Source organism: Streptomyces sp. NPDC001194, from assembly GCF_042896985.1.
Classification (GTDB): Bacteria; Actinomycetota; Actinomycetes; order Streptomycetales; family Streptomycetaceae; genus Streptomyces.
In genome coordinates this window covers 1-49,662 of sequence record NZ_JBIAXU010000028.1, presented here as the reverse complement: position 1 = coordinate 49,662, position 49,662 = coordinate 1, and the positions used below count along the sequence as shown (strand labels likewise).

The window sequence follows — 49,662 nt, the reverse complement described above, 5'->3', positions numbered from 1 at the left end:
GTGAACGTCTCCACCCACACCGGCTCAGCCCGCAACACCCCACCCATACAGGCAAAATGCCCAAGGCTGAGCCTTCTGCAACACCCTTTAGGGGGCGTCTTGCCGGTCACGCCGGGCTCGCGTGAGCGCCGGGCTCGGTGCCTACGGGGCGGTGCGGGCCGGGAACGTGAAGGCGTAGCCCTTCGCGGCGAGCCAGGGCAGGTACTCCTTGAGCGCCGCGACCGTCTCGCTGCGGTCGCCGCCGCCGTCGTGGAACAGGACGGTCGGCTGCCGGGGCAGCTTGCCCTCCAGGGCGGCGACGATCGCGGGCAGGCCCGGACGGCTCCAGTCCTTGGGGTCGACGCTCCAGCCCAGCGGGCGCATCCCGCTCGCGGCGGCTATCGCACGGCTGTCGGGGGTGAAGGCACCGCCCGGGGCGCGGTAGTAGGTGACGGCGACGCCCGGAACGGCCTTCTCGATCATGGCTTTGCCGTCGAGTATCTGCTGCCGCTGGTAGGCGACGGGCTTGTGGTCCATCGTCACGTCGTGGTCGACGGAGTGGTCGCACAGCTGGTGGCCGTCGGCCGCGATCGCGCGCACCAGGTCCGGGTACTTCTGCGCCCTGGTTCCGATCATGCAGAAGGTGGCTTTGACGTGGTTCTGCCTCAGCACCTTGAGCACCTGGGGCGTCCACCGGGGGTCCGGGCCGTCGTCGATGGTGATGGCGACGTCACGGCCCGGCCCCTGGGCCAGCCGGGAGATCCCGAGCGGGATCCCGGTGGCCCCGTGGGCCGGCTCGGAGCCGATCGCGGACCGGCCCGCCGAGCCGATCGCGGACCGGCCTGCCGAGCCGTCCGCGGCGGCGAAGGCCGGGGTGGCCATGGTCGCCAGAAGGGCGAGGACGGCCCCCGCCACGGCGGGAACCGCCCGTCGACGACGCGCGGAACTGGTGGTGATGCCCATGGACGCGCTCTACCTTTGCGCTCGGCCCCCGGAATTGGCGATTCCGATCCAGGGTAGGTCACGTGCAGGGGCATCCATCTCCCCCTATCGGCCCATTTGTCCGCCTCTCAGGCCTTCGAGCAGGGCCGCAGGCCCGGCCTGGTCCCACGGGCCGGGGCCGGGCGTGATATCCGCCACGCCCGGGCCGGAAGGGCCTGCCCGTCGCGGGGTGCGGACGGGCTACGGGCGGGTGGCGGTGACCAGGTAGTAGTCCAGGATCTTCTGCTCCCAGGCGGCCAGGAAGTTCCTGGGCCAGGTGCCCGGCGCCCAGAGCCGGGCGAGCCAGCGGTCCCAGCCGGGCCAGACCTGCGGGCCGATCGAGGTGATCCGTACATCGGTGAAGCCGGCGTCCGCCAACGCTTCGCCGAGCCGCGAGACCGGCCGGGCGATGTCCAGGCCGCTGGCGAACGAGTCGAGCAGCCCCGCGAGCCGCTCCGCCGGCGCGGGCGCACCCTCGACGCTGAAGAAGCTGGTGACCGCCACCCGCCCGCCGGGGCGCAGGACCCGGGCCGCCTCCCGGGCGAACGCGGGCAGGTCGGGGAAGTGCTGGGCCGCCTCGACGCTGTACAGGCAGTCGAACTCGGCGTCGCCGAGCGGCAGGCTCTCCGCCGCCCCGAGCACGAAGCGCAGCCGGGGCGGCCGGGCTTCTAGGAGGAGGGAGTTCGCCTCGCGGGCCCGCCGGAGCTGTTGGGGGTGGATGTCCACCCCGGTCATCTCCGCGGGCCCGTACTCCTCCAGGGCGAGGGCGCAACCGAGGCCGAGACCGCAGCCGACCTCCACGGTCCGGGCGCCCGCGGGGCCGACCGCGTCGAGTACGTGCCGGTAGAGGTCCTGCTCGCTGCGGATCCGGTCGCCCTGGGACAGCGGCCGTTCGAGATCGACGGCCTGCCAGTAGCCGAAGTTGATGAACCCTCCGGCGAACACCGGCACGGAGCTGAGATCGGCCGGCCCGTACGTCTCCCAGACCTCGGGACGCACGACCGGCGCGGGCTGCTCTGCAGAGGTCCCCGACACCGCCCACCACCTCCTCGTGACGGGGCGCTCCGCCCCGAACCCCCCAGTGTGGCGCGTGGGCTCCCGCCGCGACAGAGGACCCGCCCGTCCGCGGGCCGGGAGTGGCGCGTGATGCGTGCGGGACCGGCCCCCGGAGTGCGTGCGGGCCGGGCGGCGGCAGCCGGCTCAACCCGCGTCGGCCGCCCGGGCGAGCATCGGGGGCTGGACGGCGCGGTGCCACGGGGTGGGCAGCCGGTCACCGGCGGGCTCGGGGCGGGCAGCCGGGAGCGTCGTGACGATGTGCAGGTCGGCGTCGAGGCCGAGGGCCGCCGCGACGGTCGTGCCGGCCCGGTCGGTCACGCCGGCCGGTGCGCCCGTGTACAGCATCTGGGACTCCTGCCAGGACCGCGGGCCGTCCGCACCCGCCACGCCGACCGTGCCCGAGCCCGTACGGCCCGCGAGCAGCGGGCCCGCGATGCCCACGCCGCCGTAGCCGCCCGGACCGCCGGCCTCGGCGACCGGGGAGAGCTCCGGCGCCGCCCCGTCCAGGGTCGCCAGGCTCGTGCCGACGGTGCCCGCGCCGGGCCGGCGGAAGAACAGGCGGACCCCGTCGGCCTCCGGGCGCGCCGAGAGCACGCCCGTCGTCTGCGGCAGTCCGGTCGCGAAGGAACCCGTCATCGGGGCGCCCGGCGCCGGCTGGACCCAGGCCACGACGGATCCGGTCGTCGCCGCGTACACGTACCGCCGCCCCGATCCGTCGGTCGCGGTGACCGGATCGCCCAGGAGGCCGGAGCCGCCCAGGGCCTGCCATGCGCCGAACCCGCCGTCCGGGGCGCTCTGGGTCCGGGCGCGCAGGGTGCGCCGGGAGTCGCGCACGTACACCGTCATCCGGCCCGCCGGGTCGACGGCGACGGCCGGTCCGCTGATCGCGGAGGTGCCGGACCGGTCCACCGTGTCCGGGGTTCCCAGTGACTCCCAGGGGCCGAACGCACCGTCGGGTGCGCCCTGTTCGGCGTACACGATCTCGCGGCCGTAGTCCTGGGGTGTGCTGCCGAGGGTGGTGCGGGTGGCGAACACCGCGATCCTGCCGTCCGGGAGCCGGACCGCGGATGCCCCGGCGTCGATGCCGGCGCCGGGCAGGAACCGGGGGCCTTCCCAGGGGGCCTTCGGGCCGCTGCGCGACCAGTACGCCATCCGCCCGTCCAGTACGGCGAAGGCCCACAGCCGTCCGGAGACGCCCTCGGTCATCCACGAGGTGCCGTCGCCCCGGCTGTAGCGGATGGTCTGGTTCCATCCGGCGCCGGTGGGCCTGGTCGCGGTCTTGCGGTCACCGCAGCCGGCGGGGCTGCCGCACCAGTCGTCGTGGTCCATCCAGGCGTAGGTCTTGAGGTAGCCGAGCTTCTCTTCGGCGGCCTGCGGGTCGAGCGTCGGCGGCAGCGCGCTGTTCGGGTAGCTCACGTAGTTCTGGACGGAGAAGTGCGGCCGGCCCTCGGTCTGCGCGTACCGCGCCGCGGCGGCCTGGACGAAGCGGGCGCCGTACATGTGGTCCTGGTGGTCGAGGAAGACGCCGCTGTCCGACTTGCCGGGGGTCGGGTCCTGCGTCCGTATCGTGGTCGGCTTGTACAGCGCGAACACGTCCGCGATGGCGGCCACGGCCTGGTCCTTCGAGTACGAGAAGGGCCGCTCGACCGGCGTTCCGGAAGTGAGCTGGGAGCCCAGGGCGGATATCCGGCCGTCCCACAGGCCGCGCAGGCTGTCCGGGTTGTCCCCGGAGATGCTTCGGGCCTCGCGCAGCTGCATCCACACCAGGTTGACCTCGGGCCTGGCGACGAGCACGTCCACCTCGGCGCTGCCCCCGCCGGCCGTGGGTATGGACTTCCGCTGCCAGGTGCTGGTGCGGTCACCGGTGGCCATCTGCGCGTAGGCGCCCCGGATGCCGTTCTGCCGGGCCTCCGCGTAGGCGGCGCGGTCGGCGGGGCCCGCGGCGTCGTCCAGGTGCGGGCTGTGGGCCTCGTTGCGGCCGTCGGACTCGCCCGAGGTCAGGTAGACGGTGGTGACCTTGATGCCCGTCGATATGGAGCGGCTCAGGTCGGGGTTCATGAAGAACAGGTCGTCGTCGGGGTGCGCGACGACCTGGAGGGCGGAGCCCTCGGTCACGCTCGGCTTGAAGAACACCTCGGCGGCCGCCGCCGGCCGCTCGCTCGCGTATCCGTAGGCCCACGTCGTGACGCCGGCCACACCGACGGAGACCGCGGCGAGCAGCGCCGCGAGGCGGGTGCGGCTGGCCAGGGACATGAGAGGCGCCTTGGGGATCGGTCCGGTGCGGGAAGCCGACCGGGAGGTCGGCCGGTGTCCCGATGGCTCCATTGCTTCCGGAGACGACCGGGCCCGATTATGCCCCGCCCGTTTGCGACTGACACACCCTCAAACGGCATATGGCAGCGACTGAGTTAAATGACAGAAATGGGCGATTTGCCCATTTTGCCGAATGTCGGACGGGCCGGGCAGGACCGCAGCGCCTCAGCTCCCCTCAGCTCCCCTCAGCTCCCCTTCTTCGGTTCCTCGGCGTTTCGCCAGACCGTGAGGTCGAGCGTGATGTAGGTGCTCGGGTCGTTCGCCCCCGACCTGCCTCGGTACGTCGCCACCGCGATGTGGCCGGCATCACTGAGCACGCAGATCTCCGACCCGTCCGTGAGCTGGTCGAGGCCGACCTTCTCGGTGTAGCGGGTCTCGGCGCGGCAGGTCTCCAGCGAACCCTTCTGCGTGTTGTTCAGCACGACGAGCTTGCCGTTGTCGGTCCCGACCTTCGTGTCCCCGAAGAGGGTGTCCAGGTAGAAGTAGAGGTCCCCGTGGTTGTACAGCACGCCGGCGTTGCCGCCGGTGCCCGGGCGCGGCGGGTTGTCGGCCAGCATGAGCTGGTAGTTGGCCGTCAGGTTGACGCCCTTGTACGAGGCCGGGGTCGGATCGGCGCGCTTGCCGCCCTTGTCCTGGGAGCCGCCGGCGGTCCCGCTGCTCGCGCTTCCGCCGGCGGAGGATGCGCCGCCCTTGGCCTTGTCCCCGGATTTGTCCGGCAGCAGCGAGCCGAGGACGACGAGGCCGATCACCGCTGCCACGACGGCCCCGGCGATGACCGGCGCCTTCGACTTGCGCTGCGGCGCGGGGTGCGGGTAGCCGGGGTGGAATCCGGGCGCCGGCGCCTGGTGGAGGGGGTGGGTCTGGTAGCCGGGGGGAGGCGTCTGGTAGCCGGGAGCCGGCGTCGGGTACCCGGGCGGCGGCGTCTGGTGGCCGGGGTGGGTCTGGTAGCCGGGCGGCGGCGTCTGGTGGCCGGGCGGCATGCCCGGAGCCGCCGGACCCGCCGGTGCGTGCGCCGGTGCGGCGGGCGCGCTCTGCGTCGGCGCGGCCGCCACGCCGAAACCGGTCGGCGGGTACGGGGGCGCGCCCTGCGCCGGAGGCTGCGGGGAGACCTCGGTCGGCGTCGGGGCCGCGGCGGGCTGCGGCGGCGGGGTCTTCGCCGGTTCGGGCAGCTGCAGCCGCTCGGTGATGGAACCGGCGACGGCCCGGGGCAGCCAGTCCTCGCCCTGGCGCAGCGGGACCGGAGAGAGGTCGTGGCACATCCGGATGACCTCGGCCAGGGCGGGCCGGTCCGCCGGGTCACGGCTGAGGCACCGGGTCACCAGGGGCCGCAGCTCGTCCGGCAGCGCGCTGAGGTCGGGGTCCTCGTGCACGATGCGGTAGAGCACGGCGTGCGAGGACCCTTCCCCGTATGCGGGCGCGCCGATCGCCGCGTACGCCACGATCTGGCCGAGGGCGAAGATGTCAGTGCGGTCGGTGACCGTACCGGCGGAGGCCTGCTCGGGCGCCATGAAGGCCGGCGTGCCGACGCTGACGCCGCTGCCGGTGAGGGAAGTGGCGTCCGCCGCGCGGGCGATGCCGAAGTCGATCACGCGGGGGCCGTCGGCGGCGAGGAGTACGTTCGCGGGCTTCAGGTCACGGTGGACGATGCCCGCGCCGTGGATGACGTGCAGCGCCTCGGCGACCCCGACGGTCAGCAGCAGCACGCTGCGCAGCGGCAGCTGCCCGTGCCGGGCCACGGCGTGTGCGAGGGACGGCCCCGGTACGTAGGCCGTGGCGAGCCAGGGCTGGTCGCCCTCGGTGTCGAAGTCGATGACGGGCGCGGTGTAGAGGCCCTGCACGCGCTGCGCGGCCTTCACTTCCTGCTGGAAGCGGCGCCGGAACTCGGGGTCCTCGCTGAACTCGGGCCGGATCACCTTGAGGGCGATGGGCCGGCCGCCCGGGGTGTAGGAGAGGTACACCTTGCCCATGCCGCCCGCGCCCAGCACGGCGCTCAGCCGGTAACCGCCCACCGTGGCCGGGTCTTCGGGCCGGAGCGGCTGGAAAAGGTCGGCGGAAGGTGCACTCATGAAAGATCCATCCCCTGTCACGGCAGTTCAGCTCGCTGAAGCCCCGCTGGAGCCCCGAAGCCAAGCGAGAGGGTACCCAACTTCTCGGGCCCGTCCCCATCGCCGGTGACCGTACCCGCGCCCGGGTGGGGGTCCTTGACGGACCGTACGGAAATTCCGCGCCCGCGCATCGACCGGAACCCGGCGTTCACGCAGGCCTCCGGCACGCGCGTGCGTCACCCCGCTCGTCCGTGCTCGGACCGTCCGGAATCGAGATCGCCTACGAACGGTTCGGCGCACCCCGTCCCGGATTTCGCGGCGGCGCCGGCCGGTGGCCTCTCGACGGCGTCGTACACGCTCTCCGACATGGCGGCCGACGCGGCCGGCCTGCTCGACCCGCCCGGCCTCACCGGCGTCTTCGACCGGGGGTACGACACCCTGGCCATGCAGCGTCAGCGCCCCGCGGTCGTGGCGACGGGCGACCGTATCGAACGGCTGCGGGCTCTGCGCGTGCCCGCGCCGGTGCCGCACGGGGCCTGCGACGTCCTGTGCGATGCCGGCGGCGGCCGCGCCACGGCCGCCGCCGTCCCCGGTACGGCCGGCTGAAGCGCGCCGGGGCCGGGCGACCACCCGAACGGCCGCGCGGAGCGGCCGGCGCCTCCTCGACGGATGCAAGGCTGGTGGAGAGGCCCCAGCCGAGGCCGGATCGGACGAGGAGGTGTGACCGGTGCCCGATCTGAATTCACTGGTGTCGTTCGCCCCGTTCTTCGTCCCCGTCATCACCGGCGTGGTGGGCGGGATCAGCCTCGTCCTCAGGGACCGGCGCGAAGCGCGGAGCGCCGACCACCACTACCGCAGGAGGCTGGAGAAGGCGCAGATGGAGGTCCAGTTCATCACCGGCTGGATCGAGGCCAAGAAACTGGCGCCGACCGGGGCCCCGGACCCGGAGCCGGGCCACTGGCTCGACGAGTGCTACGCGTCGGTGCGCAGCTTCGAGGCCGCGGCGCGCCGGCAGCGGGGAGGGCCGGGGAGACTGCGGCGCCTTCTGCTGCTGCGGACGATGCACAGCTGGCCGGCGAGGGCCGTCCAGACCCTGTACTGGATGGCCCTCATCGCGTTCAACGGGACCCTCGCCTGGTGGGTGAGCATGATCGTCAGCGGTCCGCCCGCCTTCTTCGGGACGGACCAGGAATCCCAGTCCGAGCAGGTCGAATCGGTCCTGGCAACGGCAGTCGGCTTCTTGCTGGCGGCTGTCTTCCTGTGGGCCTGGGCGGTGCATCTGGACGCATCCGAGCCGGCGGAGGGCTACGCCACGCGGATCGACTCGGCCGCGTGGGCGGCCCGGGAGGAAGAGCGCAGACGCGGCAACCGGAAGGCGGACGAGGAACCGGGCGAGACCGCGGACTGACCGGCCCCGCAGTCCCCGCGCGGCCCGGGGTTGAGAGGATCACCCGGTGCGCCCGGACCTGCCACCGCTCCCCCCGTGGCCGGCGACTTCCCACCACGACCGGCCAGGAGGCCACGACGTGACGACCGCGACCGCGACCACACACCCGGCCGAGTCCCGGGCCGCGCGCCTGATCACCGATGGGCTCGACCCGAAGACGTGGATCATCGCCGACACCGTCCTCATCGGCTGGCACACCGGCCGGCTGACCGGGATCGGATGGGGACTCCTCGGCTGCCTGTTCGCCGCCGTCATACCCCTGGCCTTCATCAAGTACGGCATACGCCGCGGTCGCTGGGCCGACCGCCACGTCGGCCCGAGGCGCCAGCGCATCATCGTGATGGGCTTCGTCACCGTGTCGGTCGCCACCGGCATCACGATGCTGTCCGCCCTCGGCGCCCCCCGCATCATGCTCGCGCTGGTCTCGGCCATGCTGGCCACCGTCGTGGCACTCCTCGCCGTGACCCCCGCCTGGAAGATCAGCGTGCATGCCGCCGTCGCCTCCGGGAGCATCGTCCTGCTCGCCATGACGTACGGGCCCCGCATGCTCCTGGCGTACCCCCTGGTCGCCGTCGTCGGCTGGTCCCGGATCGAGCTCGAGGACCACACCCTCGCGCAGGTCCTCGCGGGCGCCGCGGTGGGCGGGGCCGTCGCGGCCGGTACGTTCGCGCTGGTCCGGTAGACGGCCGCGGGCGGCTCCGCCGAACGGGGCATCCGAACGTCCTCCGATTCGTTCACAGGAGCAGGACCGCGAACGGACAGCAGCCGGACGAAGGGGAACCATCGTGGAGAAGAACGCCTGGGCCGTCACGGGAGAGCTTGCCGCCTTCTTCGACGAGGCCACCGCCCATCTCCCCGCCGACCAGCGCCGGGTACTGCAAGTACTCAAGATCGGGGAGGAGTTCGGCGAGGCCGCGCAGGCCGTCATCGGCGCCACCGGAACCAACCCCCGCAAGGGCCTGTCCCACTCGTGGCGGGACGTGGAGGCGGAGGTGTGCGACGTCCTGGTGACGGCGATGGTCGCCCTCCACCGGCTCGGCGTGGCGGACCCGGCCGCGGTGTTCACCGCGCACCTGGCGAAGACGGCCGCCCGCACCCTGGCCGCCCGGGAGGCATGAGCATTGCGGACTCCCGAGAGGAGTGGATCAGGACCTGGCGGCGTCCGCACCCGCGACCGGCCGGTCCGGCTGGGCTCCGAGCACGACCGCCGCGCCTTCAAGCACCTCGACGAGCCGCACGCGATGACGTGGTCCGGGCCGACCCGCCGGACGCGTCCTGTCCGGTGAAGTCCGGCAGGATCAGGGAACCGTCCTCGGCCAGGGTGAAGCCGGGGTTGTGGGCGACTTCCCAGGCGTGGCCGTCGGGGTCCGTGAAGACGCCCGAGTAGAAGCCGATCGCGTTGAGGGCGGCGGGGCGGGTGACGGTGCCGCCGGCCCCGGCGGCCGCCTCGAGGACGGTGTCCACTTCGGCGTCCGTGCGTACGTTGTGCGCCAGCGCGATACCGCCGAACCCGGCCTGCGGGGCGTCGGGAAGACCGCAGTCCGCGGCGAGTCTGCGGCGGTCCCACAGCACCAGGGCGAGGCCGCCCGCCTGGTGGAAGACCGTCTCCTCGACCTCGGTCCCGCGCCATCCGAGCGCCGCGTAGAAGGCCTTGGCGCGGGCGAGGTCCGCGACGCCCAGGGTGACCAGGCTGATCCGCTGTTCCATTGCGCCACCGTAGCGGTCCCGGGAGGGGCCGCGCCCGGAGGCGTACCGCGAGCGGCCCCGCTCCGCGGGGGTTCCGTGGAGCGGGGCCGCTCGCGGTCGATCCGCATCGGCCGGAACCGGCCGGACCGGCAGGACCGGCCCGCCGGCAGGACCGGCCCGTCAGCGGGAACCGGCCCGTCGTCGGCAGGACCGACCGGTCAGGAGCCCTGCTCCGTCAGGATGCCCGGGTCCGAGAGGCCGGCCGCGCCGGTCTCCACCTTGCCCGCGAAGCGGCGGCCGAAGTCCGGGAACTCGGACGCGGTGACCGTCACGTCGTACCAGCGCCGCGTGTTGCGCAGCGGAACGCTGTACGTGACGGTGGCGCCCTTGGCGACCGTGAGGCGCTTCGGTCCGCCGCCGTAGGCATTGGTGACCGTGAGCGTCGCGGTCGACGCTCCGGCGTTGGTGACCGTGAGGTCCAGGTTCCCGGTGGTGGCGTTGTGGCGGGCCGTGGCCTCGGGGCCCGGGGTGGTGCCGGGGTTGCGGAAGCCGCGGAGGAAGCCGTTCGGGCCGTGGACCGTCAGGTCGGTGACGCCCGCGGAGTAGACGGTGTTCCAGGTGTCCGAAATCGACTTGCCCGCCTCGGTGGTGTACGTCCAGGGCGCGTCGGTCCGGTTGGCGGAGGTGACGTAGAACTGCGCACCCAGGTCGGGGCCGCCGCCGAACGTCAGCCGGAACTTGCCCTCGCCGGTGAGCGCGGCGCCGTCCACGTACGGGGCGTACTTCAGCGGACGGGTGTTGCACAGGCCCTTCTCCTGGCGCGGCATCGTCCCCACGGCCGGGGGGGTGGCCAGGAAGTTCGGGTGGCGCTCGCGGTCCTGCGGCTCCCAGAGACCGGTGTCGGGCAGCCTGACCGCGCCGGTGTCCGTACGGGCGAAGTCGAATGCGGAGGTCAGGTCGCCGCAGACGGCGCGGCGCCAGGGCGAGATGTTGGGCTCCCGCACGCCGAAGCGCTTCTCCATGAAGCGGATGACCGAGGTGTGGTCGAAGGTCTCGGAGCAGGAGTAGCCGCCGGTGCTCCACGGCGAGACGACGAGCATCGGCACGCGCGGGCCCAGACCGTACGGGCCGGCGACGTAGCCGGCCTTGCCGGGGAAGACGTCCAGCGTGGTGGAGACGGTCGACAGGCCCTGGTCGGCGTTGGCGGGCGCGTACGGCGGGACGACGTGGTCGAAGAAGCCGTCGTTCTCGTCGTAGGTGATGAACAGCGCGGTACGGGCCCACACGTCGGGGTTGGACGTCAGCGCGTCCAGTACCTGCGCGATGTACCAGGCGCCGAAGTTGGCGGGCCAGTTGGAGTGTTCGCTGAAGGCCTCGGGTGCGGCGATCCAGGAGACCTGGGGCAGGGTGCCGGCGGTGACGTCGGCGCGCAGCTTGTCGAAGTAGCCCTCGCCCGCCTTCGCGTTGGTGCCGGTACGGGCCTTCTCGTACAGCGGGTTGCCGGGCTGGGCGCCCCGGTAGTTGTTGAAGTAGAGGAGCGAGTTGTCGCCGTAGTTGCCCCGGAAGGCGTCGTTGATCCAGCCCCAGGAACCGGCGGCGTCGAGACCGTCGCCGACGTCCTGGTAGACCTTCCAGGAGACGCCGGCCGCCTCCAGGCGCTCCGGGTAGGTGGTCCAGTCGTAGCCGGCCTCGGCGTTGTTGAGGACCGGGCCGCCGCCCTTGCCGTCGTTGCCGGTGTGGCCCGACCAGAGGTAGTAGCGGTTGGGGTCGGTCGAGCCGATGAACGAGCAGTGGTACGCGTCGCAGATCGTGAACGCGTCGGCGAGCGCGTAGTGGAACGGGATGTCCTCGCGCGTCAGGTGGGCCATGGTGGCCGGCGTCTTGGCGGGCACCCAGTTGTCGTACTTGCCCTTGTTGAAGGCGCTCTGGCCGCCCGCCCAGTCGTGGTTGAGGCCCTGGAGGTACTCCATGCCGAGGTCGTCGGAGGGCGGCCGGAACGGCAGCGTCTCCTTGCCGGCGTTGTCGGTCTGGTGCCAGACGGACTTGCCGCTGGGCAGGGTCACCGGGCGCGGGTCTCCGAAGCCACGGATGCCGCGGAGGGCACCGAAGTAGTGGTCGAAGGAACGATTCTCCTGCATCAGGACCACGACGTGCTCGACGTCGGCGATGGTCCCCGTCGTCCCCTGCGCGGGGATGGCGGCGGCGCGCGCGATGCTCTCGTTGAGCAGGGTCAGGGCGGCGGCGCCGCCGGTGAGCTGGAGGAAACGGCGGCGGTTCAGTTCTGCCATGGCGAGAGGGACCTCTGCTTTTGATCGAGGAGTGCTGGAGCGCACCCAGAACAGCGTGCCGGGACTACCGGAGAGGGAGCCTGACGTGACGGTGGCGGATACGCCAGACGAACGGCAGTCGGATTCCGCAGGAGTTCGGCCATTCTCGGTTGGTGTGTACGGCGGGGGCCGGACGGGCCTCCGGCATAGGCTGAAATGCGGACGGGACGGACAGGAGGTCGAGATGACCGGGGTGGCCGAGACGACGGTGGCCGAGGTGATGGCCGAGCTGGCCGCGCTCGAGGACCCGAAGGCACGCGCGGTGAACGAGAAGCACGGCGACGATCACGGCGTGAACCTCGGCAGGCTGCGCGCGCTCGCGAAGCGGCTGAAGACCCAGCAGGAACTGGCGTGCCGGCTCTGGGAGACCGATGACACCGCGGCGAGACTGCTGGCGATCCTGGTCTGCCGCCCGAAGGCGTTCGACCGTGACCGGCTGGACGCCATGCTGCGCGAGGCCCGCACGCCCAAGGTGCACGACTGGCTCGTGAACTACGTGGTGAAGAAGAGCCCGCACGCGCAGGAGTTGCGGTCGGCCTGGTTCGCCGACCCCGATCCGGTGGTCGCGAGCGCGGGCTGGGCGCTGACCACCGAACGCGTGGCGAAGAGGCCCGAGGGGCTCGACCTGGCGGGATTGCTCGATGTCATCGAGACGCGGATGCAGGATGCCCCGGACCGCCTGCAATGGGCGATGAACCACTGCCTGGCACAGATCGGGATCGAGCACGCGGAGTACCGCGCCCGCGCCATCGCCATCGGCGAGCGCCTGGAGGTGCTGAAGGACTACCCGACTCCCCCCGGTTGCACGTCCCCGTTCGCGCCCGTCTGGATCTCCGAGATGGTGCGGCGACGGCAGGACGGGACGGTGGCCTGACCAGCGGAAGCGGGTCGGGCGCGCGACACCGGGCAAGACGCGTCCAGGTCTCGGCGCGTCGACGGCGCCTGCCGGCGGACGAGACGCACCCTGCGTTCGATTCACGCCACCATGGACCTACACTTAGGCCAGCCTTACCTAACGAGTTCGCGGGCTGGTGTGCTCATCGCTGCCGCCGCACCCGCCGTCACGAAGGAACCGAGACCGCATGAGACCCGAGTCCACCGTCCTCTCCACCCCGCGCGCCGACGTCTACACGGAGACCGTCGAAGACTTCGGCACGGTCCGCTTCACTCCCGTCGACCCGGCGACGGACTCCGCCGTGCTGCACGCCTGGGTCATCGAGGAGCGCGCCGAATTCTGGGGAATGAACGGCGCCAGCCGGGAGCTGGTGCAGGAGATCTACGAGGACGTGGACCGCCGGGACACCCATCACGCGTTCATGGTCCGTCTGGACGACGAGCCGGTGGCGCTCTTCCAGACCTACCAGCCGCAGGAGGACCGGGTCAGCGAGTGCTACGAGGTGCGGGAGGGCGACATCGGCGTCCACCTCATGCTCGCGCCGATCGCGGGCCGGCCCCGCCCGGGCTTCAGCAGGACCCTCATCGGCTCGCTCATCCGCTTCGCGTTCCGCGACCCGGCCGTGCGGCGCGCGGTGGGCGAGCCCGACGCGCGCAACGAGAAGGCCGTCGCCCTCCTGGGCCGCATCGGCTTCGTCCGGCAGGGCGAGATCATCCTGCCCGAGATCGACCTTCCGGAGATCCACCTCCCCGAGAAGCGGGCGGTACTGGCCTTCCTCGACCGCCCCGAGTGGCTCCCCGCGACACCGGTCGCCTGACGCACCCCGACCGCCGCGGCCGCCCGCTCCTCCAGGGGGCGCGGCGGCCGTCGGCGTCGTTGCCGACGACGTCGCCGGCACCCCCGTGGCCGACGACGTCCGAGCGTGCCGGGGACGGCACCGCCCCCGGTCAGCGGCGGTCGGATCCGCCTTCCTCCCGGCGCCTGCGGCGGTTTCGGCCGAGGGCCCCCGCGAGACCGATCAAGCCTCCTGAGATCGCGCCGGCCACGAGGATGCGCAGCAGGTCTTCCATCGGGTACTCCTCCTCCAGGCCGGGTTCACCGTTGCCCGTGTTCGGGTGACTGATCCACTACGAACGAGACACTATCGACGCGCACACGGCCTGGCTTGGACAGAATTGACCTCGCCCCTCACAGGGCGAGCGCTCCCTCCGCCACGCGGGCGACGGCCACCCGGCCGGGAGTGGTCTCGGCCAGGGCGCGGAACTCGCGGTTGAGGTGTGCCTGGTCGTAGAAGCCGCAGGCCTCGGTCACTTCGGTCAGGTTCGCGCCCTCGCGGGTGAGCAGTCGCGCCGCCCGGTGGAAGCGCAGCACGCGGGCGGACATCTTGGGCGTCAGGCCCACCTGTTCGGTGAACCGGCGGATCAAGTGGCCCTGGCTCCAGCCGACCTCGGCCGCGATCCGGCCGACCGGGATCGCCCCGCCGGCGCGGGACAGGAGCCGCCAGGCATGGCTCACCTCGGGAGCGGGATCCGGGCCGCGCGCGATCCGGGCCGACAGTGCGATGTCCAGGAGGTCGAACCGGGCTCCCCAGTCGGCGGTGTCCGCGAGCTGTTCGGTCAGCACTGCGGCCCCGGGACCGAGGACGTCGCAGAGCCCGACCACCCTGTTGGTCAACTCGCTCATCGGCAGCGCGAAGAGCCGGTAGGCGCCCAGCGGCGTCAACTCGAGCCGGATCGCCTCCTGTCCACCCGGGTGGTCACACACCCGGGGCCCGTCCTCCAGGCCCGCGACCAGCGAGCCGGTGACCAGGATGTTCGGGCTCGGGTCGCTGCCCAGTCGGCGCACCTGGGTGAACGGCTCCCCCAGATTGATCACCACGACCGCCCGGCCCGTGGGAACCAACCGCACGCGATAGGGCGTGACCGCCGCCTCCCAGTAGCCGGCATAGCTGTGCACGAAGGGGCGCAGCTGGGGAGGCCACGGGCGGGTGACCCGCCACCGGCCACCCACCCGGGTCATATCGACTCCCCGACCGGCCGTGCCCGTGCTCGCGCCCACGCGTGTACCCCTCCCGCCTCCCGTGGGGACGAGGAGCTGGCTGTGACGCCGGCCCAGTGATCTACTGGCTTCGGTCCAAGGAAGGAAGATCCATCATGCCCACCAAGACGTCGACGTTACAGATCCCCACCATGGACGGCCAGGCCGACGCCTTCGCCGCCCTTCCCGACGACGGCGAGCGGCACCCGGGGGTGCTGCTGTACATGGACGCCTTCGGCCTGCGCCCCGAGTTGGAGGAGAAGGCCCGTGAACTGGCCGGGCACGGCTACTACGTGCTCGTCCCCAACGTGTACTACCGGCACGGCCCGGCACCGGTGATCGAACTTCCCGAGTACGTCACGGCGGAGAACCGGCCCGCCCTCTTCGGCCGGCTGATGCCCCTGATCGAGGCGCACACCACCGAACGCGCCCTGCGCGACGCCGACGCGTACCTCCGCTTCCTCACCGCGCAGCCGGAGGTGGGCGACGGACCGGTCGCCGCGATCGGCTACTGCATGGGGGCCGTCCTGGCGATGCGTACGGCGACGGCCCACCCCGACCGGGTGGCCGCCGTCGCCGGATTCCACCCCGCCGCCCTGGTCACGGACGCGCCCGACAGCGCGCACCGCCTCGTCCCGAAGCTCACGGCCGAAGTCCACCTCGGCCTCGCCGAGAACGACATGCTGCCCGAGGCCGTCGACGAGCTGAACCGGGCCCTGGACGCCGCGGGCGTCGCCCACACCATCGAGCTCTACGCCGGTACCGTCCACGGCTTCACCATGTCCGACACCGCCGCCTTCGACGCCTCCGCGCTCCAGCGCCACTGGGACCGGCTGCTCCCCCTCCTGGCCCGCACCCTGACCGGCAGCTGAGGCCCCGGCCCGGGGAACCGGCCGGACCGGGCCGGTCGCACATGCCGCAGGCCCGGCGCTCCGACCGGGAGCACCGGACCTGCGGCCCGCACGGCGTACGCGGGCACCCGGACAGCTCTAGACCTGCGGCGGGCGGTCCTGGGGCCTGTCCGTTCCCAGCTGCTCGTTGATCTTCTGCTGGGCCGTGTCGACCTGACTCTGGTACTTGTTGCCGGTCTTCGCGTCGACGGCGTCGCCGGCCTTCTCGACCCCTTGTCGGGCTACGTCCTCATGGCCCTTGATCAGGCCCTTGAGCTTGTCAAGCATCGACATTACGGCCTCCTTGGAAATACTGGCGCATCCAGCATCCCGAGATACGCCGGGATCCGCATCCCGAGCACAGCTCCGACGGAATGCCCCTCGGGCGGCCGGGCTCCGGCACCACCGCGCCACCCCCGGCGCCGAACGGACCTCCGTCCCCTTCAGGCGAGGGTGACGCCCAGTCCGCCGTCGGCCAGGACGTCGAGGGTCTCGGCGAAGAGGTCGTACGGCTCCCCCCGCGGCCTCAGGACGCGGGACAGGCGGTCGCGGGCGGTCACGGCGTTCCGCCAGAGCAGGGTCGCCGGGGCGGTGTGGCCGAAGGCGCCGCCCAGGCAGTCGTCGAGGGCGTCCAGGCAGCCGCCGAAGTAGCCGCCCGGCCCGTTCACCGCTTCGCCGAGTGCCAGGTAGAGGCCCGGGACGTCCGTGACGTGCCGGCCGTCGAGCTCGTACGAGTGCCCCGGCGGCCGCTCCTCGCGGGCGCGGAGGAAGGCCCTGCCCCGGACGTGGTCCAGCCAGGCCCAGCGCTGCCGGGTGTCCAGCGCGCCCCAGGTGCCGGGTGTCTTCGGCGGCCCCGCGAGCCACCGCTCCCAGAGGGGCCGGGCCTGTTCCGGGACGGGGGTGGAGAGCTTTCCCTCCAACTCCAGGTCGATCAGATCCGCGCCGTGGGCGGACGGGCACCAGGCGCTGACGGTGGCCCACAGCAGCAGCTCCGCGAGCGGCGCGCCCCGGTCGTCCCGTACCTTCAGGACGGCTTCACCCAGGTCCAGCGACCGCCGGGTGCCCGCCGCCAGTGCGCGTCGCAGTTCGTCGCCCGGGGCGAACCCCCGCAGGACGAGCGGGCGTTCCGCCCGTTCGGGCGGCAGGATCCGGGTGAACTCGCGGCAGGCGCCCAGCCACTGGTGCTCGTCGTGCAGCCGGACCGGACCGCGGTGCCCCTCGGGCGGACCGAGGTGGTCGTCCAGGCCCGTGAGTACGAGCCCGTCCCTCCCCGCGCGCCGTCCGGGGCTCTCGGCGTCCTCCAGGAGCCAGGGATCGAGCCCCCCTTCGTCCGGCACCCACCACACCCTGCGGCCGATCCAGCCGCGCGGGCCGGCTCCTTCCGGGACCCAGCCGAACAGTTCGTACGTCTCCCGCCGGCCTTCGCCGAACAGGCCCTCGGCCTGGGCGCAGTCGCCCCAGTCGTGGCCGTACTCCGTGTCGGTCAGCGTGTACCGCGCTCCCCCGCGACGGGTCTCGTCCTCATGCACGGGGGAATCATGCCGGGTCCGGAGAAGACTGCGAAGTCATTCGGCGGTCCGGACCGCCTGCGAGGCCGCCGATTTACGCGTGAGTAACTTCATGTGCCGACTCTAATGATCACCCCGACGCGCGGGAAAGGGATTTTCCGCGGGGCGAGAGGCGCCCCTCCCCGGCGTCCTCACGGCCGGGTCTCGGACCCGGTCGGTCCTGCAGCCCGTTTGCGCAGCAGCCGCTTGTCCGGCTTGCCCCGGTCGGTCAGCGGCAGGGCCGTCTCCCAGAAGACGGTGGTCGGCCGGTGCGCCGGGGCCAGGGCCCGCGCCACCAGCAGGCACGCCTCGGCGGCCGCCGCGGCCGTGGGCACACGACCCGGCGCGGGCACCAGGAAGGCGCACACCTCCTCGCCGGTGCGATCGTCGGCCCTGCCCACCACCGCCGCCTCGGCCACGGCGGGATGCCGGGTCAGGGCCGCCTCGACGGGACCGCAGTAGATGTTCACCCCGTCCACGATCACCACGTCCTTCACCCGGTCGTCGAGATAGAGGTAGCCGTCGGCGTCGAAGTGGCCGAGGTCCCCGGTCCGAAGCCATCCGTCCCGCATCACCTCGGCCGTCAGGCCGGGCTGATTCCAGTAGCCGGCCATCGTCATCGCGGACCGCACCCACACCTCGCCGGTCTCTCCCCGCCCGGTCTCCGCCCCGTCCTGATCGCGCACCCGTACGTCCACACCGGGCGCGGGGCGGCCCACGGACCCCAGGAGGTACGGCCGGTCCGTCACCCCCGCGTCGTGATCGGCCGGCGAGAGCCTGCAGATCACGCCGGCTTCGTTCATCCCGTAGCCCTGCCGCCACCTCGGCCGCGCACCCCAGCGCGTCAGCGCCTGCCGCAGCCGCTCCGGGTGGACCGGAGAGTTTCCGTACGACACCTGGGCGAGACCCGGTACGCCGTCGGCCGTCGCCGGATCGTCCAGCAGCCGGTAGACCATCGAAGGCGTCAGGTACGTGGACACGGGCCCGAGCCGCCGGCAGGCGGCGGCGAACTCCCCCGCGTCGAAGGGGCCGAGGATCTCCACCCGGCCTCCCCCGCGCAGCTGCTCCAGGCACCGGCCCCCGGAGCGCTGCGCGAGCGAGGTCACCGACAGGTAGACCGACGCCGACGCGCGCGGTGCGCCGCCGTCGGCGCCCTCGCCCGCCGGTCCGCCGTCGCCGCCCTCGCCGCCCTTGCCCCGCGTATCCGTCCGGCCCGCCATCGCGGCGAACGTGGAGGCCACGCCCTTGGGCCTGCCGGTCGTACCACCGGTGTACGTCACACGCGCCACGTCCTCCTCGCGCGCCTGCACGGGCACCGGCCGGCCGTCCCGGGTGCGGGCGAGCCGCACCAACTCCTCGAGCCCGACGCCCGGAACCCCGGTGTCCGGGACCGGGGTGTCGTGCACCACCAGAGCGGGTGCGCAGTCGCGCAGCATGAAGTCCAGGCCGTGGGTGGCCGGGCCGACGACCACCTGGGTCAGCCGGGCGCCCAGGACATGGGCGGCCAACCGCACCAGCAGTGCCTCGGGCGGGTTGCCGTCCGTCACGCAGGCCAGACCGGTCCCGCGCGTCACTCCCAGCTCACCGAGAACACCGGCCAGCCGGTACGTGTCGGCCAGGACCTCGGAGAACCCCATGACGACGGGCCCGGCCCCGATCGCGGGCCGCCCCGCGTTCCGCTCGAACGCAGCGATCAGGTCCGTGACGTACCGCGCGCCCATCGTTCCCCCGCCCCCCTCCGCCGCCGCTCGCGGCGGCCCGCCCGGCCAGTCTCCCGCGCCCCCGCGGTCCGTGTCCGCGACTCGCCGAACGGTGCGGCGCGGGCACGCGCGCCGCCGCGGCGCCGGGGCGCGGCCGTTCGGGGTGCCGGGTGGGCGAGCCGCCTGGTTTCGGGCCGTCCGGTGGGATCCGCTGGGTGTCCGGGCCGAATCGGGCGCGAAGGGAGCGGGGCTTGGTGGACCGATGGCTGATGGGCGTGCTCGGTGCCGTTCTGGTGCTGTCGGGCTTCTCCTCCGTCGTGAGCAACCTCGTCGTCCCGCGGCCCAGCCGGTCCCGGTTCACCCGGTTCGTGCACGGCGCCGTCCGGCTGCCCTTCCAGCTCGCCGCCGACGCCCGCTCCACTCCCGAGGGCAAGGACCGGGCGCTGGCGCCGATGGCGCCGCTGACCCTGGTGGCCGTACTGATCGGCTGGCTCCTGCTGTTCCTGCTCGGCTACGGCCTCCTGGAGGCCGCCGTGAGCGGTCTGCCACTGCGCAAGGCGCTGGTGGAGGCCGGGTCCTCGATGCTCACCCTCGGCTTCGCCAGCAGCAACCGCGAGAGCCTGAACGCCATCGACTTCTGCGCGGCGGCCACCGGACCCGTGACCATCGGCCTCCAGGTCGGGTACCTGCCCGCGCTGTACGGGGCGTACCAGAGCCGGGAGATGGAGGTGACCCTGCTGGAGGCTCGGGCCGGTGTCCCGCCGTGGGGGCCGGAGATCCTGGCCCGCTACGCGCAGGCGGAGCTGCTGGACGGGCTCGACGAGCTGTTCCGCAACTGGGAGCGGTGGAGCGCGGCGGTGAGCGAGAGCCACACCACGTATCCGATCCTCATCCAGTTCCGCTCGCCCAAGCCGAACCGGAACTGGCTCGTGGCCCTGGTCGCGGTGATGGACGCCGCGGCGCTGCGGCTGGCGTTCAACCCCTCCCAGCCGCAGTACGCCGTACGGATGGCCCTGCGCGCGGGCTTCGTGTGCCTGCGCGACCTCGCGGACATCCGCGGCATCGGCTACGACCGCGACCCGCGTCCGGACGACCCGCTGCTGCTCACGTACGAGGACTTCCTCCAGGGCGTGGCCCGGATGTCCGGGCAGGGGTACGGCATGGAGCGCACCCCGGAGCAGGCCTGGCCGCACTTCCGCGGCTGGCGGGTCAACTACGAGGCCGTCGCCCACCGCCTGGCCCGGGACATCGACGCCGTCCCCGCTCCCTGGTCCGGCGCCCGCCGCACGAGCACGCCGGTCCGCACGCCGATCACCCCCAACGACCGCCGGCCGGGGCCGGGCGGCCCGCCGGGGGCGGAACCTAGTGCGGGGTCCAGTTGAACTTGCCGCCCCCGACCCACCGGACCTCGTCCAGGTCGTCGAGGTCGTGGATCGGGATCCCGGCCTCCGCGGCGACCAGCAGCACGTCCGTCATCGACATCGCCCTGCCGACGAACTCCCCGTCGACCTCCACGATGCGAAAGGGCGGATTGCCGGGCTGGACGCCCAGTACGGTGATGCGCGCCGGGGAAAGGTGAGGTGTCGATCCTTCGGTCATGCGGAAACGGTTCCACGCCGGGACCCGTGGCGCACGCGGTGACACGTCCCGGGAGGGCCGATCGGCCGCGCGGACCACCGCCCCGAATGGCGATAATCATTTCCGATTCAGAATTATTGGATTCCAATTCTGAAATCTGGAGAATTTCTGGCAAATCGGCGCATTAAGTGGCTTTGCCCGACCCGGAAAGGCGGGAGACGATGGTCGGACGCAGGGAGTTCCTCCTGGCCGGAGCCATGGGGGGTGCGGTCACACTCTCGCGGGGCGTACTGGGGACGCCGGCGCACGCCGACGGTCACGGTCACGGGGCCCCGGCCACCGCGGTGCCGAAAACCCCTCCGCTCACGAAATTCGTGGACCCGCTGCCCACTCCGCCGACGGCCGTCGCGGATCCTTCCGTCTATCCGGGCGCCGACCACTACGAGATCACGATGCGCCAGGGCTCGTGGCGCTTCCACCGGGATCTGGCTCCGGCGACCGTCTGGGGGTACTGGGCCGCGCATCCGCACGATCCCGGCAAGGTCATCGGCATGGGCTACCTCGGGCCGACCATCAGCGTGAACAAGGACCACCCGACGGTCGTCAAGTACCGCAATAAGCTGCCGACGACCCATCTGTTCCAGTTCGTGATCGACGGAATCCGCAACGGGGACCCCCAGCTCACCCCGATCCCTCCGCCCCCGTACAAGCCGCACCTGCCGTTCCCCTCAAACGTGAACGTCTGGAACGTCGTGCACCAGCACGGCGGATTCACGGCCCCGCAGTCCGACGGTATGCCCCTGCATTCGTTCAGCCCGGACGGAATCCACGCCGAGGCCTACACCACCTTGGACCCGAAGCGGGTCAAGCCGAACGAGGCGATCTGCGCCTACACCAACCACGAGAATTCGGCCATGCTCTGGTACCACGACCACGGCATGGGGATGACCAGCGTCAACGTGTACGCGGGCCTCGCAGGTCTCTACCTCGTGCGCGACCCCGCCGACGGGAATGGGTCCTGTACCAGCACAAGCTGTTCGGCACCATGACCTTCAACGCGGTGCCGTTCATGGAGCCGTCCGAGGACTTCGTCAAGGCGGGCTCGACCGAGATCCGGGAGTACGTCAATCCCAACCACGACGCCCACCCGATGCACGTCCACCTCGTCAACTTCCAGGTGCTGAACCGGCAGCCGATCGACGCGGCCGGCTACCAGGAGCAGTACGAGAAGTGGATCGACGGCGGCCGCAAGCCGGAGGACCGGCCTGTTCTGGGAAACTACCTCACCGGACCGCCGATCCCGCCGGACCCGGACGAGGCGAACTCCAACAAGGACACGGTCAAGTCCTATCCGGAGACGGTGACCCGGATCGTCATCCGGGAATTCACCCCGCCGACGGACACGATCGCGTCGATTCCGGGAAGCGGCACCGAATTCCCGGCGCAGTACGTCCACCACTGCCACATCCCCCTGGACGATCGTCCGGGACGCCCCCTAGCCCCACCCGCCCCTCAGCTCCACCCCTTGGGGCAGTGCCGCTCCATGAACGCGAGGAACGCCAGGGACCTGGCGGCCATCGCCCGGGCCGCCTGGACCTCGCCCGATGCCAGCTGCAGGGCGTGGCCGATGCGTTCCGCGTTCCAGCCCATGGCGAACAGGTTGTGCACCACGGCGGGCCGCAGGCCCTGGAGCACCTGCGGCTCGTCACCCGACACCACGGCCCGGGCGAGCTCCGCACCCTGTTCCATGCGTGCCAGCTGCACCCGCATCCGGCGCCGCTCGATCGGTGTGGTGCCGCCCCAGATGCCGTCGCTCTCGTCCGAGCGGACGGCTATCGCCAGGCACTCCTCACGGACCGGGCAGCCGGCGCAGAGCTCCTTGGCCGCCCTGATCTGGAGGTCGCTCAAGGGCACGCCGTACGCGGGGAAGAACAGGGCAGGGTCGGCGTTCCGGCAGGCGGGTGCGGACAGTCCGGGCAGGACCGCCGGGGAACTCGCCTCGATCGCGCTCCGACCGCGCTGGACAACCGGACGTATCACAGTGAATCCCCTATCGGTTCGATCGGTTCAGGGAAGCTCCCTACTGAGCAAACGTCGGATGTCGGGCAGGAGTTCAGATCATTTGGTTTCCTGCCTGTCGGCTCCTGCTCCGCTACTGAGCGTCGACGGCCGGGGTGGGCTGCGGCCCGGCGGCGGCGCCCACCGCGCTGTAGTAGACCGAGCGCCCCTGCTTGGTGCGCTCGGCCTTGCTGGTGGCGACCAGCCGGTCGAGCGTGTTGCGTACGGTCTGGATGGTGGCCGGGCGCACCGCGACCACTTCACCGAGGATCTCGGCGACGGACCGGGGCTCGACCTGCGCCTGCAGCAGCGCGTTGACGGTCTCGATGAGCGACGCCTCCCCCGACAGGCGCCCCTTCCCCGCCCGCCCCTTGCCGCCGCGCCTGCGCGGGACCTGGCGCTCCGCGCGCGGGGGCTTCGGCAGCTCCCCGGCTTCCCCGGTCCCGCCCCTCGCGGAGGCGATGGCCTCCGCGCCCGTGGCGAGCGTCTGCTGGAGCTTGAGGAGTACGTTGTGCTCCTCCTCCAGCTTGCGGAGCTCGCCGCGCAGCTGTTCCTGCCGCAGCAGGTTCGCGTCCACGTCGGTGCGGATGCGTCTGGCGTACTCGTCAAGGACGAGCGGGGATTCGGGCACGGCCGTCACCTTCTCCATCGTGTTACTGAGGGTGGGATGCTACCGATCCTGAGCGCGCTGGTCAGGGCCTGTCCGGTCAAGGGGTGGTCATGGCCCGGCCGGGGGCGGACGGAGGCCCATCGCCCCCGCCGGTTCACAGGCCCGTGAAGCGAGGGTGACGCCGAGGGACACCGCGGCCAGCGCGGCGATCGCGGCGCCGGGGGTGAGGTACTGGGCGACCCCGCCGCCGATCGCGGCTCCGATGCCCTGCCACGTCATCCGGCCGGCGGATTCGACGCCCTGGACCTGGCCGCGGACCGGATCGGGAGTCAGCGCGAGAAGCCGCTCCTGGAGCGGCAGCGTGGCGGCGAACCCGGCTCCCGATACGAACACCGCGGCCGTCAGCACCGGCACGGGCGGGTGGAAACCGAACAGCAGGTACGGGGCTGCGAGCAGCAGCCGCAGGGCGAACACGCAGCGGTGCCGCTGTGGGGCGGTGAGCAGTCTTCCGACCGCGAGGTCCCCGAGGAGCATCCCGGCGGATCCGGCGGCGAGGAGGAACCCGGCGTGCTCGGGCGCGTAGGAGATGAACAGCGCCTCGCAGCCGACGATCAGACCGCCCGGCACCCACAGGTTCAGCAGGAGTGCCCGCGGGCCCTTCCGGGAGAAGAGCTCGGTGTTCGTCGTCCAGGTCTGGCGCAGGCCGGGCCGACGGGACGGACGGATGGACCGTTCCCTGACCGTCGCGGCGACGGCGGCCAGGCCGAGGCCGGTCAGGACGGCGGCGATGACGAAGACTTCCCGCGGGCTCAGCCGGTGCAGCAGTGCGGCGCCGATGGCGTAGCCGAGCACGGCCGTGCCTCCCGCGGTGATGTTCATCAGCGATCGCGCCAGAGCGTACGTGGCGGCCGGCACCACCTCGGCGATCAGCCCCATGCGCGTTCCGGTGCCCAGGGACTGGAAGAAGCCCAGTGCCAGGAGGAGAGCGAACCGGACGGCCAGCGGCAGCCCCGGAACCGCTTGCGCGGCGACGCCCACGAGCGCGGCGCACTGGAGGGTCACCAGGGTCCGGCGCGGCCGGCTCCCGTCGGCGACCGACATGAGCGTCAGGGCGCCGAGCACCGTTGCGAACGTGGCGCCGTACATGCTCACGGCAGTCAGGAACGGTGACGCGGTCTGGTGGTCGACCAGTGTGCCGAGCGCGAACCCCGACAGGGTGCTCGCGGCGACGGTCAGGGTGAAGCCGGCGTACAGGCCGGCGAACTCGCGGTTGCGGAGCAGGGAGCGGTAGCCGGTGGTGGGCGGGTCGGCGGGTGCGGCAGTGGATGTGGGCATGAAAAAAGCCTCCGGACACACCCGCCGGGGTGCCGAAGGCCAACGCGGTGATCATAACAGGCGGCTCCCGGCCTTACGCGGGGCGGAGGGGTGGGCGGAAGTTGACATCCGCGGGGCCCGGGAATTACCTTCACCATTACTTAAGGATGTCAATCATCTACACCCTTAAGCATCCTTGCCGCCGGGGCAGCACCACCAGACGAAGGGCCCACACATGAACCCCGCCCAGCACGGAGCGGCCGTCGCCGCCGAGGCCGCCGGATTCGTCGCCACCGTCAAGGCGGCGGACCTCTCCACCCCCGTGCCGACCTGCCCCGGCTGGACCCTCGCCGACCTCACCCGGCACGTCGGCAGCGTGCACCGCTGGTTCACCGAACTGCTGCGGCAGCGCGTCCAGCAGCCGCCGACCAGCCGCGACGTGGACCTTCGCCTGCCGGAGGACCCCGAAGGCCTCCCGGACTGGCTGACCGCGAGCGCCGCCGAGGCCACCGCGGTGTTCGCCGCCACCGACCTGGACGCGCCGATGTGGGCCTGGGGAGTCGACCAGCACGCCCGGTTCTGGGTCCGGCGCATGCTCTTCGAGACCCTCGTCCACCGTGCCGACGCGGAACTCGCACTCGGGATCCCCCCGCACATCGACCGCGCGCTGGCGGCCGACGGTGTCGACGAGTTCCTCACCAACCTGCCGTTCGCATCCCCCTTCGCGCCGCTGACCGCCCAACTGCGCGCCCCTGACCGCTCCATTCGTTTCAGCTGCACGGACGGCGACGAGACCTGGCTGGTCGGCCTGCGCCCGGACGGCTTCGCGCTGGTGGCCGACCACCCCGGGCCCTCCGCGGCGGACGCCACCGTACGGGGAACCGCCGAGGACCTGCTCCTGCTGCTGTACGGCCGCCGGGACCGCCAGAGCGACGCGTTCCACCTCCTCGGCGACCAGGACCTGCTCACCCACTGGTTCACCCACTCGGCCTTCTAGACGAGTCATTACGAAGTGAGACGAACCGCAGCCACCCGGACTCCGAGGTGAAGTCCGGCATCGGACCGCGAGGCTGCGACAACCTGGCCGACTGCGCGTCCCGGTCCCGGCCCGATACCGCCCGAACCCCGTGCCGTGTTCATGCCATAATCGGACGTTGTGTGGACAACGCTTGCGCCGCTCATCGGCGTCCTGCTCGGCGGGCTCATGTCGATGCTGGCCCAGCGCTCGGCAGGACGTGCCTTGGAACGCGGCGAGGCGCGCCGCAGTGTTCGTGAACTTGCCGAGGCGCGCCGCAACGAGCGTCTCACTCACCTCATCGAATTCCTGTCTGCGGTGCAGGAAGCCGAACGAGTCGCGGTGGATCGGTATCACCACAACCTGGCTGACGAGCAGTGGCAGGCTCGGGCAAGGCAGGTCCTTGACCGGGTGTGGGTGACGCAGAAGACGATCCACGTACTGTGCGCGTCCGAGGTCAGCGAAGCGGCACACAGCCTCGCGTGGGCAGTACAGGAGGTGATCAGGAAGGGCCCCGAAGACCGGGGAGAGCCACAGGACGAGAAGGTCTGGGCGCACATCCGTCCGAGCCGACAGGCATTCCTTGACCTCGTGCGCGATCAACTGAGTTGAAGCCCCGGGGACGGGTTCGGCAGCTGCCGTGAGCGGCCCGGGACAAGCAGCACCTGCTCCGGCCTCCATTGCGCGGCGAGCGTCATCTACTCCGCCGACTTCCCGAGGGACGCAAGCGGTCCGGACCTGCCCTCGGACCGGACCGCTCGCACCGGGTGCTACTCCTCGCTAGGCCTCCGGGCCCGCCGCGTGGAAGTTGATGCGTTCCTTGATGACGGGGAAGCCGGCCTTGGTGAAGTTCGCGGCCATGGGGAAGTTGCCCCGGTCGGTCGATCCGGTGACGAACTCCGCGCCCTGCTCGACGAGGAGGTGGGTGCACTCCGCGAGGAGGTCGTAGGCGTAGCCGTGACCGCGCTGCTCCGGCAGGACTCCGATGAAGCCGATGGTCGGGCCGGAGGGGTTGTGGGCCGGTATGTGGATGCCGGCCAGGTCGCCCTCGGGCGTGTGCGCCATCTGCCACCACTCACGTGGTGAGGGGCACCAGTGGAGGAAGTCGAGTTCCTGCTGGGCAGCCTGGTCGAGACCGCCCTCCTCGATGGCCCTGAGCGCATGGGCGTCCAGGGTGACGGAATGGATGCGGCGGAACGCATCGAAGAACACGGCGTCGTCGGGTTCGGAGCTGAAGCGCAGGCGTCCGGGCCGCTCGGGCAGACCTTGCTCCGGGGTCCAGCGGTACAGGAAGCGTTCCACCAGGAGTTCGTACCCGGCGGCTCGTGCGGCGGCGAAGAGCGTCTCGGCGCCGGCCCGCAGTTCGGGGTCGTCCCGCCAGCCGCTGGGCACGTTGATCTCGAGTTCGACCTGCCAGGGAGCGGAGCGGAGGAGTTCGGCTCCGGCCTCCTCCTCCCCCTCGGCCACGTCGAACCAGTTGATGTTGACGGGCTCCGAGTCGTCGGGGCCGCCCCACCACGCGCCGCGTGCAACGACTTCGCCATCGCGCAGGGCGACGCGCTTCCAGTGGGGGCGGAACCGGGTACGCCGATGGCCCTCACGGGCGCCCAGGGGGTCGGGAAGTGCGTCAAAGAGATGTGCGTCGCTCGCGGAGAGCGCACGGATGACCAGATCGGTCATGGATTCCTCCGGGATACAGGCTGCTTGGAGCGCCCCCGGTCAGAACTGAGAAACCACGCCGGGATGCTGGAAGAGGGAGCGCTGGAAAGGTGTGGACCACACGGCACTCGCCTCCTTCCGTTCATCTCAGGGCGTGGAGCCACACGGTACGTGATGTTCCGCGGGTTCGTCCACGGACTCGATCAGGCGAGGCCGAAGCTGAATCCTGCGTAACTCGCGTCGCAGTACGCGGTCCAGGTCGTCGGGTGTGTCGAAGGCGGTGTTGGCCATCGCTCGGCGTACCAGTGACCAGAAGGTCTCGACGGGGTTCAGGTCAGGGGCGGAAGGCGGGAGGCGCACGGTGGTGAGCCGGTCATGCTCGGCCTCATGGCGTTTCGGCCCGGCTGCGAGGTGGGTGTTGGGATCATGACCCGTCACCACCCGACGACAACCCGAAAACCTCAGTAGATTGGTCGCGGCCGGTCGGCCGCAGGCGGAGCGCGACGGCCCCGCCCCGACACCTGGAGGCACGGTGGGCACAGCTCTGATCGCGCTCGCCGCCGCGAGCGTCGGGGTGATCGGCACGCTCCTCGCGCCGGTCCTGTCACAGCGCCTGACGGCCCGTACCCAGGCGGAGCAGTTCGAGCGCCAGGAGCGGACGGACCACGCCCAGCGGCTCCACCAGCAGCGGCTCGCCGATGAGGACCGGCGGCGCGACTGCTACGTGGCGGCCAACGCCGCGTACCGCCGCCACCGGATCGAGTTGATGAACTACCTGTGGCTGGTGCACAAGGGAGAGGTCACGCCGGAAGGGCGGCAGGCGATGGAGGCGGCCCGGCATGCGCACCACGCCGCCTTCGCCGAGGCGCAGATGATCGCCTCCACCACGGTGATGCACGAACTGGACGGCATGACCACCTCACTGTCCGAGCTGTACGGCATGACGATGCGGCTGGAGGAGGGCCTGCCGGTGCCGGGTGGCTCGTTCCAGGAGATACACGACGAGCTCCAGGAGCTCTGGAACCGCGGGCAGGAGCTCCGCGCCGTGATGCGCTCCGACCTCGGCGTCGACGACGGCCCGGCGGCCCGGCCCGCGACTCGTTCCTGAGTGCGGACCGGGCCGCCGGGTGCGGTCCACCGGGCGGGGTGGGTCGTCAGATCCCGAAGGGCGCCGCGTAGCGGACGGTGCCGCTGGGCAGCGGGTGGGCCTCGTCGAGGGCGAGGGCCATCAAGGCCTCGTCCGGGACCTCGATGCCGAGGCGGATGCCGTGGGTCGAAGCGCGGGTGAAGCCGAACCGCGGGTAGTACGCCGGGTGTCCGAGAACGGTGACGTAGCGCTCGCCCATGTCCTTGGCGGCCCGCAGGGCAGCGCGGACGGCAGCGGAGCCCGCCCCGGTCCTCTGGTACTCGGGCAGTACGGCGACGGGCGCCAGGCACAGGGCCGGGGTGTCGCCGATGTGGCAGCGGGTGAGCAGTGCGTGACCGACGAGCCGGCCGCCGCCGTCACCGTCGTCGGCGGAGACGACGGACAGGCCGTCGATCCAGGCGGGGTCGGCGCGCAGGGCGTCGACGAGGTCGGCTTCGAGCGGAGTGTCGAACGCGGCGAGGCTGATGCCGCGGATGGCGGGGACGTCCGCGGGGGTCTCGGCGCGGGTGATCCAGTTACCGTGGGTGCGCATGAGGGATGGAGATCCGTTCCACAGATGTCAGTCGAGACAGAACTCGTTGCCCTCGACGTCCTGCATCACGATGCAGGACTCGTTGACGCCGTCGGCACGCAGCACCTGCACGCACACCCCACCGAGCGCGACCAGCCGCGCGCACTCGGCCTCGAGTACGGCGAGGCGCTCCTCACCCACGAGCCCGGTGCCGGCCCGCACGTCGAGATGGACCCGGTTCTTGACGACCTTGCCTTCGGGAACGCGCTGGAAGTACATGCGCGGACCCGCACCCGAGGGATCCATGCAGACGAAGGCGGCGCCCTGACGCTCGGGCGGCAGCGAGCCGTTGTACTCGTCCCAAGTGGCGAAGCCCTCCGGCGGCGGCGGTACGACGTACCCCAGCACCTCGCACCAGAAGCGGGCGACGCGCTCGGGTTCGGCGCAGTCGAAGGTGACTTGGAACTGCTTGATCGATGTCATGGGGCCCTCCGCGGCGATCTCGGTCACGGCGGGCGAGCCTGTCACATGATCACCGGGGGCTCAACCCATTTCCCGCAGGCGGCCGGTGTCAGTGGTTCCGGGTCATGTGGGCGAGGACCTGGGTGGCGCTGTCGGGCGCGAAAGCGCCGGCGATCCCCTCGGCGGCGCCTTCGGCGGCCGCTGCGGAGCGGGGCAGCAGGAGGCCCTCGTACGCGCGGACGGCGTCGTCGGTCGTCGCGCTGCCGATGAGGGCGCGGGCGAGGTCGGCGCCGTCGAGCATGGCGAGGTTGGCGCCCATGCCGGAGAACGGGGACATGAGGTGGGCGGCGTCGCCGAGGAGGGTCACGCCGGGGGTGTGCCGCCAGGTGTGCGGGACGGGCAGGGCGTACAGCGGCCGGTTGGTGTAGCCGGTGTCGGAGTCCGTGATGAAGCGGAGCAGGTCGGGGCCCCAGCCGGTGAACTCCTTCAGCAGCGCGTCGCGTACGGCGCCTTCGTCGGCCAGGTCGAGGCCGGCGGTCCGGTACCAGTGCTCGTCGATGCGCATGCCGACGTACACGCGTATGTGGTGGTGGCTGTTGCGCTGCGCGATGAAGCCCCGGTTGTCGTCGAGGGCCATCATGGTGCCGTCGCCGGTGAGCGCGGCGAGTACGGGATGGCGGGAGTCGGCGTCGTCGAGGCCCGTCTCGACGAAGGTGACGCCGGTATAGACGGGCGTCGCGGCGGAGAGCCGTCGGCGGACCTTCGACCAGGCTCCGTCCGCGCCGATGACGAGGTCGGCTTCGGCGGTGGCGCCGCCGGCGAAGTGCAGCCGGTGGACGCCAGCGGCGAGGGGCTCGACGTGCGCGAGCTTGTGGCTCCAGCGCACGGCGGCGGGCTCGAGCGAGTCCAGCAGGAGGCCGCGGAGCCGGCCCCGGTCGATTTCCGGGTTGCCCTGCTCCGTGTCCGCGCCGGCGTCCGACTCGGGCGGAGCCGCGTCGAGCAGGACGCGCCCGTCGCGGCCGGCCAGCCGCATCCGCCCTCCTTCGGGGCGGGCCAGCGCCTCGAACTCGTCGAGCAGTCCGGCTTCCCTCAGCGCGCGCCGACCGGAATCGGGGTGCATGTCGAGGGTGCCGCCCTGGTCGCGGGCGGAGCGGGAGCCGTCCTGGTCGTACACGGTGGCGGCGACACCGTGCCGCTGCAGGATGCGGGCGCAGGTCAAGCCGCCGGGACCGGCGCCGATGATCGCGATGCGGGGTGGGGTGGAGGCGTTCATGACCCCAGAAGAGCACATCGGATCCACAAGTGCAACGGCTACACTTTTGAATCCAACACACTTATGCTGCCGCCAGTACGCATGGATCAACCCCCTGACCAGTGGTTTCACTTGATCGAGTCGCCCGTGCGGGCGGGGCGCCGCTAGCATCGGAGCGGTTCGAGCCACGTGGGGGAATCCGCTCCAGACGGGAGTCCGACCAGATGGCCACACCGCGTCGAATCGCTCGCATCCTCGCCGCCGGCGCCCTGTCCGCGGCCTTGCTGACCGGCGGAGGAGTTGCCACCGCCACCGCCGCCACGTCGGCCGCCACCGCGGCCACGCCGACACCCTCGGCGGCCGCCGGGGAGATCAGCCTCAAGGCCACGCCGACCGAGGTGAAGGCCGGCGAGAAGGTCACCTTCACCGGCCGCACCAAGGGCCTGCCGATCGGCACGACGGTGGTCCTGCAGCACAAGAACGGCTCCAAGTGGACCACCCTCCACGCCAACACCCTGATCAAGCAGGGGTCCAGCTTCTCCTTCGACAACACCTTCAAGAACAAGGGCAAGGAAGAGCTGCGCGTGAAGGCCGGCGACTGGACGTCGCCCTCCACCACCGTCATCGTCCACTGACCGCCGGTCCGCCGTACCGCCCTACCGCCCACCGCCGTACGGGGCCAAGAGCCCCGGGCCGTCGCTTCGATGCGCTCCCCCCAAGTGGCGTAACGGTCGTTGAGCAGCACCGATCATGATCAATAGCCTGCCTTCCGGCGCGTGACATCGCGTCTGTCGGAGGGAAGGCGAACGATCTCCAGTGAAGCTCCCGATCTTGAAGCGCACGGCCTGGGCGGCCGCGGCGACCGCGCTGCTCACGATGTTCGGCACCACCCCGGCCGGTGCGGCCGACGACGCATGGCAGAAGGTCGGCGACGACGCCCGGGGCGGTGTCAGCGGCATCGCGTTCGAGGGCCGTACCGCGGACGGAGCCGGCGTGCACGCACTGGTCGTGCACGACAACAAGCGGACCGGGCAGAAGCGCCTGTCCCGGATCACCCGCCGGGAGGGCTCCGCCGACGTCTCTCCCCTCACCTGGGACGGTCCGGAGCCTTCCGACCTGGAGGCGATCGAGGCCGTTCCCGGGATGCCCGCCGAGTACCTGGCGCTGGCCAGCCGCGGGATCGTCTACCGCCTCAAGGTCGTCGGCAGCACGGCGACGGTCGTCGACTACGCGCCGCTGCCGGCGATCGGGGAGGGCGACGACTTCGAGAGCTTCGCGCTCGTGTCGCAGAACGGGAACCTCGCCGCCCTGTGGGCCGATCGTGGAGCGGGTGCGAACCGTCCCGCCACCCTGTACGCCGCGCCGCTCACGTTCGCCTCGTGGGGACAGCCGCAGTTCGGCAGCGTGACCCGTCGCGCGTACCGTGCCGCGTACCCGAACGACGAGGCCACGCGGCACGTCTCCGACATCTCGGTGACCGACTCCGGGCGGATCATCGTGAGTTCGGCGGCGGACGCGGGCGACGACGGCCCCTTCGACTCGGCGGTGAGCGAGGCGGGCCGCGTGACCGTGTCGCCGGCCGGCCGGGTACGGGTGACGCTCGCGGCGTCCCCGGCGGCGCTCGGGACGTACCCGCGGTACAAGATCGAGGCGGTGGAGTGCCTGGCCGGATCCACCGACGCCCTCCTCGGCTCCGACGACGAGAACGCCGGCGGATTCGTACGGACCGCACCGTTCTGCGGGGCCTGAACCACCCAGTGCGGCGAACCGTGCCCGGCACGGCTCGCCGCGCGACGCTCGTGGCGCGGGCCTACGCTGGTGAGGCTGTCCGGGTCCTCGGGCGACGGGAGAGCCTGCCGTGAAGCCAACCCACATCCGACTGCGCCGGGCCTGCGTGGCTGCCGCCGCCGCGGGCATGTTCATCGGACCGGCCGTCGCGGGCTCCGCCGCGTACGGGGCTCCAGCCGCCCCGGCACCGTCGGCTTCCGCCCCCTCCGCCCCCTCCTCCCCCACCCCCGGCACCGACGAGGAGTTCCGGCGGCTCACGCCCGCCGTCGCGGCGCAACTGGACGCGGCGGTGCGCCAGGTCATGCGCGAGACACGGGTGCCGGGCGTGACCGTCGGGCTGTGGGCCCCCGGCAAGGGGAGTTACGTGAAGACCTTCGGCGTCGCGGACAAGGCGACGCGCGCACCGATGGCGACCGACCTGCACGTACGCATCGGCAGCGAGACCAAGACGTTCACGGTCACCGCCCTCCTCCAGCTGGTCGACCAGAAGAGGATCGGCCTGGACGATCCGATCGGCAAGTACGTCACGGGCGTTCCCGACGGCGACCGCATCACGCTGCGCGAGCTGGCCGGCATGCGCAGCGGGCTCTTCAACTACAGCCTGGACGGCGACTTCATCAAGAAGCTCCAGGCCGATCCCGAACGATCCTTCACGCCACGGCAGTTGCTCGACTACTCCTTCAAGCACCCCGCGCAGTTCCCGCCGGGCGCGCGGTTCGACTACTCCAACACCAACCTGATCCTGCTCGGACTGGTGGTGGAGAAGGTCACCGGCCGGCCGCTCCACGAGGTCATCACGCAGAAGGTGCTGGCACCGGCCGGGCTCCGCCGCACGGTCTTCCCCACGAGTGCGGCCCTGCCGGCTCCGTACGCGCAGGGCTACACCGACCAGACGGCCTCGGGCAAGATCGAGGACTCGACCCACTGGAACCCCTCCTGGGCCTGGGCCGCCGGCGAGATGGTCTCCGACCTGCAGGACCTGCGCAGTTGGGCCCGCACCCTCGCCACCGGCAGGCTGCTGACGCCCGAGACCCAGGCCGAGCGCCTGAAGACCACCCCGATGGACATTCCGGGTGACGGCTACGGCCTGGGCATCTTCAACGTCCAGGGCTGGATCGGTCACAACGGATCGATCCCCGGGTACGAGGTCCTGCCGGTCTACCTGCCACAGGCCCAGGCGACCATGGTCATCCTCCTCAACACCGATGTGCAGTACAAGGGTCAGGAGCCCAGTACGCTCTTCGGCCAGGCGGTCACCTCCATCGTGACGCCCGATCACGTCTACCCCGGCAAGAAGCCGCCCGCCCCCGGTGGCGGCTGACGCGAGGCATCGGGCGCCGGTGCCGCCCTCAGTTCCACGGATCGGTGAAAGACCGTCCCGGCACCGGCTTGGCGATGAGCGCGATCGGGACGAAGAAGTTGACCTGTCCTATCGCGATCGTCAGGGTCGCGAGGGCCTTCGCGTCATAGTGCTCGGACACCTCGGCGTACAGCTCGTCGCTGACGCGCTCCCCGCTCCGGGACGGCTGGAGAACGGCCTCCACCAGTGCCAGCGCGGCCCGTTCGGCACCACTGAAGTACGGGGCGTCCTGCCAGGACGCCACCGCGGTGATCCGCTCCTCGGACTCACCGGCCTTGCGCAGCATGCCGGTGTGCAGGACGGTCAGGTAGGTGTTGCCGACGATCTGGCCGGCCCGCAGCTGGAGCAGGCTGATGGTCGTGCGCGGTACCGAACGGTTGCCGGTGGCCTTGAACAGCGCCGCCGACACCTCCGCAAGCTCGGGGACGAGCTCCATCGGGTCCTGCGCCATCCGCGGTCCCACCGGTACGTCCGCCGTGATCGTACGAGTCTGCATCGCCGTCTCCCTCAGGTCTTCCGTGGTGCCGTCATTGACCTGACGGACGGCGGAACGGAAGTGTGACAGCCCGACGGCAGAATTCTTCCGCGAATTTTTCCTGCGGGAGGGGAGGGGGATCGGTCAAGGGGGAACACCCACCCCTTGCCACTCTCAACTTATAGCGCACAGGGGGGCTTGCGGCAAGGCCCCCGCAGTGCCGCAAAATCGCTGCTCGTAGCCAGAAGCAGCGGAAACAGGAGATGCACGGTTTGACTGTGTCGACATCGAAGACCACGAGCGCGTTCCACCTTCCCGACCACCTCTCCCCCAAGGCCGACCCCGCCCTCATCGCCCGCGACGAGCAGCACTTCACGGCCCTCGCCCACCACCTCGAGCAGGCGGTCGCCGAGCTGTCCGGCCGCCTCGACGTGCTGCGCAAGGCGCCGGGAGGCCTGGGCCGGGAGGCGATGGAACGGGACAGCGAGATCCACCGGCTGACCTCCCGGCTGCGCGCCCTGCGCCGCTTCGGAATGGACCTGTGCCTGGGGCGCATCGTCGGCGCGGACGACCCCGAGCCCGTCTACATCGGGCGGCTCGGCCTCACCGACGGCGCCGGGCACCGGCTCCTGATCGACTGGCGCTCCCCCGCCGCCGAGCCGTTCTTCGCCGCCACCCACGCCCACCCGATGGGACTGGCGAGCCGCCGCAGGTACCGCTGGACCCGCGGCCGGATCGGCGACTACTGGGACGAGGTGTTCACGGCCGACGGGTTCGAAGGGCACGCGGCGCTCGACGACCAGTCCGCCTTCATCGCCAGCCTGGGCAGCACCCGCTCGCCCCGCATGCGCGACGTGCTCGGCACCATCCAGGCGGACCAGGACGCCATCGTCCGCGCGGGTTCGCGCGGCGCTCTCGTCGTCGACGGAGGCCCGGGCACCGGCAAGACCGTCGTCGCCCTGCACCGCACCGCCCACCTCCTCTACTCCGACCCCCGCCTCGGACACCGTCGGGGCGGCGTGCTGTTCGTCGGCCCGCACCAGCCGTACCTGAACTACGTCTCCGACGTGCTCCCCAGCCTCGGCGAGGAGGGCGTGCAGACCTGCACCGTGCGCGACCTCCTCCCCGAGGGCGCCGGAGCACCGCTCGAGACGGACCCCGAGGTGGCACGCCTGAAGTCGTCCGCGGACATGGTGAGGGCGATCGAGAAGGCCGTCGGGATCTACGAGGAACCGCCCGCCGAGGGGATGACGGTGTCCACCCCCTGGGCCGACCTGTGGCTGAGCGCCGCCGACTGGGCCGAGGCGTTCGAAGAGGCGGCCGGCGTCGCGCACAACGAGGCCCGCGAGCAGATCTGGGACGGCCTGCTCTCGATCCTGATGGACAAGCTCGGCGAGGACGACGAGCACGAAGGGGTCTCGCCCGACCGGCTCCGGAAGGTTCTGCGGCGCGACGAGGAGCTGGTCACCACCCTCAACCGGGCGTGGCCGCTGCTCGAAGCGGCCGACCTCGTCGCGGACCTGTGGTCGGTACCCGCCTACCTGCGGCTGTGCGCGCCCCGGCTGACCCGCGAGGACGTACGGGTGCTGCAGCGCGCGGACGCCCGGGCCTGGACCGTCTCCGACCTGCCGCTCCTGGACGCGGCGCGGCAGCGGCTCGGCGACCCGGAGGCGGCCCGGCGCAAGCACCGGCACGACGCGGCCGTCGCCGCCGAACGCGAGCGCATGGCCGGCGTCATCGACGACATCCTCGCTGCCGCCGACTTCAACTCGGCCGGAGACGACAGCGAGGGCGCCGTGAGGATGCTGCGCGGCCGGGACCTCCAGGACAGCCTGATCGACGAGAGCGCCCTGCCGGCCTCGGACCCCGACCGGCTCGCCGGCCCGTTCGCGCACATCGTCGTGGACGAGGCCCAGGAACTGACCGACGCGGAGTGGCAGATGCTGCTGGTGCGCTGCCCGTCGCGGAGCTTCACGATCGTCGGGGACCGGGCGCAGGCGAGGCACGGGTTCACCGAGTCGTGGCGGGAGCGGCTGGAGCGGATCGGGCTCGACCGGATCGACGTGGCCTCCCTGAGCGTCAACTACCGTACGCCGGAAGAGGTCATGGCCCAGGCGGAGCCGGTCATCCGGGCCGCGCTGCCCGATGCCAACGTGCCGACTTCCGTCCGCGCAAGCGGCATCCCCGTCGCGTACGGATCGGTCGCGGACCTGGACTCCGTCCTCGGCACCTGGCTCGCCGCCCACGCCGACGGGGTCGCCTGCGTCATCGGCGATCCGTCCTTCCGGGAGACGTCGCGCGTCAGGTCGCTCACCCCGGGGCTCTCGAAGGGGCTCGAGTTCGACCTGGTCGTCCTCGTCGACCCGGAGGGGTTCGGCGAGGGCATCGAGGGAGCGGTCGACCGCTACGTCGCGATGACCCGGGCGACGCAGCAGCTCGTCATCCTGACCGGCCGGCCGGCTGCCGCAGCATGAAGACGTCGACCGGCTCCTCGGCCACCACGGTGAAACCGAGGCGCTCGTACAGCCGCCGGGCGGGGCTGCCCTGCAGGACGTTCAGGCGGACGGGCGCGCCGTCGGCGTCGGTCCGCCGCAGGAGGGAGCGCAGGACGGCCGACCCGAGGCCGCGGCCGTGCAGCGCGGGATCGAGATAGAAGTGCTCCAGCCACCACCCGTCCTCGGCCGGGCGCAGGGTGACGCTTCCCGCGAAGGCCCCGTCGGCCAGGACGACCGAGGTGTACCGCGGGGAGAAGGAGTCCCGCAGCCGCTGACGGACCCGGTGCTCGTCGAAGCGTCCCAGGCGCTCCAGGTCGGGGCGCATCACGACGGCCCTCAGCTCGACGATCGTCTCGACGTCCGACGACTCGGCGGACCGCAGCGACCATTCCGGGGGAGGCTCGGTCCTGACGGGCCGTATCTCATCGGCCTTCGTGCTCGCGTTCATGGCCGCAGTATGTCAACGGGGCGCGGGCTCCTGCGGCCGGCCCTCGGTCGCGCGGACGAACGGCAGGTCCCGGCCGGCCACGCGGGCGCGGGGGCCCGCGGCGCGCAGCACGACGTCGAGTACGGCGTCGGGCTCGGCCGCGTAGCAGTGCGCGAACCAGGGCATGTTGGCCTCGACGATCGCCCAGCCGCCGTCCGTGAGCCGGCCGACGTCCACGCAGACCGCGCTGGGCAGTCCGTCGGCCGTGGCGTCGAGCACCTCGCGGGCGAAGGCCCGGGCGTCCGCGTCGAGCGGTGCGGGGTCGGGGCGCCCGTACACGGCGTAGCGACTGCCTGCGGCGACCTCGCCGTCGAGTACGAACAGCCTGTACTCGGCCGCGAACTCCACCACCGCGCTGACGAGGACGGGTGTCGTGCCGGCGAGGGCGGCCGGCAGTGCGCGCCCGTCCTCGTACACCGCGGCGGGAAGCAGGTCGATCTTCGCGGAGGGCGGTTTCACGAAGGCGGGTTCCCGCAGGGACCGGGCCTCGGCGAGCGTGGTGAGGCGTACGGAGCGCCGCAGGAGTGGGTGCGCCACCGTGGCCAGCCAGTCGTCGGCCGGTTCGAGGAGCCCGAGGCCGAGCCGATCGGACAGGAGGTCGGCGGCGAGCGGGCCTCCGTACCAGTACGTCTCGCGGCCCTCGGCCCGGCCGACGTGGGCCACCACGTCATGGCCGCGCCACGCCGCGGCCTGCGCGAGGAGTTCCGCCGTGGTGGTGCGGGGCGGGTTCAGGAGCAGGGTGGGCGTGGCGCGGGCATCCATGGAGGCGAGCGTACAAGGGGACGGCGAAGGGCCGTGAAGGCTGATGAAGTCCCGTTCTGCGAACGGGCGGTGGTCAGGCCGGGCGCCGGGCTGCGGCCGGGCGCTCCTTCCGTCCGTTCACCACGCCCCGTTCCGGGCTTGATCGTATCCGCGGTTCCTCGGCCTCCTCACCGCATGTTCACCGTTGCCGCACACGCCGGTGCAACCGAACGTGACAGGGTGGATACGCCACGCAGTCGCCCGGCGCCGCTCGGAGGGGATCCCATGCACTTCGTACGCAGGAACACGGTTCGGTCGGGGAGGCCCGCGCGGCGGCGCCTGGCGACGGTGGCGGCGGCCCTCGCCGCGGCCGGCGCCATGGCGCTGGTGACCGCGGCGCCGGCGAGCGCCGAGGTCAAGGCCACGTGCGGGAAGTACATCTGCGTGGCCACCGCCTACCAGGGGCGTGACTACGTCCAGGACATCACCGTCACGACCAGGGACGGGCTGCCGGGGACGCTGCGGGCCTTCGTCGGCGACTACCGCGGCAGCAAGGCCGGTGTGTCGCAGGCCAGGTTCGTGGTCAACCGCGAGTTCAGGGCGTACCCGCGGCTGGCCGTCTGCGGTGGTCTGGATCGCAGCGGCAGGGTGATCGAGAACCACTGCGTACTGATCCCCTGACGGGTGCGATGCGGCCCCGTCCGACCGCCGCCCTGGGAAGATGGCCGTATGGAACGTGTGACGGGAATCGGCGGGTACTTCGTGCGGGCGGCCGATCCGGCGGCCCTGAGCGCCTGGTACCGCGAGTGTCTGGGCCTGGATGCCGACGAGCACGGGCTGTGGCGGCAGGGCGGCGGGCCCACGGTGTTCGCGGCGTTCGAGTCCGGGACCGACTACTTCGGGTCCCGCGCCCAGCAGACCATGCTCAACTTCCGGGTCCGCGACCTGGACGCGATGCTCGCGCAGTTGCGCGCCAAGGGCGCGGACGTGGCCGGGGAGACGCAGGACATGGACGGTGTCGGGCGGTTCGGCTGGGTCACCGACCCCGAGGGCAACCGGATCGAGCTGTGGGAGCCCGCGTAGGCGCGTGAGGCCCCGGGTGCCCGGCGCGGTGGGCGGGCGCATGCTGGTGGGAGGGGGCGCCGGGGGGCTGTGGACGGGACGTGTTCATGGGCGTGGGCAAGGCGGGAGCCGGGGCCTCGGGCCGGCGGCTGTTCTCGGGCCGGGACAGGGCGGTCATCGCCGCCGCCTCGCTGTCGATGCTCCTCGTCCAGATGGACTGGTTCGCCCTCAACCTGATGCTTCCCGTCATCGCCCGGGACTTCTCCACACCCACCACGAATCTGCAATGGCTGGTCAGCGGCTACATGCTGACGCTCGGCGCACTGATGATCACGGGCGGCAGGGCGGCCGACGTCCACGGGCGGCGCACCGTCGTCGTGTGGGGCCTGGTCGGCTTCGCCGTGGTGTCCGTCGTGTGCGCCGCCGCGCAGAACGAGGCCTGGCTGGTCGTGGCCCGTGTGGTCCAGGGGGCCACGGCCGCGATGATCTTCCCGGTGGCCGTGGCGGTCGTCACCGCCCATTTCCGTGACGACCGGCAGGGCCGCGCGGTGGGCACGGTGCTGGCCTTCAGCGCGATCGGCACCGCACTCGGGCCGTTCGTGGGCGGCGTGTTCGCCGAGCACGTGAGCTGGCGGGCCGTGTTCCTGCTGAACGTGCCCTTCTGCGCCGTCGCGGCCTTCCTGATGCTGCGGTTCGTCACCGACACCCGCGACGAGGAGGCCGGTCACGGCCTGGACCTCCCCGGGGCCGTCACCGTGGCGGGCGGTCTCACCGCCCTCATGATCGCGGTCGACCAGGGCGGCCACTGGGGCTGGGCCTCACCGGCGACGCTTGCATGTCTGGCCGCCGGAGCGCTCCTGCTGGTCCTGTTCGTGCTGATCGAGCGCCGGACCGCCGAGCCGCTGCTGGACCTGTCCCTGCTGCGCAACGGGCCCTTCGTGACGGTCACGCTGGCCGGCTCCGTGTCCAACATCGTGTACTGCCTGGTGGCGGTCCTCTCCGCGCTCTACCTCCAGCAGGCGCGCGGCCTGACCCCGCTGGACGCCGGTCTGGTCTTCCTCGCCCTGTCCGTGGGCGCCGGGGCGGCCAGCTACTGGTCCGGCCACCTCGCCCGGCGGTGGCGCCCGGAGGCCCTCATGGCGGGCGGCATGCTGCTGAGCGGCGCTGCCCTCCTCGTGCTGACCTGGACGGACCCGCTCGCGCTCTACACGGCCGTCTTCGCCGTCGTGGGCCTCGGGATCGGCCTCGGCTGGGCGCTGACGAACGTGGCCACCCAGTCGTACGTCCCGTCGGGCCGGCTCGCCGCCGCCTCCGGACTGGTGCTGACCTCGCTGGTCCTGCTGGGCGCCGTGGCCGTGGCGGTGGCGGCGACCGTGCTGGAGGTCCTGAGCGGATCGGAGCAGGCCGCGGCTTCGGACGGACCGGCCATCGAGAGCGTGCTGCGGGCCGCGGCGCTCCTCTCCCTCGCGGGTGCGGCCGGCCTGCTCCCGCTGATCCGCAGGCAGCGGGCGCCGCGCCCCGACCCGACCGTCAACCTGCCCTCGCTCTGACGCCCCGCCGAACGCCCGTTACAAAACCCTGAACCCATTCGGCGCAGTGGGGGAAGAGCGCCGCGCACGACGGGCATCGCGCGGGAACGCCGCGTCTCCAGGCCCCCCATGGCCTGCGGGCCGCGCTCGCGGAATCCGCGTCAGCAGGGCGTTGACCGATGTCCGATACAAGCAAGAGTCACGGGTATGTCTGCATTGGGCAACACGCCCTGCGTTGGTCGCTTTGGGCGGTGGCCGGGGACCAGAGTGTGCCTCCTCGGCAGGACGCCGGGACTGTTCGGAGCCCACCCGCCCGTTCTCGGCCGGGAAGGGCCGCTGTCTGTTGAAGGGGTCGTCTTCATGTCTGCTTCTCTCGCCACCCGCCGGGTCGTCTCCGCGTTCCTGGCCGCAGGCGCCCTGGTCGCCGCCGCAGCTCTGCCGGCGGCCGCCGCCGACAACCACGGGCGCGACCACCGGGGCGCGAAGTCCTCGATCGTCATCGGCGACGTCCAGTACGACAGCCCCGGTCGCAACGACCGCTCCGCCCGCGCCCTGAACGGGGAGTGGGTCGAGGTGAAGAACACCGGCCGCCACAGCGTCAACCTGCGCGGCTTCACCCTCACCGACCGGCAGGGCAACCGCTACCAGTTCAGGGACTTCCGCCTGGACGGCCGTTCCAGCGTCAAGGTCCACACCGGCCAGGGCCGCGACACCCGCCACGACGTCTACCAGGACCGCCGCCAGCAGGTGTGGGACGAGCGCGACAGCGCGACGCTCCGCGACAACCGCGGCAACGTCCTCGACTCCGACTCCTGGGACGGCCGCCGCCACCACCGCAACGGCTGACCCGGACCTCCGCCCCTGACGGGGTGACCGGGCGGCGGCCGCACGGACGAGCGTGCGGACCGCCGGCCCGCCGAGAGCGGCGTGTCACGGCCTTCCGGCCGCGGCACGCCGCTCTCCGGTTCCCTCCCGCGCCTCGCGCCTCGCGCCTCCGGTCGGCTCCTACCGCTCGGGCCGCGGCATCCGGACGACCGCGGTCCCCGCCGCCAGATCCACCGTGGTCCGGTGCGGCGGCGCGCCGTCTTCCTCGTCGTCGCGCAGTACCAGGGCCGACTGCCGCTCCTTGAGCTCGTTCTGCTTCCCGGGCGAGAAGCCGGCGTGCAGCTGCTCGAACCCGGTCGCCGAAACCTGGCCCGTCCGGACGCTGTTGCGCCACGGCAGCACTCCGGCCCGACCGGCGCGGAGCAGCACCTGATCGGCGAAGGCCACGGCGGTCAGTACGACGACCAGTCCGGGCAGCGTCGCGAAGACGGCGAATTCCATGCCGCCAGTATCCGGTCCGCAGCCCCGTACGGACAGGCCGGGCCGGCCCCGGCCGCCCCGGGCCGGCTCAGAGCGCGGAGGCCGACGGGCCGGCGCCCGGCTGCGGGGTGTTCCGACCGCGTTGCGGCAGCAGGGCCTTGCAGGTCTCGAAGGCCTGCGCCGACTGCGGGTCGGTGGTGGGGAAGCCCCGGTTCCCCGGCGCGTTCGGGGAGGCCGACGGCAGCACGACGCCGTGGTCCTTGAGGCAGCTGGTGAAGGCCTTCATCGCGCCGCCGTCACCGCCGCCGGGGCCGCCGCCCCGCCCCTTGAACTGCGGGCGAAGATCCGCGCACGCCTGCGTCGCCTCGTTGCGCTGCGGGTCTGCCGACGCTCTGCCGCCCGGAGCACCAAAGGCGCCGCCCCAGCCGCCGCCACCGCCACCGCCGGGTCCTCGCGAACCGGTCGGGCGCGGGGCCATCGTGACGCCGTGCCGGGCCAGGCACTGGCGGTACACGTCCATGGCCTTGGCGTCCGCTGACGGTGACGCGGAGGCGGAAGCGGAAGCGCCGGCCGCCGTCGGTGAGGCGCCCGCGCCGGAGGAGCAACCCGCGAGCAGCAGCCCGCAGGCCGCGACGGCCACGGCGGACAGCGCGGCAGTCGGCCGGGGCGTGGTCCAGGGCATGTCCGTCGGTCTCCTCGGGGCGTCGGGCCGCCGGCGGCTCGGGCACGTCGGCGACGGTGACTGAACCGCACGGAGATGGGGGTGGCCAGGGCGTCCGCTGGGAGTTTCCTGACAGTGCCCGGGCCCCCGCGCCCCGGAGGCGGTCAGAGAACGTGCGGTACGCGGTGGATGGGAGGTTATGCCCGCTTCGGCCGGGCGTGGCGCTCCCAGGAAACTCCCAGGAATCTCCCAGAGCCTCCAAAGTGCGGGCGGCCAGGCTCCCCTCCCATGAACGTGCTCCCACGGCGGCGCAGGGCCGCCCTGATCAACTCGGTGCTCGCAGCGGCGGTCCTCGCGAGCGCCGGCGGCGCGTACGCGGCGGTGACCGGCGGAGGCGACGGGCCTGCGCGCGGCGGCGCGCGGACCGTCACGGTCACCAAGGGCACCGTCCTCGCGACGGTGTCCGGCTCGGGGTCGCTGAGCTCGCCGAGCGATGCCGGCGTGAACTTCACCACCGGCGGGAGGCTCACCGAGGTCGACGTCAAACCGGGCGACAAGGTCACCAAGGGGCAGCTGCTCGGGAAGGTCGACGCGACCACCGCGACGGAGACGCTCACCCAGGCCCGGGCCGCGCTGACCGCGGCCCGGGCGAACGTGACCAAGGCCGAAGCCGGGCAGGTGAGTTCGGCCTCGAACGGCGGCTCGTCCCCGTCGAAGGGCGGCTCCGCGCCGGCCCCGACGCCGACCGTGGACGCCGCGCAGGTGTCCCAGGCCCGCTCCCAGCTCACCCAGGCGCAGAACGCCGTGGACGCCGCGCAGCGCGCGGTCGACGGGACCGCGCTGAAGGCGCCGGCCGACGGGACGGTCGCGTCCGTGTCGGCGAAGGCGGGCGACACGGTCTCCGGTACGAGCGGCAACGGCGGTACGGGTGGCGGCAGCGGCGGCGGTTCGGGTACCGGCTCCGGCTCCTCCGGCTCCGGCTCCGCCTCCTCTTCCGCCCTCTCCGGGTTCGTGGTCCTCACCAACCCGTCCGGCATGCAGGTGACGGCGAACTTCTCGGAGGCCGACGCCCTCAAGCTGAAGCCGGGCCAGCCGGCCACGGTCACGCTCAACGCGATGTCGGGCAAGGTCCTGGGCGCCCAGGTGCTGGCGGTCGGTTCGCTGCCCACCGGCAGCGGCTCGTCCTCCGGCGGGGGGAACTCGGGCAGTGGGAGCGCCGTGCAGTATGCGGCGACCCTCACCGTCACGAGCCCCACCGACGACCTGCGCAGCGGCCTCAGCGCCTCCATCGAGGTCGTCGTCGGCGAGGCGTCCGGAGCCCTCTCGGTTCCGACCGCCGCCGTGTCGGGAACGGGCGCGAACCGCACCGTCACCGTGGTCAAGGGGGACGGCACCGCCGTACGGACGCCGGTCACCGTCGGTCTCGAAGGCGACGGCGCCGACCAGATCCTCAGCGGGCTGACCGAAGGGGAGCGGGTCCAGCTGACCGTGGTCTCCTCGACCGGCGGCGGAGGCTTCCCGGGCGGCGCCTTCCCCGGCGGCGCCGGAGCGGGCGCGACCCGCAACCGCGGGGCCGGTGGGGCCGCCGGCGGCGGGGGCGGCATCCGCACCGGCGGGGGCGGGGGTGGCCGCGGATGACGCCGCCGCTGTGGCCGCGCCGGACACCGTCCGGGCGCACCACGCCCATCGAACGCCGGACGGCCGCGGTACCTCGGCGGCCGGCGACGCCGCCGCCGGTGATCGAGGTGCGCGCGCTGTTCAAGACGTACGGGCACGGCGACGCCGCCGTACGCGCGCTCGGCGGGCCGCCCGATCCCGCCACGGGCCGCCGGCCCGGAGTCGAACTGGTCGTGGAAGAGGGTGACTTCGTCGCCGTCATGGGAAGCTCGGGCTCCGGCAAGTCGACGCTGATGAACATCCTCGGCTGCCTGGACGTCCCCACCTCGGGTCGCTACCTCCTCGACGGGATCGACGTGGGCGGCCTGGACGAGCACCAGCTCTCGCTGGTCCGCAACCGCAAGATCGGCTTCGTCTTCCAGTCCTTCAACCTGGTGCCCCGCACGAGCGCCGTCGCCCAGGTCGAACTGCCGCTGGCCTACGCCGGGGTGAAGGCCGCCGAGCGGCGCCGGCGCGCCGTGGCGGCGCTCACCCTGGTGGGCCTCGCCGAGCGCCTCGACCACCGTCCCAACGAACTCTCCGGCGGCCAGCAGCAGCGCGTGGCCGTGGCCCGCGCCCTCGTCACCGCGCCCGCCATGCTGCTCGCCGACGAGCCGACCGGAAATCTCGACAGCCACAGCACCGAGGAGGTCCTGGCCCTCGTGGACCGGCTCAACGCGTCGGGCCGCACCGTCGTCCTGATCACCCACGAGGACGAGGTCGCCCGCCACGCCAAGCGCGTCCTGCGCCTGGTGGACGGGCAGATCGTCGAGGACGTCCGGCAGGCGCCCGTCGGCGGGCCGCCGCCCGCGCTGCGCGAAGCCGCACACGCCGCGGCCGGAGGTCCGAGGTGAACCCGTTCCAGACGCTGCGCTTCGCCTTCGGCGGCCTCGCGGCGAACAAGGTGCGCTCCGCACTGACGATGCTGGGCGTACTGATCGGCGTCGCGGCGGTGATCCTGCTCCTGGCGGTGGGCAACGGCTCCTCGCAGGCGGTGAAGGACTCCATCGAGAAGCTCGGCACCAACGCCCTGACCGTCTCTTCCGGCAGCGGGTTCGGCGGCTCGCGCTCCGGCTCCGCGAACGCCGCGAAGCCGCTGACCGTCGAGGACGCGCGGGCGCTCGCCGACCCCTCGGCGGCCCCGCACATCGAGTCGGTCGCACCCGAGGTCACCACCTCGCAGACCGCCCTCCACGAGGGCACCTCGCACACGGTCGGCCAGGTCGTCGGCACGTACCCGGCGTACTTCAAGGCCTCCAACAGCAAGGTGGCCAAGGGCGACTACTTCAGCGGCGACGACGTGCTGGCGTCCCGCAAGGTCGCCGTCATCGGCTCCACGACCGCCGCGGACCTGTTCGGCACGGCCGACCCCGTCGGGAAGAGGTTGGTGCTCGGCGGTACGCCGTTCACCGTGGTCGGGGTGCTCGCCGCCAAGGGCGGCACCGGGTTCCAGGACCCGGACGACGTGGTGGTCGCGCCGCTGCCCACCGTGCAGAACGCCTTCACCGGCTTCGGCTCGGTGAGCCAGGTCCTCGTCGAGGCCAAGTCCGCGGCGGCGACGGCCGAGGCGCAGAGCGAGATCACGACCGTCCTGATGGGGCGGCACGGCATCAAGGACCCGGCCGCGCTCGACTTCCGCGTGTCCAGCCAGGAATCGCTGCTGACCACGCAAGCGGCGACGAACAAGACGTTCACCGTGCTGCTCGGTGCGGTCGCCGCGATCTCCCTGCTGGTCGGAGGGATCGGGATCACCAACATCATGCTGGTCACGGTGACCGAACGGACCCGTGAGATCGGCATCCGCAAGGCGATCGGGGCGCCCCGGGGAGTCATCCTCGGCCAGTTCCTCGCCGAGTCGACCCTGCTCTCGCTGATCGGCGGCGGGCTGGGCGTCGCGGCGGGGCTGATCGGCTCGCACTTCACCATCGTCGGCATCAAGCCGGTCGTCATACCGGAGTCGGTCGTCGGCGCCTTCGCCATCGCCGTGGTGATCGGGTTGTTCTTCGGCGGATACCCGGCCAACCGGGCCGCGAGTCTGCGGCCCATCGAAGCACTGCGGCACGAGTGAGCCGGCACACGCGGGAACAGGGAGAAGCTGACATGGCACGACGCCGCACCGAACCGGTGAAGCAGCCCGAGGCGGGAGACGACCGGTACGCGCCGTTCGCCGATGTGTTCACCGCATCGGCCGCCGGGGACGACCGCTTCCCGGAGGAGCTGATCGTGGAACACCCCGTTGCGGAGGACCCCGGCACGCAGGACCCGGTCATGCAGGACTCCGGTGTACCGAGCCCCGGCGCCGCCGATCCGGAGGGGATCCTCGCCGAGCCGCCGGACACCCGGGACATCTCGGCGGAGCTCGCCGCACCGCCGCGGCCGCGCCTGCCCTGGCTGACGCTGGCGCTCTCGGGCGGCGTGGTGGCCGGGCTCGCGTTCACCGGCGGCGTCCTCGTCGAGAAGGGCCACCTGCAGGGTTCGCCCGGTGCCGGGTCCACGGGCCGGAACTTCGCGGCCGGGACGGGCGGCCAGGGACGTACGGGCTCCGCGCAGGGCGGCGCCGGGGCCACCGGCCAGGGCCGGACCGGAAGCGGAACCGGAAGCGGGCAGAGCGGCGGGCGGCAGGGCTTCGGCTCGGCGCCGGGCGGCCCGGGGGCCGGGGCCGGGGTGACCACCGGTACGGTGAAGCTCGTCGACGGCACCACCCTCTACGTCACCGACGTCCAGGGCAACGTCGTCAAGGTCACGACCGACACCAGTACCCAGATCACCCAGGCCAAGAGCGGCAAGGTGTCCGACCTCCAGCCGGGTCAGACCGTCACCGTGCGCGGCAGCCAGAACCCCGCCGGCGACCTCGCCGCGACGACCGTCGCCCAGGGCGGCGCGGGCGGGTTCGGGGGCGGAGGCGGCGGCCGGGGGTGAGCGCGAGAGGAGGAACCCCCTTGGACAGGGACACGGCCACGCCCGAGGCGTGCCTGCTCGTCGTCGACGACGAGCCGAACATCCGGGAGCTGCTGTCCGCCTCCCTGCGGTTCGTCGGCTTCCGGGTCACCTCGGCGGCGAACGGCGCCGACGCGCTGGCGGCGGTCTCCAGGGAACGGCCCGACCTGGTGGTGCTCGACGTGATGCTGCCCGACATCAGCGGGTTCGCCGTCGTACGCCGCCTGCGCGAGGCGGCCGGCAGCGGATCAGGGGCCGAGCACCTGCCGGTGCTCTTCCTCACCGCGAAGGACGGGGTCGACGACAAGATCGGCGGTCTCACGGCCGGCGGGGACGACTACGTCACCAAGCCGTTCAGCCTGGAGGAGCTGATCGCGCGGATCCGGGCGATCCTGCGCCGCACCGGCGCCCCGACGGGCGAGGGACGCCTGGTCGCCGGCGACCTCGAACTGGACCCGGTGGGCCACCAGGTACTGCGCGGCGGCCGGCCCGTCTCCCTCTCCCCCACCGAGTTCAAACTGCTCGCGTACCTGATGACCCACGCCGATCGCGTCGTCTCCAAGATGCAGATCCTCGAACACGTGTGGGCGTACGACTTCGGCGGCGACCTCAGCATCGTCGAGTCGTACATCTCGTACGTGCGCCGCAAGGTGGACTCGGGCGCGGACGGCGCCGTCAAGCTCATCCACACCGTGCGCGGCATCGGGTACGTCCTGCGCCGCCCGCAGAGCTGACGTGGCGGGGTTCCGGCCGGCGGGCCTTTCGCTGCGCTCGCGGCTCGTGCTGCTCTCGATCGCGCTCGTCGCGCTCGGGCTGACCGTCAGCGACACCGTCGTACTCGGATCGGTGCGCGCGCAGCTGCTGGGGCGGGTGGACCAGCAGCTCGAACGGTACGGGGACTCGGTGGCGTTCCGGATCCGGGCCGAGGGCACCCCGCAGTCGCGCCCGGGCCGACCGGGGAGCGGGCCGGGACGGGCCTGGCTGCCCAGCCAGTACGTGGTGGCCTTCGCCGATGCCGACGGCAGGGTGACCGACCAGTTCCGGGAGCCCGTCGCGGCCGGGGACCCGCGCCCGCTGTGGCCCGCGATGGACGGGGCGCGGCTGCGGGAGAGGATCGGGCGGGCGTTCGAGGTCCCGAGCGACCACGGTGACGGCACCTGGTGGGTGCTGATCGTGCCGGTCGGGAGCGACGATCCGGGGCTGCCCGCCGGGGTCGTGGTCGCGGCTCCGCTGGACGACGTGTCCTCCGCACTCGACCACCTGGCCACCGCGTTCGAGCTCATCGGCGTCGTGGTGGCGATGCTGCTCGCCGCCGCCGGCTGGTTCGCGGTACGGGCCGGGCTGCGCCCGCTGCGGCGGATCGAGGAGACCGCGGCGGAGATCTCGGCGGGGCGCCCGCTCTCGCACCGGATGCCGGACGCCTCGCCGCGCACCGAGACGGGACGGCTGACGAGCGCGCTCAACGGCATGCTCGCGCAGATCGAGTCGGCGTTCGCGGTCCGCGCCGCCTCCGAGGAGCAGATGCGGCGCTTCGTCGCCGATGCCAGTCACGAACTGCGGACGCCGCTGGCCGGCATCCGGGGCTTCGCCGAGCTGTACCGGATGGGCGCTCTCGCCGACGAGGCGGACGTGAAGCGGACCATGGCCCGGATCGAGAGCGAGGCGGTGCGGCTCAGCGGTCTGGTGGAGGACCTGCTGACCCTGGTCCGGATGGACGAGCAGCGTCCGCTGGAGCTCGCCCCGATGGACCTGCGCACCCTCGCGGTGGACGCCCTGCACGACACCCGCGCGCTGGACCCCGCGCGCGAGGTGACGCTGACCGGTCCGGGCGGCGTCGGTCTGCCCGGCCCCGCACCGGTCCACGGGGACGAGGCACGGCTGCGCCAGGTGATCGCCAACCTGGTCGGCAACGCCGTCGCCCACACTCCGGCGGGTTCGCCGGTGCGCATCGGCGTGGGCAGCGCGGGCGACGGCGCGGTGATCGAGGTGGCCGACTCCGGACCGGGTCTCACGCCGGAGCAGGCGGCCCGGGTCTTCGAGCGGTTCTACCGGGTGGACGCCTCCCGGAGCCGGCAGGCGGGCGGCGGGGCGGGGCTCGGCCTGGCGATCGCGTCGGCGCTCGTACGGGCCCATGGCGGCGGACTGGAACTGGAGACTTCGCCGGGCGGCGGAGCGCTGTTCCGCGTCCGGCTGGAGTCCGCCGGACGGTGACCGGACGGCCGGTTCGGGCCGCCCCGGCCCACCCCGGTCCGCCCCGACCGCACCGGCCGCTTCGGGCTACTTCAGGCCGATCTCGTCACACGCGGCCTTGTACTTGTCGGTGCAGATCTCGGAGACGGTGTAGATGCCGTCGTCGATCACGGTCGCCCTGATGTTGTTCTTGGTCAGCGCGATGCCCGGGACGAGCACGGACGGCACGCCCTTGGTGGTCGGGCTGTCGACGATCTGGTTGATGAGTCCGTCGATCTTCTCGCCCTGGGCGAGGGCGACGGCCATCTCCGCGGCGGCCGCGGCCTCGGGTGCGTAGCTCTTGTAGACGGTCATGTACTGCTCGCCCGCGACGATGCGCTGCACTCCGGCGAGTTCCGCGTCCTGGCCGGTGACCGGGGGCAGGGGGCTCACGCCGGCCGCCTTCAGGGCGGTGATGATGCCGCCGG

General features: G+C 72.3%; 52 protein-coding genes. 26 read left to right on the top strand and 26 right to left on the bottom strand.

The features are described from left to right. Positions 1–141: 141 nt before the first annotated feature. The 4 genes from ACFY1T_RS34165 to ACFY1T_RS34150 form a co-directional block, all read right to left on the bottom strand. Complete coding sequence (locus ACFY1T_RS34165) at positions 142–942, bottom strand: polysaccharide deacetylase family protein (RefSeq protein WP_390791652.1); 801 nt, start codon at positions 940–942, stop codon at positions 142–144. A gap of 219 nt (positions 943–1,161) precedes the next feature. Further along, entirely contained in the window at positions 1,162–1,995 is an 834-nt protein-coding gene (locus ACFY1T_RS34160) for a class I SAM-dependent methyltransferase (RefSeq protein WP_390791651.1), read from the bottom strand. A gap of 165 nt (positions 1,996–2,160) precedes the next feature. Further along, positions 2,161–4,269, bottom strand: a complete 2,109-nt coding sequence (locus tag ACFY1T_RS34155) for a PIG-L family deacetylase (protein ID WP_390791650.1) — start codon at positions 4,267–4,269, stop codon at positions 2,161–2,163. A 245-nt stretch (positions 4,270–4,514) separates the two neighbouring features. Continuing rightward, complete coding sequence (locus ACFY1T_RS34150) at positions 4,515–6,395, bottom strand: serine/threonine-protein kinase (RefSeq protein WP_390791649.1); 1,881 nt, start codon at positions 6,393–6,395, stop codon at positions 4,515–4,517. Positions 6,396–6,740: 345 nt separating this feature from the next. Between ACFY1T_RS34150 and ACFY1T_RS34145 the strand changes: the two genes are divergently transcribed. From ACFY1T_RS34145 to ACFY1T_RS34130, 4 genes are all read left to right on the top strand, one after another. Then, positions 6,741–6,980 (top strand): hypothetical protein, encoded by a 240-nt coding sequence (locus ACFY1T_RS34145; RefSeq protein WP_390791648.1) that lies wholly within the window; start codon positions 6,741–6,743, stop codon positions 6,978–6,980. Between the two features lie 121 nt (positions 6,981–7,101). Beyond that, entirely contained in the window at positions 7,102–7,782 is a 681-nt protein-coding gene (locus tag ACFY1T_RS34140) for a hypothetical protein (RefSeq protein ID WP_390791647.1), read from the top strand. Positions 7,783–7,900: 118 nt separating this feature from the next. Further along, a complete protein-coding gene (locus tag ACFY1T_RS34135) occupies positions 7,901–8,503 on the top strand; it encodes a hypothetical protein (RefSeq protein ID WP_390791646.1) in 603 nt (200 codons plus the stop codon). A gap of 103 nt (positions 8,504–8,606) precedes the next feature. Beyond that, entirely contained in the window at positions 8,607–8,939 is a 333-nt protein-coding gene (locus tag ACFY1T_RS34130; protein WP_390791645.1) for a MazG-like family protein, read from the top strand. A 97-nt stretch (positions 8,940–9,036) separates the two neighbouring features. On the opposite strand, the gene ACFY1T_RS34125 is transcribed toward ACFY1T_RS34130, so the two are convergent. Both ACFY1T_RS34125 and ACFY1T_RS34120 read right to left on the bottom strand, forming a co-directional pair. Then, entirely contained in the window at positions 9,037–9,528 is a 492-nt protein-coding gene (locus tag ACFY1T_RS34125; protein WP_390791644.1) for a VOC family protein, read from the bottom strand. 197 nt (positions 9,529–9,725) lie between these two features. Next, positions 9,726–11,795 (bottom strand): phosphocholine-specific phospholipase C, encoded by a 2,070-nt coding sequence (locus tag ACFY1T_RS34120; RefSeq protein ID WP_390791643.1) that lies wholly within the window; start codon positions 11,793–11,795, stop codon positions 9,726–9,728. 223 nt (positions 11,796–12,018) lie between these two features. On the opposite strand from ACFY1T_RS34120, the gene ACFY1T_RS34115 reads away from it, so the two are divergent. Together ACFY1T_RS34115 and ACFY1T_RS34110 are read left to right on the top strand one after the other, a co-directional pair. Further along, the gene (locus tag ACFY1T_RS34115; protein ID WP_390791642.1) at positions 12,019–12,708 is read left to right on the top strand and encodes a DNA alkylation repair protein; all 690 of its coding nucleotides are present in this window, start codon (positions 12,019–12,021) and stop codon (positions 12,706–12,708) included. A gap of 208 nt (positions 12,709–12,916) precedes the next feature. Beyond that, a complete protein-coding gene (locus tag ACFY1T_RS34110; protein ID WP_390791641.1) occupies positions 12,917–13,546 on the top strand; it encodes a GNAT family N-acetyltransferase in 630 nt (209 codons plus the stop codon). Positions 13,547–13,676: 130 nt separating this feature from the next. Here the strand turns inward: ACFY1T_RS34110 and ACFY1T_RS34105 are convergent, their stop codons facing one another. Together ACFY1T_RS34105 and ACFY1T_RS34100 are read right to left on the bottom strand one after the other, a co-directional pair. Further along, on the bottom strand, positions 13,677–13,799 hold the full coding sequence (locus ACFY1T_RS34105; protein WP_267501343.1) for a hypothetical protein: 123 nt from the start codon (positions 13,797–13,799) through the stop codon (positions 13,677–13,679). Positions 13,800–13,917: 118 nt separating this feature from the next. After that, positions 13,918–14,748: a helix-turn-helix domain-containing protein gene (locus ACFY1T_RS34100; protein WP_390791640.1), complete on the bottom strand. Its 831-nt coding sequence runs from the start codon at positions 14,746–14,748 to the stop codon at positions 13,918–13,920. A 134-nt stretch (positions 14,749–14,882) separates the two neighbouring features. Here ACFY1T_RS34100 and ACFY1T_RS34095 point away from each other — a divergent pair, with 134 nt between their 5' ends. Then, a complete protein-coding gene (locus tag ACFY1T_RS34095; protein WP_390791639.1) occupies positions 14,883–15,638 on the top strand; it encodes a dienelactone hydrolase family protein in 756 nt (251 codons plus the stop codon). 117 nt (positions 15,639–15,755) lie between these two features. Here ACFY1T_RS34095 and ACFY1T_RS34090 read toward each other — a convergent pair whose 3' ends face one another. From ACFY1T_RS34090 to ACFY1T_RS34080, 3 genes are all read right to left on the bottom strand, one after another. Further along, the gene (locus tag ACFY1T_RS34090) at positions 15,756–15,950 is read right to left on the bottom strand and encodes an antitoxin (RefSeq protein WP_390791638.1); all 195 of its coding nucleotides are present in this window, start codon (positions 15,948–15,950) and stop codon (positions 15,756–15,758) included. Positions 15,951–16,099: 149 nt separating this feature from the next. Then, positions 16,100–17,185, bottom strand: coding sequence for a barstar family protein (locus ACFY1T_RS34085; protein ID WP_390791637.1), 1,086 nt, complete (start codon positions 17,183–17,185; stop codon positions 16,100–16,102). Positions 17,186–17,355: 170 nt separating this feature from the next. Further along, complete coding sequence (locus ACFY1T_RS34080; protein ID WP_390791636.1) at positions 17,356–18,924, bottom strand: class I adenylate-forming enzyme family protein; 1,569 nt, start codon at positions 18,922–18,924, stop codon at positions 17,356–17,358. Positions 18,925–19,157: 233 nt separating this feature from the next. Here ACFY1T_RS34080 and ACFY1T_RS34075 point away from each other — a divergent pair, with 233 nt between their 5' ends. Continuing rightward, positions 19,158–20,285 carry a hypothetical protein gene (locus ACFY1T_RS34075; RefSeq protein ID WP_390791635.1) on the top strand — a complete coding sequence of 376 codons (1,128 nt, stop codon included), beginning with the start codon at positions 19,158–19,160 and terminating at the stop codon, positions 20,283–20,285. Here the strand turns inward: ACFY1T_RS34075 and ACFY1T_RS34070 are convergent. Further along, on the bottom strand, positions 20,266–20,502 hold the full coding sequence (locus ACFY1T_RS34070; protein WP_030867579.1) for a hypothetical protein: 237 nt from the start codon (positions 20,500–20,502) through the stop codon (positions 20,266–20,268). The two genes, ACFY1T_RS34075 and ACFY1T_RS34070, sit on opposite strands and share 20 nt — an antisense overlap. Positions 20,503–20,702: 200 nt before the next feature. Between ACFY1T_RS34070 and ACFY1T_RS34065 the strand changes: the two genes are divergently transcribed. Then, positions 20,703–21,530 (top strand): hypothetical protein, encoded by an 828-nt coding sequence (locus tag ACFY1T_RS34065; RefSeq protein WP_390791634.1) that lies wholly within the window; start codon positions 20,703–20,705, stop codon positions 21,528–21,530. Between the two features lie 463 nt (positions 21,531–21,993). On the opposite strand, the gene ACFY1T_RS34060 is transcribed toward ACFY1T_RS34065, so the two are convergent. The 3 genes from ACFY1T_RS34060 to ACFY1T_RS34050 form a co-directional block, all read right to left on the bottom strand. After that, a complete protein-coding gene (locus ACFY1T_RS34060) occupies positions 21,994–22,521 on the bottom strand; it encodes a WhiB family transcriptional regulator (protein ID WP_390791633.1) in 528 nt (175 codons plus the stop codon). A 112-nt stretch (positions 22,522–22,633) separates the two neighbouring features. After that, complete coding sequence (locus ACFY1T_RS34055) at positions 22,634–23,188, bottom strand: hypothetical protein (protein WP_390791632.1); 555 nt, start codon at positions 23,186–23,188, stop codon at positions 22,634–22,636. 69 nt (positions 23,189–23,257) lie between these two features. Further along, positions 23,258–24,484 carry an MFS transporter gene (locus tag ACFY1T_RS34050; RefSeq protein WP_390791631.1) on the bottom strand — a complete coding sequence of 409 codons (1,227 nt, stop codon included), beginning with the start codon at positions 24,482–24,484 and terminating at the stop codon, positions 23,258–23,260. Between the two features lie 214 nt (positions 24,485–24,698). Between ACFY1T_RS34050 and ACFY1T_RS34045 the strand changes: the two genes are divergently transcribed. Both ACFY1T_RS34045 and ACFY1T_RS34040 read left to right on the top strand, forming a co-directional pair. Next, positions 24,699–25,460 (top strand): maleylpyruvate isomerase family mycothiol-dependent enzyme, encoded by a 762-nt coding sequence (locus ACFY1T_RS34045; RefSeq protein WP_390791630.1) that lies wholly within the window; start codon positions 24,699–24,701, stop codon positions 25,458–25,460. Positions 25,461–25,619: 159 nt separating this feature from the next. Beyond that, entirely contained in the window at positions 25,620–26,090 is a 471-nt protein-coding gene (locus ACFY1T_RS34040; RefSeq protein ID WP_390791629.1) for a hypothetical protein, read from the top strand. A gap of 168 nt (positions 26,091–26,258) precedes the next feature. Here the strand turns inward: ACFY1T_RS34040 and ACFY1T_RS34035 are convergent, their stop codons facing one another. Both ACFY1T_RS34035 and ACFY1T_RS34030 read right to left on the bottom strand, forming a co-directional pair. Continuing rightward, positions 26,259–27,158, bottom strand: a complete 900-nt coding sequence (locus ACFY1T_RS34035; protein WP_390791628.1) for a GNAT family N-acetyltransferase — start codon at positions 27,156–27,158, stop codon at positions 26,259–26,261. 126 nt (positions 27,159–27,284) lie between these two features. Beyond that, positions 27,285–27,575: a transposase gene (locus tag ACFY1T_RS34030; RefSeq protein ID WP_390791627.1), complete on the bottom strand. Its 291-nt coding sequence runs from the start codon at positions 27,573–27,575 to the stop codon at positions 27,285–27,287. A 94-nt stretch (positions 27,576–27,669) separates the two neighbouring features. Between ACFY1T_RS34030 and ACFY1T_RS34025 the strand changes: the two genes are divergently transcribed. Beyond that, positions 27,670–28,245, top strand: a complete 576-nt coding sequence (locus ACFY1T_RS34025; RefSeq protein WP_390791626.1) for a hypothetical protein — start codon at positions 27,670–27,672, stop codon at positions 28,243–28,245. Positions 28,246–28,291: 46 nt separating this feature from the next. Here the strand turns inward: ACFY1T_RS34025 and ACFY1T_RS34020 are convergent, their stop codons facing one another. From ACFY1T_RS34020 to ACFY1T_RS34010, 3 genes are all read right to left on the bottom strand, one after another. Beyond that, positions 28,292–28,816 carry a GNAT family N-acetyltransferase gene (locus ACFY1T_RS34020; RefSeq protein WP_390791625.1) on the bottom strand — a complete coding sequence of 175 codons (525 nt, stop codon included), beginning with the start codon at positions 28,814–28,816 and terminating at the stop codon, positions 28,292–28,294. Positions 28,817–28,843: 27 nt separating this feature from the next. Beyond that, positions 28,844–29,278, bottom strand: coding sequence for a VOC family protein (locus ACFY1T_RS34015; protein ID WP_390791624.1), 435 nt, complete (start codon positions 29,276–29,278; stop codon positions 28,844–28,846). An 88-nt stretch (positions 29,279–29,366) separates the two neighbouring features. Continuing rightward, a complete protein-coding gene (locus ACFY1T_RS34010) occupies positions 29,367–30,530 on the bottom strand; it encodes an FAD-dependent oxidoreductase (protein ID WP_390791623.1) in 1,164 nt (387 codons plus the stop codon). A 203-nt stretch (positions 30,531–30,733) separates the two neighbouring features. On the opposite strand from ACFY1T_RS34010, the gene ACFY1T_RS34005 reads away from it, so the two are divergent. The 3 genes from ACFY1T_RS34005 to ACFY1T_RS33995 all read left to right on the top strand — a co-directional run bounded on the left by ACFY1T_RS34005 (position 30,734) and on the right by ACFY1T_RS33995 (position 33,618). Continuing rightward, the gene (locus ACFY1T_RS34005; RefSeq protein ID WP_390791622.1) at positions 30,734–31,144 is read left to right on the top strand and encodes a hypothetical protein; all 411 of its coding nucleotides are present in this window, start codon (positions 30,734–30,736) and stop codon (positions 31,142–31,144) included. A gap of 196 nt (positions 31,145–31,340) precedes the next feature. After that, positions 31,341–32,258, top strand: a complete 918-nt coding sequence (locus ACFY1T_RS34000; protein WP_390791621.1) for a hypothetical protein — start codon at positions 31,341–31,343, stop codon at positions 32,256–32,258. A gap of 109 nt (positions 32,259–32,367) precedes the next feature. Beyond that, on the top strand, positions 32,368–33,618 hold the full coding sequence (locus ACFY1T_RS33995; protein ID WP_390791620.1) for a serine hydrolase domain-containing protein: 1,251 nt from the start codon (positions 32,368–32,370) through the stop codon (positions 33,616–33,618). A 28-nt stretch (positions 33,619–33,646) separates the two neighbouring features. Here ACFY1T_RS33995 and ACFY1T_RS33990 read toward each other — a convergent pair whose 3' ends face one another. Beyond that, on the bottom strand, positions 33,647–34,153 hold the full coding sequence (locus tag ACFY1T_RS33990; protein WP_390791619.1) for a carboxymuconolactone decarboxylase family protein: 507 nt from the start codon (positions 34,151–34,153) through the stop codon (positions 33,647–33,649). 242 nt (positions 34,154–34,395) lie between these two features. Here ACFY1T_RS33990 and helR point away from each other — a divergent pair, with 242 nt between their 5' ends. Continuing rightward, positions 34,396–36,606 carry an RNA polymerase recycling motor ATPase HelR gene (helR, locus tag ACFY1T_RS33985; RefSeq protein WP_390791618.1) on the top strand — a complete coding sequence of 737 codons (2,211 nt, stop codon included), beginning with the start codon at positions 34,396–34,398 and terminating at the stop codon, positions 36,604–36,606. Here helR and ACFY1T_RS33980 read toward each other — a convergent pair. After that, positions 36,572–37,075 (bottom strand): GNAT family N-acetyltransferase, encoded by a 504-nt coding sequence (locus tag ACFY1T_RS33980; protein ID WP_390791617.1) that lies wholly within the window; start codon positions 37,073–37,075, stop codon positions 36,572–36,574. The genes helR and ACFY1T_RS33980 overlap by 35 nt on opposite strands. A gap of 12 nt (positions 37,076–37,087) precedes the next feature. Further along, entirely contained in the window at positions 37,088–37,876 is a 789-nt protein-coding gene (locus ACFY1T_RS33975) for an ATP-grasp domain-containing protein (RefSeq protein WP_390791616.1), read from the bottom strand. Between the two features lie 264 nt (positions 37,877–38,140). On the opposite strand from ACFY1T_RS33975, the gene ACFY1T_RS33970 reads away from it, so the two are divergent. The 4 genes from ACFY1T_RS33970 (at position 38,141) to ACFY1T_RS33955 (ending at position 41,292) form a co-directional block, all read left to right on the top strand. Then, a complete protein-coding gene (locus ACFY1T_RS33970; RefSeq protein ID WP_390791615.1) occupies positions 38,141–38,536 on the top strand; it encodes a hypothetical protein in 396 nt (131 codons plus the stop codon). Positions 38,537–38,584: 48 nt separating this feature from the next. Next, positions 38,585–38,938: a VOC family protein gene (locus ACFY1T_RS33965; protein ID WP_390791614.1), complete on the top strand. Its 354-nt coding sequence runs from the start codon at positions 38,585–38,587 to the stop codon at positions 38,936–38,938. 86 nt (positions 38,939–39,024) lie between these two features. Beyond that, positions 39,025–40,467 (top strand): MFS transporter, encoded by a 1,443-nt coding sequence (locus tag ACFY1T_RS33960; RefSeq protein WP_390791613.1) that lies wholly within the window; start codon positions 39,025–39,027, stop codon positions 40,465–40,467. Between the two features lie 339 nt (positions 40,468–40,806). Further along, entirely contained in the window at positions 40,807–41,292 is a 486-nt protein-coding gene (locus ACFY1T_RS33955; protein WP_390791612.1) for a lamin tail domain-containing protein, read from the top strand. Positions 41,293–41,451: 159 nt separating this feature from the next. Here the strand turns inward: ACFY1T_RS33955 and ACFY1T_RS33950 are convergent, their stop codons facing one another. After that, complete coding sequence (locus tag ACFY1T_RS33950; protein ID WP_390791611.1) at positions 41,452–41,772, bottom strand: DUF6191 domain-containing protein; 321 nt, start codon at positions 41,770–41,772, stop codon at positions 41,452–41,454. Positions 41,773–41,839: 67 nt separating this feature from the next. Next, positions 41,840–42,433 carry a hypothetical protein gene (locus ACFY1T_RS33945; RefSeq protein ID WP_390791610.1) on the bottom strand — a complete coding sequence of 198 codons (594 nt, stop codon included), beginning with the start codon at positions 42,431–42,433 and terminating at the stop codon, positions 41,840–41,842. Between the two features lie 267 nt (positions 42,434–42,700). Here ACFY1T_RS33945 and ACFY1T_RS33940 point away from each other — a divergent pair, with 267 nt between their 5' ends. The 6 genes from ACFY1T_RS33940 to ACFY1T_RS33915 all read left to right on the top strand — a co-directional run bounded on the left by ACFY1T_RS33940 (position 42,701) and on the right by ACFY1T_RS33915 (position 49,216). Continuing rightward, the gene (locus ACFY1T_RS33940) at positions 42,701–44,050 is read left to right on the top strand and encodes an efflux RND transporter periplasmic adaptor subunit (protein ID WP_390791609.1); all 1,350 of its coding nucleotides are present in this window, start codon (positions 42,701–42,703) and stop codon (positions 44,048–44,050) included. Between the two features lie 98 nt (positions 44,051–44,148). After that, the gene (locus ACFY1T_RS33935; RefSeq protein WP_390791608.1) at positions 44,149–44,922 is read left to right on the top strand and encodes an ABC transporter ATP-binding protein; all 774 of its coding nucleotides are present in this window, start codon (positions 44,149–44,151) and stop codon (positions 44,920–44,922) included. Beyond that, positions 44,919–46,136 carry an ABC transporter permease gene (locus ACFY1T_RS33930; RefSeq protein ID WP_390791607.1) on the top strand — a complete coding sequence of 406 codons (1,218 nt, stop codon included), beginning with the start codon at positions 44,919–44,921 and terminating at the stop codon, positions 46,134–46,136. The genes ACFY1T_RS33935 and ACFY1T_RS33930 overlap by 4 nt, the downstream gene beginning before the upstream one ends. A 32-nt stretch (positions 46,137–46,168) precedes the next feature. Next, positions 46,169–46,987 carry a DUF5666 domain-containing protein gene (locus tag ACFY1T_RS33925; RefSeq protein WP_390791606.1) on the top strand — a complete coding sequence of 273 codons (819 nt, stop codon included), beginning with the start codon at positions 46,169–46,171 and terminating at the stop codon, positions 46,985–46,987. 20 nt (positions 46,988–47,007) lie between these two features. After that, entirely contained in the window at positions 47,008–47,739 is a 732-nt protein-coding gene (locus ACFY1T_RS33920; RefSeq protein WP_390791605.1) for a response regulator transcription factor, read from the top strand. A 1-nt stretch (position 47,740) separates the two neighbouring features. Beyond that, positions 47,741–49,216: a sensor histidine kinase gene (locus ACFY1T_RS33915; RefSeq protein ID WP_390791604.1), complete on the top strand. Its 1,476-nt coding sequence runs from the start codon at positions 47,741–47,743 to the stop codon at positions 49,214–49,216. A gap of 66 nt (positions 49,217–49,282) precedes the next feature. Here the strand turns inward: ACFY1T_RS33915 and ACFY1T_RS33910 are convergent. Further along, a partial coding sequence (locus ACFY1T_RS33910; RefSeq protein ID WP_390791603.1) for a substrate-binding domain-containing protein occupies positions 49,283–49,662 on the bottom strand: 380 nt, incomplete at its 5' end.

Excerpts from the sequence above, each read along its gene's own strand:
- ACFY1T_RS34020 (WP_390791625.1), bottom strand. The coding sequence starts at position 28,816 with ATGCGCACCCACGGTAACTGGATCACCCGCGCCGAGACCCCCGCGGAC.
- ACFY1T_RS34145 (WP_390791648.1), top strand. The coding sequence starts at position 6,741 with ATGGCGGCCGACGCGGCCGGCCTGCTCGACCCGCCCGGCCTCACCGGC.
- ACFY1T_RS34095 (WP_390791639.1), top strand. The coding sequence starts at position 14,883 with ATGCCCACCAAGACGTCGACGTTACAGATCCCCACCATGGACGGCCAG.
- ACFY1T_RS34110 (WP_390791641.1), top strand. The coding sequence starts at position 12,917 with ATGAGACCCGAGTCCACCGTCCTCTCCACCCCGCGCGCCGACGTCTAC.
- helR (WP_390791618.1), top strand. The coding sequence starts at position 34,396 with ATGCACGGTTTGACTGTGTCGACATCGAAGACCACGAGCGCGTTCCAC.
- ACFY1T_RS34155 (WP_390791650.1), bottom strand. The coding sequence starts at position 4,269 with ATGTCCCTGGCCAGCCGCACCCGCCTCGCGGCGCTGCTCGCCGCGGTC.
- ACFY1T_RS34065 (WP_390791634.1), top strand. The coding sequence starts at position 20,703 with ATGGTCGGACGCAGGGAGTTCCTCCTGGCCGGAGCCATGGGGGGTGCG.
- ACFY1T_RS34010 (WP_390791623.1), bottom strand. The coding sequence starts at position 30,530 with ATGAACGCCTCCACCCCACCCCGCATCGCGATCATCGGCGCCGGTCCC.
- ACFY1T_RS33955 (WP_390791612.1), top strand. The coding sequence starts at position 40,807 with ATGTCTGCTTCTCTCGCCACCCGCCGGGTCGTCTCCGCGTTCCTGGCC.
- ACFY1T_RS34055 (WP_390791632.1), bottom strand. The coding sequence starts at position 23,188 with ATGGAGAAGGTGACGGCCGTGCCCGAATCCCCGCTCGTCCTTGACGAG.
- ACFY1T_RS34165 (WP_390791652.1), bottom strand. The coding sequence starts at position 942 with ATGGGCATCACCACCAGTTCCGCGCGTCGTCGACGGGCGGTTCCCGCC.
- ACFY1T_RS34035 (WP_390791628.1), bottom strand. The coding sequence starts at position 27,158 with ATGACCGATCTGGTCATCCGTGCGCTCTCCGCGAGCGACGCACATCTC.
- ACFY1T_RS33975 (WP_390791616.1), bottom strand. The coding sequence starts at position 37,876 with ATGGATGCCCGCGCCACGCCCACCCTGCTCCTGAACCCGCCCCGCACC.
- ACFY1T_RS34005 (WP_390791622.1), top strand. The coding sequence starts at position 30,734 with ATGGCCACACCGCGTCGAATCGCTCGCATCCTCGCCGCCGGCGCCCTG.
- ACFY1T_RS34080 (WP_390791636.1), bottom strand. The coding sequence starts at position 18,924 with ATGGGCGCGCGGTACGTCACGGACCTGATCGCTGCGTTCGAGCGGAAC.
- ACFY1T_RS33970 (WP_390791615.1), top strand. The coding sequence starts at position 38,141 with ATGCACTTCGTACGCAGGAACACGGTTCGGTCGGGGAGGCCCGCGCGG.
- ACFY1T_RS33940 (WP_390791609.1), top strand. The coding sequence starts at position 42,701 with ATGAACGTGCTCCCACGGCGGCGCAGGGCCGCCCTGATCAACTCGGTG.
- ACFY1T_RS34105 (WP_267501343.1), bottom strand. The coding sequence starts at position 13,799 with ATGGAAGACCTGCTGCGCATCCTCGTGGCCGGCGCGATCTCAGGAGGC.
- ACFY1T_RS33965 (WP_390791614.1), top strand. The coding sequence starts at position 38,585 with ATGGAACGTGTGACGGGAATCGGCGGGTACTTCGTGCGGGCGGCCGAT.
- ACFY1T_RS33990 (WP_390791619.1), bottom strand. The coding sequence starts at position 34,153 with ATGCAGACTCGTACGATCACGGCGGACGTACCGGTGGGACCGCGGATG.
- ACFY1T_RS34015 (WP_390791624.1), bottom strand. The coding sequence starts at position 29,278 with ATGACATCGATCAAGCAGTTCCAAGTCACCTTCGACTGCGCCGAACCC.
- ACFY1T_RS34050 (WP_390791631.1), bottom strand. The coding sequence starts at position 24,484 with ATGCCCACATCCACTGCCGCACCCGCCGACCCGCCCACCACCGGCTAC.
- ACFY1T_RS34090 (WP_390791638.1), bottom strand. The coding sequence starts at position 15,950 with ATGTCGATGCTTGACAAGCTCAAGGGCCTGATCAAGGGCCATGAGGAC.
- ACFY1T_RS34100 (WP_390791640.1), bottom strand. The coding sequence starts at position 14,748 with ATGACCCGGGTGGGTGGCCGGTGGCGGGTCACCCGCCCGTGGCCTCCC.
- ACFY1T_RS34125 (WP_390791644.1), bottom strand. The coding sequence starts at position 9,528 with ATGGAACAGCGGATCAGCCTGGTCACCCTGGGCGTCGCGGACCTCGCC.
- ACFY1T_RS33980 (WP_390791617.1), bottom strand. The coding sequence starts at position 37,075 with ATGAACGCGAGCACGAAGGCCGATGAGATACGGCCCGTCAGGACCGAG.
- ACFY1T_RS34120 (WP_390791643.1), bottom strand. The coding sequence starts at position 11,795 with ATGGCAGAACTGAACCGCCGCCGTTTCCTCCAGCTCACCGGCGGCGCC.
- ACFY1T_RS33950 (WP_390791611.1), bottom strand. The coding sequence starts at position 41,772 with ATGGAATTCGCCGTCTTCGCGACGCTGCCCGGACTGGTCGTCGTACTG.
- ACFY1T_RS33925 (WP_390791606.1), top strand. The coding sequence starts at position 46,169 with ATGGCACGACGCCGCACCGAACCGGTGAAGCAGCCCGAGGCGGGAGAC.
- ACFY1T_RS34045 (WP_390791630.1), top strand. The coding sequence starts at position 24,699 with ATGAACCCCGCCCAGCACGGAGCGGCCGTCGCCGCCGAGGCCGCCGGA.
- ACFY1T_RS34150 (WP_390791649.1), bottom strand. The coding sequence starts at position 6,395 with ATGAGTGCACCTTCCGCCGACCTTTTCCAGCCGCTCCGGCCCGAAGAC.
- ACFY1T_RS34070 (WP_030867579.1), bottom strand. The coding sequence starts at position 20,502 with ATGACCGAAGGATCGACACCTCACCTTTCCCCGGCGCGCATCACCGTA.
- ACFY1T_RS34115 (WP_390791642.1), top strand. The coding sequence starts at position 12,019 with ATGACCGGGGTGGCCGAGACGACGGTGGCCGAGGTGATGGCCGAGCTG.
- ACFY1T_RS33960 (WP_390791613.1), top strand. The coding sequence starts at position 39,025 with ATGGGCGTGGGCAAGGCGGGAGCCGGGGCCTCGGGCCGGCGGCTGTTC.
- ACFY1T_RS33945 (WP_390791610.1), bottom strand. The coding sequence starts at position 42,433 with ATGCCCTGGACCACGCCCCGGCCGACTGCCGCGCTGTCCGCCGTGGCC.